General features: G+C 59.3%; 48 protein-coding genes and 1 pseudogene (1 of these 49 running past the window's edge). 29 read left to right on the top strand and 20 right to left on the bottom strand.

Annotation, left to right across the window (positions count from 1 at the left end; all coding sequences use genetic code 11):
• The 3 genes in view from AC1EJZ_RS00245 to rbsK are tightly spaced (at most 22 nt apart) and all read left to right on the top strand, a layout consistent with a single transcriptional unit that may run on beyond the window.
• Window positions 1-1,290, top strand: the 3' portion of a protein-coding gene (locus tag AC1EJZ_RS00245; RefSeq protein ID WP_480293732.1) for an ATP-binding protein. Its footprint begins 717 nt before the window's first position; only the last 1,290 of its 2,007 coding nucleotides appear in the window; its start codon lies beyond the left edge, outside the window; it ends in the stop codon at window positions 1,288-1,290.
• Window positions 1,287-1,757 (top strand): response regulator, encoded by a 471-nt coding sequence (locus AC1EJZ_RS00240; RefSeq protein ID WP_058237613.1) that lies wholly within the window; start codon window positions 1,287-1,289, stop codon window positions 1,755-1,757. The genes AC1EJZ_RS00245 and AC1EJZ_RS00240 overlap by 4 nt, the downstream gene beginning before the upstream one ends.
• A 22-nt stretch (window positions 1,758-1,779) precedes the next feature.
• Complete coding sequence (rbsK, locus tag AC1EJZ_RS00235; RefSeq protein ID WP_092648043.1) at window positions 1,780-2,721, top strand: ribokinase; 942 nt, start codon at window positions 1,780-1,782, stop codon at window positions 2,719-2,721.
• A gap of 122 nt (window positions 2,722-2,843) precedes the next feature.
• Here the strand turns inward: rbsK and AC1EJZ_RS00230 are convergent, their stop codons facing one another.
• Entirely contained in the window at window positions 2,844-3,488 is a 645-nt protein-coding gene (locus AC1EJZ_RS00230) for a mismatch-specific DNA-glycosylase (protein WP_092648044.1), read from the bottom strand.
• A gap of 11 nt (window positions 3,489-3,499) precedes the next feature.
• Window positions 3,500-4,786 carry an ROK family transcriptional regulator gene (locus tag AC1EJZ_RS00225; protein ID WP_092648045.1) on the bottom strand — a complete coding sequence of 429 codons (1,287 nt, stop codon included), beginning with the start codon at window positions 4,784-4,786 and terminating at the stop codon, window positions 3,500-3,502.
• 170 nt (window positions 4,787-4,956) lie between these two features.
• Here AC1EJZ_RS00225 and AC1EJZ_RS00220 point away from each other — a divergent pair, with 170 nt between their 5' ends.
• The 8 genes from AC1EJZ_RS00220 (at window position 4,957) to AC1EJZ_RS00185 (ending at window position 14,745) form a co-directional block, all read left to right on the top strand.
• Complete coding sequence (locus tag AC1EJZ_RS00220; protein ID WP_092648046.1) at window positions 4,957-6,315, top strand: xylulokinase; 1,359 nt, start codon at window positions 4,957-4,959, stop codon at window positions 6,313-6,315.
• Window positions 6,315-7,358, top strand: a complete 1,044-nt coding sequence (locus AC1EJZ_RS00215; protein WP_092648047.1) for an NAD(P)-dependent alcohol dehydrogenase — start codon at window positions 6,315-6,317, stop codon at window positions 7,356-7,358. The genes AC1EJZ_RS00220 and AC1EJZ_RS00215 overlap by 1 nt, the downstream gene beginning before the upstream one ends.
• A 411-nt stretch (window positions 7,359-7,769) precedes the next feature.
• Window positions 7,770-9,005 carry a sugar ABC transporter substrate-binding protein gene (locus AC1EJZ_RS00210; protein WP_092648048.1) on the top strand — a complete coding sequence of 412 codons (1,236 nt, stop codon included), beginning with the start codon at window positions 7,770-7,772 and terminating at the stop codon, window positions 9,003-9,005.
• Between the two features lie 69 nt (window positions 9,006-9,074).
• Window positions 9,075-9,974, top strand: a complete 900-nt coding sequence (locus tag AC1EJZ_RS00205) for a carbohydrate ABC transporter permease (protein WP_257590338.1) — start codon at window positions 9,075-9,077, stop codon at window positions 9,972-9,974.
• Between the two features lie 227 nt (window positions 9,975-10,201).
• Complete coding sequence (locus tag AC1EJZ_RS00200; protein WP_257525605.1) at window positions 10,202-10,804, top strand: carbohydrate ABC transporter permease; 603 nt, start codon at window positions 10,202-10,204, stop codon at window positions 10,802-10,804.
• A 140-nt stretch (window positions 10,805-10,944) separates the two neighbouring features.
• On the top strand, window positions 10,945-12,972 hold the full coding sequence (locus AC1EJZ_RS00195; RefSeq protein ID WP_058237622.1) for a glycoside hydrolase family 31 protein: 2,028 nt from the start codon (window positions 10,945-10,947) through the stop codon (window positions 12,970-12,972).
• A 169-nt stretch (window positions 12,973-13,141) separates the two neighbouring features.
• The gene (locus AC1EJZ_RS00190; RefSeq protein ID WP_070726036.1) at window positions 13,142-13,603 is read left to right on the top strand and encodes a RidA family protein; all 462 of its coding nucleotides are present in this window, start codon (window positions 13,142-13,144) and stop codon (window positions 13,601-13,603) included.
• Window positions 13,604-13,680: 77 nt separating this feature from the next.
• On the top strand, window positions 13,681-14,745 hold the full coding sequence (locus tag AC1EJZ_RS00185) for an NAD-dependent epimerase/dehydratase family protein (RefSeq protein ID WP_480293731.1): 1,065 nt from the start codon (window positions 13,681-13,683) through the stop codon (window positions 14,743-14,745).
• Between the two features lie 8 nt (window positions 14,746-14,753).
• On the opposite strand, the gene pntB is transcribed toward AC1EJZ_RS00185, so the two are convergent.
• Together pntB and AC1EJZ_RS00175 are read right to left on the bottom strand one after the other, a co-directional pair.
• Window positions 14,754-16,208, bottom strand: coding sequence for a Re/Si-specific NAD(P)(+) transhydrogenase subunit beta (gene pntB / locus AC1EJZ_RS00180; protein ID WP_082628704.1), 1,455 nt, complete (start codon window positions 16,206-16,208; stop codon window positions 14,754-14,756).
• Between the two features lie 51 nt (window positions 16,209-16,259).
• Entirely contained in the window at window positions 16,260-17,813 is a 1,554-nt protein-coding gene (locus AC1EJZ_RS00175) for a Re/Si-specific NAD(P)(+) transhydrogenase subunit alpha (RefSeq protein WP_058237626.1), read from the bottom strand.
• A 206-nt stretch (window positions 17,814-18,019) separates the two neighbouring features.
• Between AC1EJZ_RS00175 and AC1EJZ_RS00170 the strand changes: the two genes are divergently transcribed.
• From AC1EJZ_RS00170 to AC1EJZ_RS00155, 4 genes are all read left to right on the top strand, one after another.
• Entirely contained in the window at window positions 18,020-18,505 is a 486-nt protein-coding gene (locus AC1EJZ_RS00170) for an SRPBCC domain-containing protein (protein WP_285015348.1), read from the top strand.
• 184 nt (window positions 18,506-18,689) lie between these two features.
• Window positions 18,690-19,286, top strand: a complete 597-nt coding sequence (locus AC1EJZ_RS00165) for an ECF transporter S component (protein WP_058237943.1) — start codon at window positions 18,690-18,692, stop codon at window positions 19,284-19,286.
• Complete coding sequence (locus AC1EJZ_RS00160) at window positions 19,283-21,718, top strand: ATP-binding cassette domain-containing protein (RefSeq protein ID WP_480293730.1); 2,436 nt, start codon at window positions 19,283-19,285, stop codon at window positions 21,716-21,718. The genes AC1EJZ_RS00165 and AC1EJZ_RS00160 overlap by 4 nt, the downstream gene beginning before the upstream one ends.
• Before the next feature lie 102 nt (window positions 21,719-21,820).
• Window positions 21,821-22,681: a class I SAM-dependent methyltransferase gene (locus AC1EJZ_RS00155; protein ID WP_083314399.1), complete on the top strand. Its 861-nt coding sequence runs from the start codon at window positions 21,821-21,823 to the stop codon at window positions 22,679-22,681.
• Window positions 22,682-22,745: 64 nt separating this feature from the next.
• Here the strand turns inward: AC1EJZ_RS00155 and AC1EJZ_RS00150 are convergent, their stop codons facing one another.
• Window positions 22,746-23,843 carry a Gfo/Idh/MocA family protein gene (locus AC1EJZ_RS00150; RefSeq protein ID WP_480293729.1) on the bottom strand — a complete coding sequence of 366 codons (1,098 nt, stop codon included), beginning with the start codon at window positions 23,841-23,843 and terminating at the stop codon, window positions 22,746-22,748.
• 160 nt (window positions 23,844-24,003) lie between these two features.
• Between AC1EJZ_RS00150 and AC1EJZ_RS00145 the strand changes: the two genes are divergently transcribed.
• Window positions 24,004-25,713: an alpha/beta hydrolase gene (locus AC1EJZ_RS00145; protein ID WP_480293728.1), complete on the top strand. Its 1,710-nt coding sequence runs from the start codon at window positions 24,004-24,006 to the stop codon at window positions 25,711-25,713.
• A gap of 42 nt (window positions 25,714-25,755) precedes the next feature.
• On the opposite strand, the gene AC1EJZ_RS00140 is transcribed toward AC1EJZ_RS00145, so the two are convergent.
• The 3 genes from AC1EJZ_RS00140 to AC1EJZ_RS00130 all read right to left on the bottom strand — a co-directional run bounded on the left by AC1EJZ_RS00140 (window position 25,756) and on the right by AC1EJZ_RS00130 (window position 31,233).
• The gene (locus AC1EJZ_RS00140) at window positions 25,756-27,021 is read right to left on the bottom strand and encodes a diacylglycerol/lipid kinase family protein (RefSeq protein WP_480293727.1); all 1,266 of its coding nucleotides are present in this window, start codon (window positions 27,019-27,021) and stop codon (window positions 25,756-25,758) included.
• Between the two features lie 160 nt (window positions 27,022-27,181).
• Window positions 27,182-28,192 carry a DsbA family protein gene (locus AC1EJZ_RS00135; RefSeq protein WP_058237635.1) on the bottom strand — a complete coding sequence of 337 codons (1,011 nt, stop codon included), beginning with the start codon at window positions 28,190-28,192 and terminating at the stop codon, window positions 27,182-27,184.
• Between the two features lie 77 nt (window positions 28,193-28,269).
• Complete coding sequence (locus AC1EJZ_RS00130) at window positions 28,270-31,233, bottom strand: lysylphosphatidylglycerol synthase domain-containing protein (RefSeq protein ID WP_480293726.1); 2,964 nt, start codon at window positions 31,231-31,233, stop codon at window positions 28,270-28,272.
• Between the two features lie 120 nt (window positions 31,234-31,353).
• Here AC1EJZ_RS00130 and AC1EJZ_RS00125 point away from each other — a divergent pair.
• Both AC1EJZ_RS00125 and AC1EJZ_RS00120 read left to right on the top strand, forming a co-directional pair.
• Window positions 31,354-31,992 (top strand): annotated as a pseudogene (locus AC1EJZ_RS00125) (DedA family protein); the annotation flags it as partial.
• Between the two features lie 204 nt (window positions 31,993-32,196).
• Window positions 32,197-34,554: a DUF6541 family protein gene (locus AC1EJZ_RS00120; RefSeq protein ID WP_285015325.1), complete on the top strand. Its 2,358-nt coding sequence runs from the start codon at window positions 32,197-32,199 to the stop codon at window positions 34,552-34,554.
• Between the two features lie 27 nt (window positions 34,555-34,581).
• Here AC1EJZ_RS00120 and AC1EJZ_RS00115 read toward each other — a convergent pair whose 3' ends face one another.
• Entirely contained in the window at window positions 34,582-35,910 is a 1,329-nt protein-coding gene (locus AC1EJZ_RS00115; RefSeq protein ID WP_285015322.1) for a YkvI family membrane protein, read from the bottom strand.
• A gap of 240 nt (window positions 35,911-36,150) precedes the next feature.
• The gene (locus AC1EJZ_RS00110; protein WP_285015320.1) at window positions 36,151-37,473 is read right to left on the bottom strand and encodes a YkvI family membrane protein; all 1,323 of its coding nucleotides are present in this window, start codon (window positions 37,471-37,473) and stop codon (window positions 36,151-36,153) included.
• Window positions 37,474-37,720: 247 nt separating this feature from the next.
• Between AC1EJZ_RS00110 and serS the strand changes: the two genes are divergently transcribed.
• From serS to AC1EJZ_RS00085, 5 genes are all read left to right on the top strand, one after another.
• Window positions 37,721-38,992, top strand: coding sequence for a serine--tRNA ligase (gene serS, locus AC1EJZ_RS00105; protein ID WP_285015317.1), 1,272 nt, complete (start codon window positions 37,721-37,723; stop codon window positions 38,990-38,992).
• A complete protein-coding gene (locus tag AC1EJZ_RS00100; protein ID WP_480293725.1) occupies window positions 38,989-39,894 on the top strand; it encodes an HAD family hydrolase in 906 nt (301 codons plus the stop codon). Before serS ends, AC1EJZ_RS00100 begins: the two co-directional genes overlap by 4 nt.
• A gap of 269 nt (window positions 39,895-40,163) precedes the next feature.
• The gene (locus AC1EJZ_RS00095; protein WP_480293724.1) at window positions 40,164-41,543 is read left to right on the top strand and encodes an ABC transporter substrate-binding protein; all 1,380 of its coding nucleotides are present in this window, start codon (window positions 40,164-40,166) and stop codon (window positions 41,541-41,543) included.
• An 11-nt stretch (window positions 41,544-41,554) separates the two neighbouring features.
• Entirely contained in the window at window positions 41,555-42,679 is a 1,125-nt protein-coding gene (locus AC1EJZ_RS00090; RefSeq protein WP_227469227.1) for a carbohydrate ABC transporter permease, read from the top strand.
• A 1-nt stretch (window position 42,680) separates the two neighbouring features.
• Entirely contained in the window at window positions 42,681-43,631 is a 951-nt protein-coding gene (locus AC1EJZ_RS00085; RefSeq protein ID WP_285015310.1) for a carbohydrate ABC transporter permease, read from the top strand.
• 180 nt (window positions 43,632-43,811) lie between these two features.
• Here the strand turns inward: AC1EJZ_RS00085 and AC1EJZ_RS00080 are convergent, their stop codons facing one another.
• The 6 genes from AC1EJZ_RS00080 to AC1EJZ_RS00055 all read right to left on the bottom strand — a co-directional run bounded on the left by AC1EJZ_RS00080 (window position 43,812) and on the right by AC1EJZ_RS00055 (window position 47,510).
• On the bottom strand, window positions 43,812-44,201 hold the full coding sequence (locus AC1EJZ_RS00080) for a DUF488 domain-containing protein (protein WP_480293723.1): 390 nt from the start codon (window positions 44,199-44,201) through the stop codon (window positions 43,812-43,814).
• Entirely contained in the window at window positions 44,194-44,622 is a 429-nt protein-coding gene (locus AC1EJZ_RS00075) for an OsmC family peroxiredoxin (RefSeq protein WP_480293722.1), read from the bottom strand. The genes AC1EJZ_RS00080 and AC1EJZ_RS00075 overlap by 8 nt, the downstream gene beginning before the upstream one ends.
• A gap of 220 nt (window positions 44,623-44,842) precedes the next feature.
• Window positions 44,843-45,844: an IS481 family transposase gene (locus AC1EJZ_RS00070; RefSeq protein WP_480293721.1), complete on the bottom strand. Its 1,002-nt coding sequence runs from the start codon at window positions 45,842-45,844 to the stop codon at window positions 44,843-44,845.
• A gap of 145 nt (window positions 45,845-45,989) precedes the next feature.
• Entirely contained in the window at window positions 45,990-46,163 is a 174-nt protein-coding gene (locus AC1EJZ_RS00065) for a GNAT family N-acetyltransferase (RefSeq protein WP_157886258.1), read from the bottom strand.
• Window positions 46,163-46,405, bottom strand: coding sequence for a hypothetical protein (locus AC1EJZ_RS00060; protein WP_480293720.1), 243 nt, complete (start codon window positions 46,403-46,405; stop codon window positions 46,163-46,165). The genes AC1EJZ_RS00065 and AC1EJZ_RS00060 overlap by 1 nt, the downstream gene beginning before the upstream one ends.
• 376 nt (window positions 46,406-46,781) lie before the next feature.
• A complete protein-coding gene (locus tag AC1EJZ_RS00055) occupies window positions 46,782-47,510 on the bottom strand; it encodes a hypothetical protein (protein ID WP_257590342.1) in 729 nt (242 codons plus the stop codon).
• A 201-nt stretch (window positions 47,511-47,711) separates the two neighbouring features.
• Between AC1EJZ_RS00055 and AC1EJZ_RS00050 the strand changes: the two genes are divergently transcribed.
• Window positions 47,712-48,236, top strand: a complete 525-nt coding sequence (locus AC1EJZ_RS00050) for a peptidylprolyl isomerase (protein ID WP_058237647.1) — start codon at window positions 47,712-47,714, stop codon at window positions 48,234-48,236.
• 143 nt (window positions 48,237-48,379) lie between these two features.
• Complete coding sequence (locus tag AC1EJZ_RS00045) at window positions 48,380-49,285, top strand: rhomboid family intramembrane serine protease (RefSeq protein WP_227469223.1); 906 nt, start codon at window positions 48,380-48,382, stop codon at window positions 49,283-49,285.
• A gap of 78 nt (window positions 49,286-49,363) precedes the next feature.
• Here the strand turns inward: AC1EJZ_RS00045 and AC1EJZ_RS00040 are convergent, their stop codons facing one another.
• The gene (locus AC1EJZ_RS00040; protein ID WP_058237648.1) at window positions 49,364-49,630 is read right to left on the bottom strand and encodes a cell division protein CrgA; all 267 of its coding nucleotides are present in this window, start codon (window positions 49,628-49,630) and stop codon (window positions 49,364-49,366) included.
• Between the two features lie 218 nt (window positions 49,631-49,848).
• Here AC1EJZ_RS00040 and AC1EJZ_RS00035 point away from each other — a divergent pair, with 218 nt between their 5' ends.
• Genes AC1EJZ_RS00035 through AC1EJZ_RS00020 form a run of 4 tightly spaced genes read left to right on the top strand, consistent with a single transcriptional unit; the run spans window position 49,849 to window position 52,361 of the window.
• Window positions 49,849-50,676 (top strand): DUF881 domain-containing protein, encoded by an 828-nt coding sequence (locus AC1EJZ_RS00035; protein ID WP_257590343.1) that lies wholly within the window; start codon window positions 49,849-49,851, stop codon window positions 50,674-50,676.
• Window positions 50,669-51,430 (top strand): class E sortase, encoded by a 762-nt coding sequence (locus AC1EJZ_RS00030; RefSeq protein WP_082628640.1) that lies wholly within the window; start codon window positions 50,669-50,671, stop codon window positions 51,428-51,430. Before AC1EJZ_RS00035 ends, AC1EJZ_RS00030 begins: the two co-directional genes overlap by 8 nt.
• Before the next feature lie 47 nt (window positions 51,431-51,477).
• Entirely contained in the window at window positions 51,478-51,630 is a 153-nt protein-coding gene (locus AC1EJZ_RS00025) for a hypothetical protein (RefSeq protein WP_193599985.1), read from the top strand.
• Window positions 51,630-52,361, top strand: a complete 732-nt coding sequence (locus AC1EJZ_RS00020; RefSeq protein ID WP_227469219.1) for an anthranilate synthase component II — start codon at window positions 51,630-51,632, stop codon at window positions 52,359-52,361. Before AC1EJZ_RS00025 ends, AC1EJZ_RS00020 begins: the two co-directional genes overlap by 1 nt.
• 49 nt (window positions 52,362-52,410) lie before the next feature.
• Here the strand turns inward: AC1EJZ_RS00020 and pknB are convergent, their stop codons facing one another.
• The 3 genes from pknB to AC1EJZ_RS00005 are packed head-to-tail and all read right to left on the bottom strand — an operon-like array spanning window position 52,411 to window position 57,544.
• Window positions 52,411-54,405 carry a Stk1 family PASTA domain-containing Ser/Thr kinase gene (gene pknB / locus AC1EJZ_RS00015; protein ID WP_092648063.1) on the bottom strand — a complete coding sequence of 665 codons (1,995 nt, stop codon included), beginning with the start codon at window positions 54,403-54,405 and terminating at the stop codon, window positions 52,411-52,413.
• Window positions 54,378-56,093, bottom strand: coding sequence for a serine/threonine-protein kinase (locus tag AC1EJZ_RS00010; protein ID WP_257590344.1), 1,716 nt, complete (start codon window positions 56,091-56,093; stop codon window positions 54,378-54,380). The genes pknB and AC1EJZ_RS00010 overlap by 28 nt, the downstream gene beginning before the upstream one ends.
• On the bottom strand, window positions 56,090-57,544 hold the full coding sequence (locus AC1EJZ_RS00005; protein WP_092648065.1) for a peptidoglycan D,D-transpeptidase FtsI family protein: 1,455 nt from the start codon (window positions 57,542-57,544) through the stop codon (window positions 56,090-56,092). The genes AC1EJZ_RS00010 and AC1EJZ_RS00005 overlap by 4 nt, the downstream gene beginning before the upstream one ends.
• Between the last annotated feature and the right edge of the window lie 127 nt (window positions 57,545-57,671).

The following is a 57,671-nucleotide window of genomic DNA, read 5'->3' as shown; positions in this document are numbered from 1 at the left end:
CTGCACCATGCCACATCGGGACCCCTGATAGGGTTGGTGTCCCTGGCGCGCGGCGAAAACGCATTCTTCACGTCGACGACCACCACGCCGGTCAAAGTGGTGCGCCTGACCAATGAACAACTCCAGCTGGTCATCGCTGAAGATCCTCCGATGGCGGCGACGTTGGCTGCCCTCGCCATTCAATCCCTGGCCCGCCGCCTCGTGCGCGCAGAATATCTGCACATCGAAAACCGCGTCCTGGTTAACGACCTGCGGCACACGCGCGCAGAACTTGTGGAGCGAGCCCGTTACGCCATGCTCGGTGAACTCAGCGCCGGCATCGCGCACGAACTGAACAATCCGATCACCGCGGTGGACCGGGCTGCCGACCATTTGCGTGACGACATCACAACGCTGATGGACAGTGCCTACGTGGACCATGACCCCAGTGACAAGCTGCGCGCCGCTCATGAAGCCATGACCCGCGCGCTCGACGCACATCCGCGTTCCACCGCCGATGAACGCCGACTGGTCAGCGAATTCATGTCGGAACTGAAAGTCAGCCGCCAGGTCGCTCGCCGCCTGGTGCGAGCAGGAGTACACGATGTGGCAACTGCGCGACCTCTTGTCGCGGCGTCAGCGCCTCCCTCGTATATGACGATGGTGGAGACCGGCGCGCAGATCGGATCCTCGCTGCGCTCGCTGACAGTGGCCGCGGGGCGCGTGGTGCAGTTGACCGATTCCCTGAAGGGCTACGCGCGGCCTGATGGTACCGATGCGCGCATCGTTGACGTGCGTGAAGGGATCGAGGACGTATTGCGTCTGACGGCGCACCGCCTACGCCACGTCGAGGTGCTCCGTGATTTCGAGGGCGAGCCGCTCGTGGTGGGTCATCCGGCCAAACTCGAACAAGTGTGGACGAATGTGTTGGTCAACGCGGCTGAAGCATTCGAAGACGAGGACGAAGCCGATGCCTACGCCCAGCCGGCGCGCGGAGATGAGCCACCGAGTATCACGGTCAGTGCGCGCACAGCAGGGCCGGATGTGGTGGTCGACATCGTGGATAACGGTCCGGGGATTCCCGCCAACGTGCTGGCAAAAATGTTCGAGCCGCATTTCACCACCAAATCGGGCCGCGTTCGTTACGGTCTGGGCATGGGGATGTCGATCTGCCGGTCGATTATCACAGACGCAGGCGGCACCATCAACGTGGCATCTCAGCCCGGACGCACACAGGTCACGATACGTCTGCCGAAAGCTGCCGACCACGAGGGCGGCCCTACCCACAGTGAACACAAGGAGAGATCATGACGTTAGCTGTTCTCATACTGGAAGATGAAGCGGAAGTGCGTGACGCTCTGGAACGCGACTGTGACGAGTTCTGGGACACGCTGCGACTGGAGACTGCCGAAGATGTTGACGATGCATGGCAGGCGATCCGCAGCATTGACGAAGACGGCGATGAGCTTGCGCTGGTCCTGGCTGACCACCGTCTTCCCGGACGGAACGGCGTGGACTTCCTGATCGACATGATGGATGAGCCCTCCACGGTCAATACGCGGCGCGTCCTGGTGACCGGTCAGGCCGATCAAAGCGACACGATCCGCGCCTTGAATGAAGCCAGTCTGGACTATTACATCGCCAAGCCGTGGGTACGTGATGAGCTGGTGGCAACGGTGCGCGACCAACTGACCACCTATGTCCTTGAATCAGGTGTTGACCCGTTGCCGTACATGCCCGTGCTGGATGCGGTTCGTATTATGGATGCCATGCGATAGTCCCCGCTCACAAGGAGGCGTCATGGATATTGCAGTGATCGGGTCGAACAATGTCGACCTCATTACCTACATCGATCGCATGCCCACCGAAGGGGAGACGCTCGAGGCGCCCTCGTTCCAACTGGGGTGCGGTGGCAAGGGGTCGAATCAGGCGGTGGCCGCTGCGCGCCTGGGATCGCGTGTCCTGATGGTGACCTGCGTAGGTGATGACATTTTTGCCGACATGACGGTAGAAAACTACCGCAATAACGGCATCGACACAGACCACGTCAAGCGTGCGCACGGCACGTCGGGTGTGGCGCCGATCTTTGTCGATCCACACTCGCGCAACTCCATCCTGATTGTCAAAGGCGCCAATAACGACCTGACTCCTGAGGACGTGGAGGCCTGCCGCGAGCAGATTGCACAGTGCGCACTGATCGTCTGCCAGTTAGAAATCCGTCTGGATACGGTCTATGTGGCGATTGCGCTTGGCGAACAGGTCGGTGTACCCGTGCTGCTCAATCCCGCTCCCGCCAGCCCTGATTTCAACTTTGACTGGGCGCGGCGCTGCACCTACCTCATGCCTAACGAAAGTGAACTGACACTGCTGACCGGCATGCCATGTGACAGTGATGAAGGTGTTGAGGCTGCGGCGCGCACCCTCGTTGAACACGGCTGCCGACACGTCATCGTCACGCTCGGGTCACGCGGGGCGTGGTGGTTCACGCGGGCCAACGAGGGTGGCTTGCACGTTGTCAGTCAGCGTATTGACGCACTCCGTGTGGATCCGGTGGATACGACTGGAGCAGGGGACGCGTTTATCGGAGCCTTTGCGCACCGGATCGTCCACGGCGATGCAATTCCGGAGGCTCTGGAGTACGCCAACAGTTATGCGGCAATGTCGGTGCTCAAACGCGGCACCCAGTACTCATATGCCACAGCCGACGAATTTGACCGGTGGCGTGCCCAACGCACGCAGTGAGACGCGAGTGCTCGTCTGCGCGCAGTAAGGCGCGAGCGGTCCTCAGCACTCAGTTGGGGGATGAGCGGCTATGACGGGACTACGACGCAGAAAGTGTGTCCCGGAGCGGCCCAGCCCGCCGGTCACTCGGGCCGAGTGGCATCTGCCCACACCTGACGCCACTTGTCGGCCAACGAGTCAATGTTTTCGTGCGCGTTCAGGCCGCTTGGCTGGGGAACAACCCACAGGGATATGCCGCGCGGCCAGTTGTCAATCGTGTCAGCATCTTGCTGCCCGAGCTTCGCGTGAGGTTGCCTGAACGCCGTGCGGTACGCGGTAATTCCGGCGATGGCAACGGCGCGTGGATTCAGGTCGCCAACCCGAGTCACCAAGTGGGCAGCGCCCTCGCGCAGTTCATCGCGGCTCAATTCATCTGCGCGTGCAGTGGGCCTGCCGACCAGGTTCGTGATGCCGATTCCGCGTGACAGAATATGTTCCTCATCTTCGGCGCTGAGGCCGCAGGACGCATCGATCTCATAGTCAGTCAGGCCCGCTCGAGCGAGAGAGGGCCAAAAGCGGTTACCCGGTCGCGCGAACGGTGCATTAACGGCCGCAGTCCACAACCCCGGATTGATTCCGACGATCAGGAGCGTCAGTTCAGCTCCAACGCAGTGCGGACCAGGTAGTACATCGTCAAGAGCCAGAGGATCATCGGTGGCAAAGTACGCCAGATCACTCTGGTGTGGCTTGCGTCCACCCAGAGGCGACGGTCGGCGTAAAGACTTCATCGCTATGGCCGTCAGGCACTTTCCTGCGACCGTTCCACGCGTGCTGTCCACGCCATCGGATCATCGACGAGGTGCTGTAGGACTCGGTGTGCAGCGCCGATCGTGGCAAGTGAAGCAGAGTGCTCGGCAATGCGGATTTCAGAGGGGCTGCCGGCAGAGTGGAGGACCCGTGTGCGCAATTCAGGCAGTGCCCGTTCGCGCAGTTCAGAGCCAATGTCAGCGACGGAGCCGCCCAACACCACCAAAGGAATGTCGAGCATGTTGATGACGGCAGACAGTGTGCGCCCCAGAGCGGCGCCACCCTCGTCCAATGCAACGCGGGCAGCAGCGTTGCCAGCTTGAGCAGCAGCGACAACATCGACATTTGTCGCGCCGCGTGCCAGACCTGCGCGCTCTACCAGTGCGCGCTGGCCGATGTAGGCTTCCAGGCATCCCGTCGCGCCGCATCTGCATGTCGGGCCGGCAGGGTCGGTGGAAATATGTCCGATTTCGCCTGCCCATCCGTGCGAACCGGGCAGGAGAGCGTGGTCAATGATGATGCCTGCGCCAATACCGACTTCACCGGACACGTAGACGAACGAGGGCGGCCCTGATGGGACGCCAGGTTGCGGACATGCTACGGCCCACGCTGCCAGGTCGGCCTCGTTCGCGACGGTGACGACACCCAGGTGGGACAGCGGTGCGAGCAGCGTGTGTAACGGCAGGTCACGCCACCCCAGGTTGGGAGCGAGGATCACAGCCTGAGCGGAAACAATGCCGGGCACGGCCAACCCGGTGCCAAGAAACAGTGTGTCGCCTTCTGCCGCGTCATCGGCTTGCGCTTTTACCCGATCAGCCAGCTCCCCCAGAGCGCGCATGGTCTGCTGCGGATCTGAGTCTGAAAAGTCGCCTTCCTGCACGCCTTCGGCCACGATCTGCCCTGACAGGTCCACGATGCGTGCAGCCAGGTAGGAGACGTTGACTTCCAATCCCAGTGCGGTCGTATATCCTTCCCGCGGGGTCAGGCGCACCGCTGGCCTGCCTCGTCGAGCATCAGTTGACGGGTCGAGTTCGGTGACCAGGTGAGCCGAGATGAGCTCGTCCACCAGGCGGGAGACTGTTGCTCGCGTAATGCCAGTTGTCGCCGCGACCGAGGCGCGGGTGACTGCTCCGGGATCGGCCAGGATATAGCGAAAGACGAGGGCGAGATTCATGGCGCGCAACGACTGAGCTTTGACGCCGCCGTTGCCACGTGAGGATGTGCGGGCACTGCGCGGCAGGGAGGTGAGGCGTGATGAGGACTTATGTGCTCGGGTCATTGTTCTCTCACATTCTGGTTATGTGTCAGCGTCGCGACGTGGCCTTATGGGTTGACTATACTCGCTCACACCGCTATTTTGTTTAGTAACGAAACACAATGGGGTTCTCGTGCACGCCACGCCTCTTCCAAGCAGCGTGAAATTATTCAACATGGAACAAGGAGCTGAACATGACGATGTATGGACCGTACGTTGCGGGCGTGGATACGTCGACCCAATCATGCAAAGTTGTCATCGTGGACGCCCTGCGCGGAACGGTCGTGCGTGAAGGTAAAGCGACGCACCCTGACGGCACGGAAGTGGACCCGCAGGCTTGGTGGGACGCGTTCAACGAGGCCGTCAAAGCAGCAGGTGGCCTGGAGGACGTGGTGGCGCTATCCGTGGGCGGACAGCAGCACGGCATGGTGTGCCTGGACAAAGATGGAGAAGTCATCCGACCCGCCCTGCTGTGGAACGACACGCGTTCAGCCGATGCTGCCCGTGACTTAATTGCGGAATACGGCGAGGGTGACGAGGAAGCCGGTGCCGCGTGGTGGGCTGATGCCACCGGATCAGTGCCCGTCGCCTCACTGACCGTGACGAAGCTGCGCTGGCTGGCAGACCACGAACCTGAGAACGCGCGCCGTATTGCAGCTATTTGCCTGCCGCACGACTGGCTGACGTGGAAAATCATGGGAACCGGTCGACTGGAGGATCTGCGCACGGACCGCTCCGATGCGTCGGGTACCGGTTACATGGACCGCGCTACGCCAACCTACCGCCGCGACATCCTTGCCCACGCGTTGCGCATCGACGAGGACGTCGCACGATCCATCATCTTGCCGGAAATCCTCGGACCATGGGACGTGGCCGGACGTGGTGATGAGTCGCGAGGCTGGGGTGAGATCATGCTGGGACCAGGGTGTGGAGACAATGCGGGGTCAGCGCTGGGTGTCGACCTCAAACCCGGTCAGGCTCTGCTGTCACTAGGCACATCCGGAGTTGTTGCCGCCGTGTCAGATCACCCGGTTGCTGACCATTCAGGACTGGTGACCGGCTTTGCCGATGCGACAGGAAACTGGCTGCCGTTGGCGTGCACGCTCAATGCCTCGCGCATCATCGACGCAATGATGGCGGTGATCGATGCGGGTTACGACGAGTTTGATAATCTTGCCTTGAGTGTGGACGATGCCGCGGGATTGACTTTAGTGCCCTATTTCGAGGGCGAGCGCACCCCGAACCTGCCTGATGCTACGGCTGAGCTGAAGGGCATGACTCTGAAGAACTCGGATCGTGCTCACGTGGCACGCGCAACGGTGGAAGGACTGCTGAACTTGATGAAGTTCGCTCTGGATGCGGTGCGCGCACTGGATGTGAAGCTCGAACACGTGGTCATGGTCGGCGGCGGAGCGAAATCGCGCGCCGTCCTCGAACTGGCCGAAGAATTCCTCGGCGCAACAGTTACGGTACCTAAGTCGGGAGAATACGTAGCGTTGGGCGCCGCCCGTCAAGCAGCGCGCGTGATGGAACGCGCAGGAAAGGCACAGTGATGACGCAGATTCCACAGACCATGAAAGCCAGCGTCCTGATTCGCCAGGGTCTCATTGAGATGGAGGAACGACCGGTTCCGACACCGGATGCGGACCAGGTGCTGATTCGCGTGGAGTCGGTGGGGGTGTGCGGCTCGGATGTGCACTACTACCACAAGGGCCGCATCGGTGACTTTGTGGTGAACGAGCCGATGATCCTGGGGCACGAAGCTTCCGGAGAGATTGTGGCCGTGGGCGATGACGTGGATCCGGCCCGCATCGGCCAGCGCGTTTCCATCGAGCCGCAACGGTGCTGCCGAGTGTGCGAATACTGCAAGCGCGGAGAATACAACCTGTGCCCCGATATCGAGTTCTACGCGACGCCGCCCATTGACGGAGCCTTTTGCGAATATGTCCTGATTCAGTCCGATTTCGCCTACGAGGTTCCCGACTCCATTTCGTGGGATGCGGCAGCCTTGATGGAACCCCTGAGCGTGGGTATTGTCGGAATCCGCAAAGCCCACGTGAAAGTGGGTGACCGCGTCTTTGTTGCCGGCGCAGGTCCGATCGGTGCGATCGTCATCCAGGTTGCGCGGGCATTTGGCGCTGCCGAGGTGGTCGTCAGTGATCCTGTTGAAGGTCGGCGCGATTTGGCACTGTCGCTGGGAGCAACCCAGGCTGTTGAGCCAAGTGACCCGGCACTAGATGGTCAACACTTTGACGCGTTCATTGACGCGACGGGCGTCACTGCAGCTGTGCAGGACGGCATCATGCGTCTGGCGTCTGGCGGCACCGCAGTGCTGATTGGTATGGGTGACGATGACATGTCACTGCCGGTTGGATTCATCACCGCGCACGAAATCAACGTGACCGGGATTTTCCGTTACAACAACACGTGGCCCACAGCCATCCACCTGGTAGCCAGTGGAGCGGTCGACCTGGATCGCCTGTGCACTGATCACTACGCCCTCGACGAAGCTGACCAGCCCATCATCAACAAGCCCGCGCCGACCACGCTGAAGTCGATCGTCCATCCCGGACAGATGACGCACAGCTCGCACTAAGAAGACCAGGGCGGAATGCCGGAGAGATCGACAGTCATGTTGAGGGCATTATGCAATGCATGTTTGCACGAACTAGCTCTGGGAACTTCAATTCACGAAAAAACTTTTGGGACCTACATATCTTTTGGTCCTTGGGGCTTGATTAGTCTGCAGGACACGGTTTAGGAGCGTATATGGGTGGCATTTTGTATTGACAACAATGTTTGTTTAGTTGTATTATTAATCAAAACCGAGATGCCAATGTGGGCGTGATTGGAGGGCTCGATATTGAGTCGGAAGATGAGGTTTTAGCAGCACGATAGGCGTAGTGATCTGTGTACCGTGCGGATAATAATGCCGTGACACGGTCATGACTTCTAATGTTGCGATTTCATTTCGGTGAATATGTTCAAAGATGAGAAGGAAACTGCCATGAAAATGTCGCGTTACACCATCCCGTTGCTTGTGACAACGGGCCTATTGCTGACTGCCTGTGGAAGTGGAGGGCAAGGCAGCGCTAGTGGATCCTCGTCAGGTGATGCAGAGATCACGCTACGAACGGTCGACTATTACAATAACTCCCCGGATAAAGAGTTTTACCAAGAGGCACTTGATAATTGTGCGGCTCAAGTAGGGGTCAAGATAGAAAGGGAGATGATCCCGGGAGACAGCCTTATCTCCAAGGTCCTGCAGATGGCTTCCTCTAAGACTCTCCCTGATGTCTTGCAATTGGACAATCCTGATTTGGCGCAGATTGCAGAGACTGGAGCTTTAGCTGATCTATCCACCTTTGGGATTGAACCGGGCGAAAACGTAATTCCTGCAGTTAAGGATGCGGGTAGCTTTGATGGCGTGTTTTACGGCATGCAGCCCATCGCAAATTCATTGGCGTTGTTCTACAACGAAGAACTTCTCCAAAGTGCCGGAGTTGAGCCTCCAACAAATTGGAAGGAACTCGAGGAAGTAGCGGCCAAGCTTACTGACGGAAAGCAATATGGCATTGCGTTCGCAGCTCCTTCAAACTATGAGGGAACGTGGCAATTCCTGCCGTTCATGTGGACTGCGGGCGGTGATGAGAAAGACATTGCGGGTGAAGGTGTTGTAAAGGCCTTGACCTTGTGGCGTGATCTAGTTCGAAATGGATCTGCATCGGCATCAGTAGTGAACTGGACTCAAGCTGACGTGAACGACCAATTCATGGCAGGGAATGCCGCCATGATGGTGAACGGTCCATGGCAAATCCCTCTGCTAAACGACTCAGGCATCAAGTGGAAGGCAGTTCCGATTCCTGTTCCGGAAGGACAGACGGACCCAGTGGCGCCTCTTGGTGGCGAAGTGTGGACCGTGCCGAACACCGGCGACAAACAAAAGCAGGAAAAGGCTGCCGAATTGGTCAAGTGCCTCAATAGTGACGAAGTTGAGAAGGACTTGTCCATTAAACGGTTTACAGTTCCTACAAATATGAGCCTCCAAGAGGGCTTCCTGAAGGAGTCTCCCGATATGGAAGCGTTTGTGGAGATGTGCAATGGAGCTCGAGCACGTACAGGTGAGCTAGGAACGAAATGGCCAGCAACGGCCACCGCAATTCATAACGCCATTCAAGAAGCGCTGGTAAACGGTAAGGAACCCTCCGAAGCCTTAGAGGGAGCCGCTGCTTCCCTGAAGTAATGGAAGCGATCTAAGAAAGACGAATTGGGGGAGATGCTCTCCTGTTAAGACAGAAACATAGGAATGGAAATGAATGAAAGTAAACTCGGGAATCGGCAAAAGCTGATAGGAGTGGTTTTTCTCGCGCCCGCAGTGATCTATATGTTGGCCTTCTATGGCTTTCCTATAGTCAAGAACTTTGTCATGAGCTTTCAGGACTATAGTCCCTCTACGTTTTACACAGGAGAGGCCCCGTTCGTTGAATTCGAAAACTACAAGGCGGTAATGGGGACGCCTCTTTTTGGAAAGGTTCTACTCAACACTGTCATTTTTACGGTAGGATCATTGTTCGGCCAATTCACAATTGGCTTAGCTTTGGCAATCTTCTTCAATAGAACCTTTAAAGGTGCGAAGGTCATGCGATCGCTTCTTCTCCTACCATGGCTTATTCCGATGATCGCTTCGTCTGCAATTTGGCGATGGATTTTGGATAAGGACTCGGGAGTTCTAAATAGGGCTCTTGAGAGTATTGGAATCACATCAGGTGATACAGGTTGGTTAACTTCTTCCTCTCTCGCACTGTTTTCCGTCATTTTGGTGAATATTTGGATAGGTATTCCATTTAATACAACAATTCTCTTCGGAGGTTTGCAAGATATTGATCAGGAATTATATGAAGCAGCAGCTATAGATGGAGCAAATGGTTTCCAGAGATTCCGCAAGATTACATGGCCACTTTTGCGTCCCGTAGTGAATGTAGTTTTGATTTTAGGAGTTGTATATACAGTCAAGGTTCTTGACCTCATTCTGGGATTAACGGGCGGTGGGCCTGCAAATGCCACCCAGACGTTAGCAACACAGTCTTACCGCCTCTCCTTTACGGAGTTCAATTTCGGACAGGGTGCAGCACTAAGTACGCTCCTAGTGGTTTTGTCGGTGATTTTCGCTGCGATATACCTTCGTGCAAATCGCAAGTCGAATCTTGATTGAGGGGCAAAGTGACAGTGATGAACTCTAAGAAAACGAGTTGGATAAGAACACTGATAGGAATTCTCATACTCCTCATCTTTCTGTTCCCAGTATATTGGATGATCAACATTTCGCTCCAATCGGCAGGGTCGGCTGTGGTGAGCCCGATTTATCCAAAGTCTCCAACTTTCAGTGGATATCTAGCAGCTATTAGGGCACAGAGCGGACCCCTCCTAACAAGTCTGATTGTGGCAATCGGTGCTACTTTGGTTTCACTTATCATAGCGACACCAGCTGCATACGCTCTTGCGCGTTATCGCATTAAGGGGTCTTCGACGATTCTCCTGGTTATTTTACTTAGCCAGATGATTCCAACGATCGTTGTGGCGAATGCGCTGTATTCTGCTTATTCTGATCTTGGTCTTTTGAATACAGTGATCGGTCTTATCTTGGCTGACGCGTCCTTAGGAATCCCCTTCTCGATCCTGATCCTGCAGACATTTATGAAGAACATCCCGCAGGCGATCATTGAGGCTAGCTGGATCGATGGCGCGGGTGCTTTTCGGACGTTTGTCTCGATCGCATTGCCTATGTCTCGTAACGCTATTGTCACTGCTGGCTTGTTCTCTTTCCTATTTGCTTGGGGCGACTTCCTCTTTGCCTTGACGTTGACGACAAGTGAGGAGGTCCGTCCTATAACGCTGAGTTTGTATACGTATGTCGGCGCGTATGTCCAAGACTGGGGCATGGTTATGGCTACAGCCGTCCTGGCTTCACTTCCGGCGATTGTTCTGTTGGTTGTAGCTCAGCGGTTTGTCTCGGCCGGCGTTGCCGCAGGAAGTGTGAAGTAGGGGTAATGAAACTGGTTTGGGCGAATGGATGGAGTCGCGATTTCTAGAAAAAGGGATGAGGAGGGTAGTCGCTCTACGGTAGCGAAATTTGAAAGTTGACATGACCGCAATTCAGGAATAGTGAATGAAAGGAAAGAGCCTTGCAGCAGGCGTTTGAAAAAGACGGTCTAGGACTACGGTGGCGTGGTGACGGAACAACACTTTCAGTTCAGCCTTGGGGAAAGGACGCAGTCCGTGTGCGTTCACGACTCATGGCAGATGTCATCGAATCGAATTGGGCTCTGCTCGATCAACCTGAAGATCAGGAATCGAGCGTCGAACTCAAGGGCGATGAAGCTGTACTCGAGGTCGGATCGCTACGCGTCATCTTGCGCCAAACCGCGATGTGTGATGGAAAAGTTGGGTACGAGACTTTCCATTGCAGTATCAGTTTTGAGAAAACGGATGGAACACCATTACTGCGTGAAAGGGATCGGGGCGGGTCTCTGGACTTGAAGGCTCGCGATCTGCGTCCCGTTCTTGGCGGCGATATCTCGCTGACAATGTCGTTCGAGTCTCCAGAAGAAGAACATCTGTGGGGAATGGGCCAGTACCAAGAGGGTATCGGTGATCTCAAGGGAAGCACTCTTGAACTTGCTCATCGCAACTCCCAGGCGAGCGTTCCTTTTGTGATTTCCAGCAAGGGCTACGGCTTCTTGTGGCACAACCCTGCCATCGGGCAAGTAAGCTTCTCATCGAACGTAACTCAGTGGTCAGCAGAGCGCTGCGATCAACTCGACTACTGGATCACGGCTGGAGACAGCCCGCGGGAAATCAGTAAGGCATATGCCGCGGCAACCGGATTCGCTCCCATGATGCCAGAACATGGACTGGGGTTCTGGCAGTGCAAGCTCCGTTACTGGAACCAGGAGCAGCTCCTTGAAGTCGCGCGAGAACACAAGCGCCGTGGACTGCCCCTGGACGTCATCGTGATCGACTTTTTCCACTGGCCCCACATGGGAGATTATCGCTTCGAGGAGGAATTCTGGCCGGATCCTCAGGCAATGGTTGATGAACTCCATAGCATGGGCGTTGAGCTCATGGTTTCGGTGTGGACCCAGGTTGCGCACGCATCCGAGAACTGGGATGAGCTGAAGAAGAACAACCTGCTAGCACGGGCAGAACGTGGCCTAGATGTCCATATGGCGTTCCAGGGACCGAGCGCTTTCATTGACATGACCAATCCCGAGGCAAGAAAGTTCATCTGGGAGAAGTGCAAAGAAAATTACGGCAAGTACGGCATCAAGATTTTCTGGCTCGATGAGGCTGAGCCCGAATACGGTGCCTACGACTTCGATAACTACCGCTACAACGCTGGCCCCAACGTCAAGGTCGGAAATATCTATCCGCAGAACTACGCCAAAGCGTTCTATGACGGACTGGTTGAATCCGGCACTGACGACGTTGTTAACCTCTTGAGGTGCGCCTGGGCGGGCTCTCAGCGTTACGGTGCTCTTGTGTGGTCTGGTGACATTAGCTCAACATGGAAAGACCTGCGGTGCCAGGTTGCTGCGGGAATCCACATGGGTGCCGCAGGAATCCCGTGGTGGACCACCGACATTGGCGGCTTCCACGATGGTGTCATCACAGATCCGAAATTCAAGGAACTTCTCATCAGGTGGTTCCAGTTCGGAGCTTTCTGCCCAGTGATGAGGCTGCACGGTGACCGACGGCCAGTTGAAGAGGTCAGCGCCAAGGATGGCTCCTACAGACTGCCCAGCGGTGCTGAGAATGAACTCTGGAGCTTTGGAGACGACGTGTATGCCGTGCTTGAGAAGTATATTCATCTGCGCGAAAAGCTCCGCGACTACATGCGAGACGTCATGTTGGAAGCCCATGAAGAAGGACAACCTGTGATGAGAGGGCTCTTCCAGGAATTCCCGCTCGACGAAAAGTGCTGGTCCATTTCCGACCAGTACCTGCTAGGCGGAGACATCCTGGTCGCTCCAGTTCTGGAAGCCGCTGCAACCTCCCGATCGGTGTATCTGCCGGCCGGAGCTTCCTGGACTGACGCGTCAACGGGTGACAAGCACGAAGGCGGTCAGTCGATCGATGTCGAGTGCCCTCTGGACAAGATTCCTGTCTTCCTCCGAGACGACACGCATAGTGAACTAGTTGGCATGATCTAGTTCAACTGGGGTGGGTCGCGACCGCAAGGTTCGCGGCCCACCCTTTTTAATGCGACATGACAGGTGGTTGCTTCAGGTGGAGACATCTCGCGCTGCTGCGTCGCTTTTCTCGAACCAAAATGGTCAAATAAACCTAGTTAGATGAACAGCTCGAACTAAGGAGATCACAATGGAATCGGTGAGCGCGCGACTGTCGCAGGCAGGATACGAACTTCCGGAAGTTGCAGCACCGGTTGCGGCCTATGTTCCGGCAGTTGAAGACCGCGGAGTGATTCGCACATCAGGCCAGCTGCCATTGGAGAACGGTGAGCTTTCCTGCATTGGTGCAGTCGGAGAGGACGGCGCAGACCCAGACGATGCTTACGAGGCAGCCCGCATCTGCGCGCTCAACGCGCTTGCGGCAGCAGCAAGCGTCGCCGGAGACGTCGACCGCCTGGCACGCGTCGTCAAAGTCACCGGTTTTGTATCTTCCCGCCCAAGCTTCACCGGCCAGGCTGGTGTTCTGAACGGGGCCTCTGACTTCTTCCAGGACATCTTCGGAACGCCTCACGCACGTTCTGCCGTCGGCGTAGCCGCATTGCCGCTCAACGCGTCAGTCGAGGTGGAAGTCGAGTTCGCTCTGAATAACTGAACCCAGCCCACACGTCTTCCCGTCCAGGACGTCCCCTCGGTGTCAACGCGCACTAAGGTGAGAAAAGGGGGATAGCGATGCACACGAATGCCACTGAATACCCACGCATTTTAGTCACAGGTTCCAGCGGATATGTGGGAAGCAACCTCGTGCCCGCTTTGGAAGCACGAGGTTATGCCGTGCGTTGTTTCGATCAGGTGGCACCTGCCAGTGGTACGCGGGGCTCCCTCGTTCATGATGGTGTGTGCAGTGCGCAGCGAGAGTATGTCACCGGATCAGTGTTGGAACCCGCCCAGGTGGATGAGGCGATGCGCGGCGTTGATGGTGTCATTCACCTGGCGGCCGCCATCACCTTGAAGAAACGTGACCCGCAGGCGTGGAGGTTGAATTCGGCTGGACCCGGAGTCGTGGCCAGGTCGGCGCTGAAACACCACATCCGAATGGTTCACTGCTCGTCCGTGCATGCCCTCGACAATGCGACTAAAGGGGTCATCACTGAAAAGTCGCCGCCTGCCGGGCCAGATCGCCCGCTGTATGACCGCTCAAAGGCGGCAGGAAATCGAGCGGTGCGTCGACAGATCGCGCGTGGACTGGACGCGGTGGTGTGTATGCCAACCGGAATTATTGGGCCGACCGACCCGACACAGTCGCGCGTCAACGAAATCATTTTGGATGCTGCACGAGGCCGGGTACCTGCGGTCGTGGCTGGCGGCTTCGACTGGGTGGATGTACGCGATGTTGCCGGAGGGCTGATCGACGCCTTCGAGAAGGGCCAAACCTCGCAGCAGTACTTGTTGCCTGGTGTTCGAGCATCCATGTCGACACTGGTACGAATCGCTTCCGCGCTCGCAGGACATTCGGGGCGTGCGGTGCCGGTATTTCCGTTGCGGTGGGTGGACTGGCTGGCTCCCGTGGGCGAAAAAATCGGATCGTGGGTCAATTCGGATATTTTCACATCGGCATCGCTGGGTGCCCTTGAGGATCTGCCACACGTTTCAGGCGCGAAAGCGCGCAACGAATGGGACTATCAGCCTCGGTCGCTGGCAGTGACCATTCGCGACTTGCTTGTCGACGTGGGAATCGACGTGGTGGATGATCCCGGTGCCATGGTGGAGATGCGCCGCGATCTTGCCGAGGTGTAGCGTACGAGCTAGTTCAACGCAGAAATGATTGCTTCGACTGAGGCTTTGGCATCACCGAAGAGCATGTGCGTGTTGTCCTTGAAGAACAACGGGTTCTGTACACCCGCATAGCCGGTCGCCATCGAACGTTTGAAGACGATGACATCGTGTGCATCCCACACCTTTAGCACCGGCATTCCCGCAATCGGGGAGCCGGGCTGCTCGGCGGCAGGATTCACCGTGTCATTCGCGCCGATGACGAGGACGACGTCAACATCACCGAAATCATCGTTGACCTCATCCATTTCCATCACGATGTCGTAGGGAACCTTGGCTTCAGCCAGCAGCACGTTCATATGACCGGGCAGGCGACCTGCAACAGGGTGAATACCGAAGCGGACATCCACACCCGCCTCGCGCAGTCGCTTCGTCAGGTCCGCGACTGGATACTGTGCCTGAGCCACTGCCATGCCGTACCCGGGAGTGATCATGACGTGCTGCGCATCCGTCAACATCTCGGCGACACGCGCAGCGTCAATCTCGCGATATTCGCCTGTTTCGTCCGAGGCTGACGCAGTCGCACCTGTCGATCCGAAACCGCCCAGGATGACGGAGATGAACGAACGGTTCATCGCCTTGCACATGATGTAGGACAGGTACGCGCCGGAGGAGCCGACAAGCGCGCCAGTGATAATGAGCAGATCATTGTTGAGCATGAAGCCGGCCGCTGCCGCAGCCCACCCGGAATACGAGTTCAGCATGGACACGACAACGGGCATGTCTCCGCCGCCGATCGCGGCCACCAGGTGCACACCCAGTGCCAGCGCGATGAGAGTCATGATGATTAACGCTGCAATGCCAACTCCGGTGAAACCGTCCTGACGCACGAACAGTACCATCAGGATGAGGCAGACGACGATGGCAGCAAGGTTGATCCAGTTGCGCCCCGGAAGCATCAACGGTGCGCCCGAAATCTTCGCGGACAATTTGAGGTACGCGATGATTGAGCCGGTCAAGGTGACGGCACCGATGAAGATGCCCAGGAACACTTCACCGAGGTGGAATCCTCCCAGCAGAAGCGCATTGGCGTCGGGTGCCAGGTAGGAATTGAACCCCACCAGCACTGCTGCCAGGCCGACAAATGAGTGCAGCAATGCGATCAGTTCCGGCATGCCGGTCATCTGAACGTTGCGTGCCTTCCAGATGCCGATCACTGCGCCGATACTCATTGCCAGCGCAATCAGGATCGCGGTAACGACCACCCCGCGTGCCGGCTGCGACGTGAGAGCCAGGACTATGGTGGCGACCAGCGCAATCGCCATGCCGATGATGCCTGAATTGTTGCCACGTTGAGCCGTCTCATGACGGGACAGTCCGGCCAGCGCCAGGATGAAGAATATGGCGGCAACAATGTAGGCGAACACAACGAAGTGTGAGACGAAGCCACCGGACAGGAGGTCGGCACCCGGAATATCAGCTGACATGAGGTCCTGGGGAAACGATGTGACAAGGTTGGTGAACACGGTAAATCTGCCTCAGTCTTTCTTGAACATCGCGAGCATGCGGTGGGTGACTGTGAAGCCGCCGAAAATGTTGATCGACGCGACGAGTATGGCGGCAAAGGAAATGATCGTGACCAAAACGTTCGACGATCCGATCTGAAGCAGAGCGCCGACCAGGATGATGCCGGAAATCGCGTTCGTCACCGACATGAGCGGCGTATGCAACGAGTGCGTCACGTTCGTAATGACGTAGAACCCGACGACCACTGCAAGCGCCAGCACGATGTAATGGCTGGAGACCATCAGCGGTGACGTCAAAATCAACAGGGCGGCCAAGGCTATCGCCACGACAATTCCGATCACGCGGTTACGCTTATGGGACGCTTCCTTTCGTGACTCATCAGCCGCTCTGGCAGCGACTGCTGCCGGGTCTTCGCGCGGAGTCGGAGCAGGAGCAGGAGCCGCCGACACGTTGACCGGCGGCGGTGGCCACATCACGTCGCCCTCGTGCGTCACAGTGATGGAGCGAATGATCTCATCATCCATGTCCAGCGTGAGCTGACCATCCTTGTCGGGCGTGGCCAGACGCAGCAGATTCACAATGTTTTGCCCGTACAGCTGGGAGGATTGTGCTGGGAGTCTGCCCGCCAGGTCGGTCAGGCCGATAATGGTGACGCCACCTTCGGTTCGCACAATTTCCCCGGGTGACGTCAGTTCACAGTTACCGCCGTTGGCAGCTGCCATATCCACAATCACGCTGCCCGGACGCATCGCATCAATCGCATCGGCACTGAGCAGGCGCGGAGCGGCACGCCCCGGAATGTTTGCTGTCGTGATGACAATGTCGGAGCAGGCAGCCTGTTCGGCGTACAGTATTTCAGCTGCGCGCGCCTGATCAGCGTCCATCTCCTTGGCATAACCGTCACTGGATTCCTGACGGCCCACCGGGATCGGAACGAATGTGGCTCCCATCGATTCAACCTGTTCGCCCACCTCGGGACGCACGTCGGTTGCGTAGACTTCAGCGCCCATGGAGTTGGCGGTGCCGATCGCTGCCAGACCGGCAACTCCCGCACCAATCACATAGATACGTGCCGGCGGCATTTTCCCGGCCGCGGTGACCTGACCGGTGAAGAGGCGGCCAAACTGATGAGCGGCCTCAACGACGGCTCGATATCCGGCAACATTGGCTTGGGAGGACAGGACATCCATCGCCTGAGCACGGGAAATTCTCGGCACGGTGTCCATAGCCAGCGCGGTGATGTTCGCCCTCGCCAATTCGTCGAGCAGTTCGGGGTGGCGCGCGGGTGCCAGGCGGGAAATCAGTGTTGCGCCCGACTGCATCGCCGCGATCTGCTCGCTTGTGGGGGCGTCGAGAGTGAGGACAATGTCGGCTCCCCACGCACCGCGGTCATCGACGAGGGTGGCTCCCGCATCTTCGAATAATGAATCAGGAAATTGAGCGGTTTGCCCAGCGCCTCGTTGTACGCACACGTCGAAACCCAGTTTCTTGAGCTTGGTGACGGTGTCAGGGGTGGCTGCGACAAGTGGCTGATCAGCATTGCTGGCTGGTACTCCGACGAGCACACGTACTCCTTTGTTCAAGCAGCGACTGTGCGATGCTCGTGGCACGCGCACAGAAAGGTGTTGTGAAGAAGGCACAGCGCAAAGTTGAGCGTTGCGCCGCATTCACGTCTTTATCGTATCGGTGGAAACCGTCATGCGCCGTATCTTTGATCTGCTAATGCGTCAAAAGCTGGAAAGTCGTGGTGGGCAACGATTACCGTTAAGACATGAATTACTTCGACGACGATGACGAATCAATGGACAAGGTGGACAACCTCGACGCGGTTGAAGCAGACATTTCAATTGCAGCGGACCTCGAATCCGTATGGAAAGCGGTCAGCGAGCCGGGCTGGTGGGTCAACGACGGGCCATTCGGCGACCATGAATTTGAACGCGGCGAGGACGGCCTGTACCGTATCGAAGATCCGGATGCCGGTGCATGGCTGATCGAAAAGGAAGATGAAGATCCGATGGATCTCATTTCCTTCCGGTGGTACCCGCTTGCAGGGGACGAATTCCCTGAAGAACGCACCACGCGCGTGGAAGTATCACTGTCCGAGAAGGACAGCTTGGTGCAGGTGCACGTCGAGGAATCAGATATTACATCCGTCAGCGATGACGAGGCTGAAGTGCGCCAGGCATGGGAAGACGCGCAGGGCACGTGGGATGTTGTCCTGCCGGCACTGAAGGCCTACCTGGAAGGCGCAGCCTGAGGCTGCGCTACTGAGCCGCCTCGTACTATACTCACGTTTACTGCCACGGGAGCCCAGTTGTGCTGGGTTGAGAGGAGGGGGAATAGGGCCCCTCGACCGTTGAACCTGATCCGGGTTAAAACCGGCGAAGGAAGGCTCTCTTCTCGTGCGCGTCTTCAAGGTCATACACGAGAAAGAGGACACGATGACTGACCAGAAGCCGCGCCTGAGCTGGCGCGTTGTTGATTTTGTGACAGCTGCAATCCTCGCGGTAGCCTGCGGCTGCATTTTCCTGCTGTGGAACCAGCCCGGTGATTTATGGACCAAAGCGATGGATGCCCTCACCCCGGGTCTGGGCGGAATCGCCGTTGGAATCTGGCTGATTGGCGGTGTTCTGGGTGGCCTCATCATCCGCAAACCCGGTGCCGCACTGTTCGTTGAACTCCTGGCAGCATGTATGTCCGCAGCTCTGGGATCGCAATGGGGCATCGGCGCGGTGTATTCAGGCATCGTGCAGGGACTCGGAGCTGAACTGATCCTCCTGATTGTTCTGTACCGCCGCTTCACATTGCCGATCGGCATTCTGACCGGTATGGGTTCAGCTCTGGGTGCATTCGTCTGGGAATTCATCGCCTACAACCACGCCAAAGGCGCACTGTTCAACGTCACGTACTTCATCACCACGCAGATCTCCGGCGCATTGCTGGCAGGCCTGCTCGGATGGTTCATCGTGCGCGGACTGGCTCAGACCGGCGCGCTTGACCGTTTCGCAGCTGGACGCGAGCGCCACGAACTCGTATGAGTCCGGAGGCAACTACCCGCGTGGATACGGGCGCCTCCGTTCACATCGATGGATGGGGATGGCGTCACGCCGGTAGACGCGCGTGGGCACTGAATCAGATCACCCTCGACATCAGGCCCGGCGAACACGTCCTCGTACTGGGGGCATCCGGGTCAGGAAAGTCAACACTGCTGTGCGGTATTGCCGGCGTGCTCGGGGGCGACGACGAGGGTGAATCTCACGGCACGCTCACTGTTGACGGGGCTCGCCCCGAACAAATGCGTGGCTCCATCGGCCTGGTCATGCAGGATCCGGAAGCACAGGTCGTGCTGGCGCGGGCCGGTGACGACGTCGCATTCGGATGCGAGAACCTGGCGGTGGAACGTGAGGAAATCTGGCAGCGCGTCGATCAGTCGCTGCACATCGTGGACCTGAATATTCCGTTGGACTATCCGACATCAAAACTATCCGGTGGGCAGAAACAGCGTCTTGCACTGGCAAGCGTGCTCGCCATGGATCCGCGTCTGCTGCTTCTGGATGAGCCGACAGCCAATCTGGATCCGCAGGGCGTCCAGCAGGTCCGCAACGCGACCCGCGCAGTACTGGAACGTACCGGTGCCACAGCAATCATCATCGAACACCGCGTTGACGTGTGGATGGAACTGATTGACCGCGTCATCGTGGTGATCGACGGCGCAATCGGTGCCGACGGCACCGTGCAGGAAGTCCTGCATGACCAGGCTGATTACCTGCGTGAATGCGGGATCTGGCTACCAGGTGACGAAGAAGCGGTGATCGGTGACAGTCGGCGTGACGTACGCAATCAGCACACTGACAGCATCGTGAGTGGCAGCCAGGATGATCCGGTCGCCACCAACACGGATGCCATCACTGTCAGTGACCTGACTATCGGATACGACCCGGTTCATCCGATTCGGCGCGACATCTCGATGAGTATTCCACAGGGCAAATGCACCTGCATTGTCGGCGGAAACGGATTGGGAAAGACAACACTGGCTTTAACGATGGCCGGCCTGCTCAAGCCGCTTGACGGCAAGGTGCGAATCGATCCGGCGCTCACTGCAGCGTCGGATAAAACCTCTGCGCCCGGCGAGGGGCCCGAACAGACAGTCTCACGCCGTCCGGAATGCGCCGACCCGTACGAATGGCGCTCGCGAGACTTGGTCGGACGATTGTCCATGGTCTTCCAGGAACCCGAATACCAGTTTGTGTGCCGTACTGTTCAAGAAGAGCTCGAACTCGGGCCGACACTGGCGAAGCTGAAGGACGATCAGCGCGACGAACTGGTCAAGCGTTTCCTGAAAGCTCTGAAACTCGAGCACCTTGCTCGCGCGAATCCCATGACACTGTCCGGTGGAGAAAAACGCCGCCTGTCGGTGGCGACCGCGCTGATCAGCGCGCCGGACATTGTGATCGCCGATGAGCCGACCTTCGGACAGGACCGGTCCACATGGGTCGAACTGGTGGCACTGCTGCGCTCAGTGGTCGATGCCGGCACCACGCTCGTGGCGATCACGCACGACCACTCATTTGTTGAAGCAATGGCGGACAACGTCATTGATCTGAGCGAAGTTGGAACCGACGCACGCACAGATCCGGCATCTGCCGGTGGTAGTGAGAGCACAGATGGCGTGGACGCCCTCGGCAATGAGGGGCATTCGTGTGCACACAAGCGAGGCGCATTGCTCAAGAAGGTCAACCCGGTGACGCAGGTGCTGGGAATCGCTGCAATGACGACCCCGCTGATCGCTTCCATTGACACAGTCAGTGCAGGCATTGCGCTGATCTGTGAACTGCTGCTGCTCCCACTGGTGGGAATCAGTGCGAAACAGATAGCAGTGAGAATGATCCCGGTCATCATCGCCGCACCGCTGGCGTCTGTGTCAATGCTCCTGTACGCCGACCCGGGTGGAACGCTGTACTGGCACTGGGGGCCGATGGCGATCAGTGACCGCTCCATCGCGTTGGCAGCAGGAATATTCCTTCGTATCATCGCCGTCGCAATGCCGGCGATCGTTGTGTTCTCTCACATCGATCCGACTGACATGGCAGATGGACTCGGACAGATACTGCACCTGCCGGCACGCCCCGTCCTGGCATCCCTGGCAGGTGTCCGTATGGCCGGACTCATGATGGCCGACTGGAAAGCGCTCATGCAGGCTCGACGCATGCGCGGCCTCGGTGACGCCAACAGGTTCATCGCGTTCTTCCAGGGAGCGTTCGCACTGCTCGTCTTTGCGCTGCGCCGCTCCGCCAAACTGTCGGTGACGATGGAAGCACGAGGATTCGGTGCAGATACGCGGCGCACCTGGGCGCGCCCCTCCACAGTCAGCTGGGCGGACATGGTCTTCATGGTGCTGTGCATCGTGATCCCGGTGATCGCACTGACCACAGCAATCCGTTTCGGCTGTTTCGAATCAATCGGCACCTGAACAGGAACGAAGACAGACGAGCCGGCCGCAGGTACCTCACTGGGTACAGCGCCGGCTCGTCTGTCTGTCTGCGGCGCATCACCCATGCAGTAGGCTGACTGAGTGCCGACTTCCCATATTGCCAAAACTGACGACGTCAACCCTTTCGAGCGTGCCACGTCCTCGTATGGGCACATCCGCCCCGGATACCCGGCTGCAGCGGTCGACACACTGATCGGTGCCTGCGAGGCGAGCGGCCTGCAGACCGGGTCGCCAGTGCGTATCGCAGACATCGGTGCCGGCACAGGAAAAATGACGTTCGCACTGGCACGGCGCGAAGTCGATGTTGTTGCCGTTGAACCGGCCCGGGCAATGCGCGATCAACTCACCGGCGTTCTTCATGGGCATGACGTCGCCGACAATTCGGCCATGAACGAGGGCGACCCAGCTGCGGATGGAACACCATGGCATCAGGCGCACTCAGGGCTTATCCGCGTGATTGATGGAACCGGGGAGCGGACCACATTGCCGGATCGAAGTGTCGACGGTGCAGTATTTGCACAGTCGTGGCACTGGGTCGATGCGCATGAGGCGAGCGCCGAGCTGGCGCGAATTGTTCGACCTGGCGGCGTGGTGGCAGCAGTGTTCAACCAGATGGATGTGCGGATGCCGTGGGTGCACCGCCTGACACGGATCATGCGTTCGGGCGACGTGCACCGGCCCGACAAACCACCCAGGTGGGACCCGCCGATCACACCGGCGACGCTGCATACCTGCAGGTGGATGCACGTCTTACTGCCCGAACAGGTGATGGAACTGGCACGCACCCGCTCCTCGTACCTGCGGGCGAGCACGGCCATGCGCAAACGCATGCAACGCAACCTGCACTGGTACCTGTACGAACACCTGCGCTACGAAAGCGACCAGTGGGTGTCCATCCCTGTCGTCACGATGACGTGGATTGCGCGCAACGGACTCAACTAAAGTGTGCCGGCAGCTTTAACAGTGATGCCGGGGCGATTCTTACGCGCTGCCACCAGCGCAAACCCTACCCATTAATTCCAGGATGGCGGATGTCGAGCTGGGCACGCACCTGATCGATCATGTCCATGACCTCCACCGTTGTGCGCCACGGCATCACACTGCTTTGGGTGTGACCCTGGGCCAGGCAGCGCGCCACTTCAGCCGCCTCATACTGGAAGCCGCCGGGAATGCGGGCATCCCACTGTTCCACGACTTCGGTCCCCTCGTCATCCCACGTGCGCAACTGCAGGATACCGGGCTGGTAGAACTGCTCAGGCAACTCCAGGCACCCACCTGCACAGACCACTTCGGCCGCTGTAGCTGAACGCGCATCCATCGCGGCGCGAGCCACACCCAGCGCATCGCCTGCGCGCACAGTAACAACCTCAGCGGTGTCAAGGTGATCAGGACGCATCCGGCCGTGCGCCGACAGCTCCTCGGGCGCACCGAGCGCCTGATGGACAAAAGACAGGGAATACACGCCCAGATCCAGCACGGCTCCGCCACCCAGCGCAGGGCGAATGAGGCGCGGAACGTCAAGGAGGCGCTGCCCGTGATCAGCATGAACCGAATGCACCGCTCCCAGACCCCCTCCGGCGAGGATGGCGCGAAGAACGTGATGGTGAGGCAAGTGGCGCATCCACATAGCCTCCATCGCAAACAGGTGCGCTCGTTCAGCCGCATCGAAAACATCGCGTGCCTGCTGTGCCGTCATCGTGAACGGCTTTTCCACCAGCACAGGCTTGCCCGCACGCAGAGCCATCAGCGCGCAACGTGCATGGTAGGGGTGGATCGTCGACACATACACCGCGTCCACGTCATCGCACGCCACGAGTTCCTCGTACGAATCCACAGCCCGCTCGACGTCATTGTCACGTGCAAACGCCTTTGCCCTGGACGGTTCGCGGGCAGCGACCGCGACGACGCGTGAAGTCGTGTACGCATTGATCGCGGTACACATCGTGCGGGCAATGCCGCTGGCACCAATGATTCCCCACCGAATACTGGGAGCATCCATCGGGTCAGGGATGTGCACGTCGCCAGCCAGACGGCGCATCGCAGGCGGCAACTCCGGGAGGGTTTGATGGGGGGACGAGGGTGTCTTCGATGTATCTGCTGTCATAATTCGATTCTGTCACATAAGTGTGCCGACTACGTGCGGTCGAAGGTGACGCCAACGTCAGGTGAATCGTGGTGATGCGGTGCGATGTTCGTACAATAGAGAGGACGCGGACGTGAACGTATCCCCACGTCTGACATTCCATGCAACACGGAGGTGACGGGTGCTCGACAGTCCATCTCTGCTCGGCATTATCGCCGCGCTGGTGATGTATGCAGTGTCCGTGTCGCCGTCCCTGCTGCCCAGATCCTGGTGGTGGCAATCCGTCGTGTCCGGCGTTCTTGCATCGCTCGGATACGTGGTGGGAGTGGTGATCGAGAGCACCGGAACATTAATTTTGCGCCTGACTGACTTAACCATCAGTGCCTCGCCTGCCACCGAAACCGGGTTGCGGTGGGCCGCATTCGTTATTTTCATGATCTGGTTCATCCGATCAGTTGTTCAGTCATTCATCCACGCCCGCTCAGCTGCGCAACTGGTGGACATGCCCGGTCCGCGAATCAGTTCCATTGTGCTGGGACTGCTCGGAGCATTTGTGCTCTTCCACGTGATCATCGGTGTACTGGATGCGTTGCTGTGGATGTTGGCCACCCTGGTCACTTTCCTGGCGCGATGGATACCGATGTGGATTGCGTTGGCGGTGGGATGCGCAATCATCGTGGCGCTGCTGATCCTGTTGACCTCAAAAGTGATTATCGCTGGAGGTGTCACGTTCTTTTCCCGAAAGGCATGGGAAATGAACAACCGCACCGCCAAAGGGATCTTTCGTCCCGAGGTGCCCGAACGATCCGGATCCCACCATTCCCTGGTGTCGTGGGCATCCGTTGGCGGTCAGGGCCGCGTGTTTTTGGGACGAGGCCCCTCGCGCCACGACATTGAAGAGGTGACCGGGCGCGAGGCCCTCGAACCTATTCGCGTCTACGCCGGCATGCCGACAGGCGGGCAGACCCTCGCTGACGCAGCTGACATGGTGGTGCGCGAATTGGAACGCACCGGCGCATTCGAGCGGGCGGTCATCGCCGTCAATACGTCAACGGGATCCGGCTGGGTTGACGAGTGGGAAGTGCAGCCTCTGGAGTACCTGACCTGCGGCAACTGCGCCACAGCGTCGATGCAGTATTCCTACGCGCCCTCGTCCCTGCATTGGATGACCGGATTGGACCACTGCGTCGAAGCCGCGATCATGCTGTACCAGGCAGTCAAGAAGGCAGTGGACGGTCTGCCTGCTAATCAGCGGCCGGCGTTGTATATCACTGGAGAGTCGCTCGGCGCATTCGCCTCACAGGCTGTGTATACCGACCTGGCCGATGTGATGCGTCAGGTGGACGGTGCGCTGTGGGTGGGGACGCCCTCGTTCACCCCGATGCATCAGGAGCTGACAGAAAAGAGGCATCGCGGATCGCCCGAGGTGGCACCTGTTGTGGACAATGCGCGGCATGTGCGCTTTGCGACAGGTCCGGAGGATCTGCGCCACGATATATACGGCCGTGAACTCGGGCCGTGGCACTTCCCGCGCATCATCTACGCACAACACCCGTCCGACCCGGTGGTGTGGTGGACGGGCCGCCTGGCGTGGTACCAGCCGGACTGGATGCGTGAAAAAGCCGGCCGCGACGTGTCACCGTCCATGGAGTACACCCGTATCGGGACATACCTGCAGGTGCTGGCTGATTTGCCGGTGGCGGGTCGGGCACCCGGTGGGCACGGGCACACCTACCACCACGAACTGATCCCCATGTGGAAGGAACTGCTGGGGCTTGGGGACGCAGAACGTCCCAACACGCTGACCGATGGCCAGTGGGCTGATGATGCGATGCTGCGGAGGATCGGGCACGCCATTTCCGCCAACATTGCGCTGTCCGAACGCCAGTAGGCGGCGGTCAGGCAGGCTGCCGGAGAGCGAGTCCCTTGAGCGTTACTGGCGCGGAACTGCGATATCGACGGCAGACTCGTCAACCCTGACATGCACGGTCGAGGCTGTTCCGACCGGATCCCCGTCGACTTGCACGATGCGCGGCTGATCGACGTCGACCTTGACATCGCGGCACTGGCGAGCTGTCATGTGGCCGGTCGAAGTAGGCAGATCCAGTGGTGTCCATCCTGCTCCCTGCGCAAGAATCTTCCCCGCAACATCTGCCCAGCCAAGCAGACCTGCGCGCACGTCCACTGCCACCACGTCGAGGAGTCCGTCAGTCGGATCCGCATCAGGCACCAGCACCAGGTAGGGCAGCTCACCACAGTTGGCAACCATGATGGTCCGTGCCGGCACATCGCTCAGTTCTTCAACATCAGGGCGGTCACCCTCGTCTGCCTGCGCGTCGGGGTGTTCTGCCAGGTCAGGAGCCACCGTCGACTGGTCGGCGGAGACGGCATCCTTCAACTTCAGTGACGCCTTCATGCGTTTGCCGTGCAGCGCCTTCACACCGGAAATGACGTAGGCAATCCACCCGATCTTCTTCTTCAGACCAGAATCCGTGTTCGCCATCGTCTCGCCATCAAAGCCCATTCCGGCAATGACCGTGTAGGCGAATTCATCATCCTCTGCGATGGTGTCACCGTTCGCATCCAGGCGTTCGCGTGCTTCGCGGATCAGCTGGCCTTCAGCGGTCAGGTCGCCAACCTCGTCCGGATCTTCCATCCGCAGCCACGCCAAGTCACCGTGAATAAAGGTGCTGCCCAGCGCAATACGGATGGCTTCATCCAGGTCGTCGGTGGGAATATTCAGGTTGCGTGCCAGCAGGTTGCCGGTTCCGGCGGGGATGATTCCCATCGGCACGCCGCTGTGAGCCAGGCTGGCCGCAACTGCACGCACGGTCCCATCACCGCCAGCAGCGATGACCAGTGATGCGCCCTTCGTCAGGGCCTCAATGGCCTGCCCGGTGCCGGGATCTTCCTCGCTTGTCTCAATCCACTCGATGTGGGAGACGTTGCATGAGCGCGCTACTTCTTCGACGTGGGCCTGGAACTGTTCAGTGTCTGACTGTTTGGCAGGGTTGAACACGACCCACACGTTCTCCAGCGTCTTGTCGCTCTCATGGGTGTTGACGTCGAACTGGGCGTCCTGGCGCGCATTTGAGCGCGATTGCTGGAAGGCGAGCCAGCGTACGACCAACACCAGACCAGCTGCTGTAGCGCCAGCCGTGGCCAAACCGATCCATCGTGAAAGATTGATGCGTCCCATGAAAAGCTCCTATCTGACGGTGCGACTGTCTGGACTGTGCAGCTTCGAGTTCCCAGCGGTGCGGACGGGCCGGCCCGCCAGTCCTGTTCGACTCTCTGGTACCTTCTACCTCTATTGTCGGGCAAAGTGGGCGCAGGGGCGCGGCGGTTAATCCTTCTGCCTACTTCTCGGCCGCCGGCTCGATCGCCTTGCCGGCTTCAGCAGCCTGATTCTCGATGGTGCGGATGAAGTAGTCAACAGGGTAGACACCTGTCAGGTACGCGTTGTTGATGAAGAACGAGGGTGTTCCCGTCAACCCCACTGATTTGCCGTGCTGCGTATCAGCCTGGACGGCGTCCTTGATCTTCTCGGACGTCAGGTCGGCGCGGAATTGATCCAGGTCTGCCACACCTACCTGCTCAGCAATCTGCGTGACGGACTCTTCAGTGTAGGACGCATGATCTTGCGTGGGAGCCTGAGCGAAAACCGCTTCGTGGAATTCGACGTACTTGCCCTGCAGGCCGGCTGCCCGCGCAGCGGCGGCAGCGATGTCAGACCCCTTGTCGGAGAAGATCACCATGTCGCGGTACTCGATGCGCAGCGTCCCATTGTCAATCAGTTCCTGAAACTTGGGCTCAACCTCCTGGGCGTACTTGGCGCACATGGGGCACGAGTAATCCGAGTACTCGACCATCACGACGGGAGCGTCGACCTCGCCGCGCGCCATCGGGTCGTTGGGATCGCGTCGTGGCTCATCGGCCAGAATCTTCAACGCCTCCTCATTGGTCTGCGAGGGAGCGTAGTCCAGCTGCTGTTGAGTGGTTGCGGATTCAGAGTTTTCACCTTGCTGCGATGCCGCCTCGTCCTGTGTCTGCGAGGACGCCTCGCTTTGTGCCTGTGACGGCTGCGGCGCGGTGCTTCGCCCAACGAACACTCCGGCGGCGAACGCCAGGACCACTGCCAAAACAGCGGCAATGGCGACCAGGACGGATGACGAGGAGCGCGACGACTGTGAGCGCGCCGCACGAGCATCAGTGCCGTGCGTAGCTGATCCTGCTGGTGCGGAATTCTCGTCTGCACCAGCAGAGCCGGTGGAGGAGGCTTGTGAGCCGGAGACGGGCACGGTGCGCGTCAAATGTGAATCTGCGCGACCAGGTGATTCAGAATCAGAAGAAGTACGCTGAATGTCCATACACGCACATTATCGCGTTTTACGTGGCCACGTCGGTCGAGCCACCTCCGGTGCACAACGTGATGCGATCCGAAGATTCAGAGCAGATCCTTCTTCTGCATGATCTTGAGGGCCGCCCATCCGAAGGGGATACGACCGTAGAAGGTCACCAGTCGGTACAGGACGGCAGTGGACAGTGCCACCGAGACGGGGATGCCGGCAACCTGCAGTCCGCCGGTCAACGCAGCTTCCACCGGACCGATACCGCCAGGCGAGGGGATCACTGATCCCAACGAGTTCGACGCCAGATATGTCACCGCCAGGGTCAGCAGGTTGAGCTCACCGCCGAAAGCCTTGAGCGCTGCCCAGAACGCGCCGACGAAGCCGATATTCATCACGATGTTTCCACCTAGGACGGCGGCGATACGCTTGGGCTGACCCACGATCCAGATCAGACGCGGGTAGATCTGCTTCCACGTCGGCTTGATTTTTGCCCACAGCCACCTGCGCAATTTCGGCACTGCGAGCGCTGTGGCCACCACCGCCAGTACTGCGACCACGATCAGCACGATCGTCGACGTCGGCAGGGAAATGTTAAGCGGTGTGGATGATGCTCCGGTCAGCAAGATGATGAAAAGCAATGCGACAGTTGTCAGGAACTGGGAGATCTGCATGAGCGTGACCGTGGTGATCGCCATCGGTGTCTCAACTTTTTGTTTATTGAGGAAGCGCAGGTTCAGCGCCGCAGGACCGATACCGGCAGGAGCCACGACCGTCACAACGGACGCGGCGATCTGTGCCAGGGTCGCGTCAGACAGTTTGATCTTCTCGGTAGACAACGCCACCAAAGGCACGGCAGCACCGAACCACGTGAGCGCACCCAGGATGAACGCGATAAGAATCCACACCGGGCTGGCAGACGTAACAGCATCAGCGATTTCGCGGAAGTTCATCGAGCCGAGCACGACGATGAGGGCCACCGCGAGGATCGCGACCGTGATAATCGTCTTCGGGGCGAAGCGTTCAAGTTTCAAAAGCTGGGCGGATTCGTTCTTCTCATCGCCCACAATCGCAGTTCGCAGATTTGCCAACGTTTCACTCTTACGCACGGCACGGCTGATCTGCGCGGGCAGCACCGCGCCTTGCAACACCGGCGCGCTGGCCTTGAGTTCACGGATGCCTACCGCGCGCACCGCACTTTCCAGGGCGCGTTTTTCACCCACGCACACCGACAGCAACACCAGCATCTGAGCAATGTCGATCCTGCGGTTGAGCTCGTTCGTTGCTACTTCGCCCTGATCCCAGCCGAGCAGCCATACCTGTCCGGACGCGTCCAGCATCACCGAGTCGAACGTGAGATCGCGGTGCGTGATCGACCGGGAATGCGCCAGGAGTAACTGATTCCACACCTGATCCAGTACGTCGTCAGACAGGAGGTGATCAGGCGAATCCTTGAGCGTTGTCACCGGCGGGATCGCCTTGGATGCCACCAGGATTGAATCGCCTACTTGGGCCATTCCCAGTGGTTCAGCAACATGCACGCCAGCTCTGTGCGCAGCCAGCGTCGTCAGCGTGGAGCGTTCAGCGTTGGCTTTCAGCGACGGCGAGACCCATCGTGATATCCCGCGCAGACGCAGATTGTTCCATACGTCGATCAGCGTGCCTGTCAGTTCGCGACCCGGATCAAGCACCTGTACTTCCCACAGCCTGCCGTGGTCATCCCACACCGCATAGTGGCGGGCGTCGGGGCGTTGCGGGTAACGCGTGACGGTGTATTCAACCAGGTCCACATCGGTGGTGAACATGTGCAGATCCTGGCGCGTGGAAGTGACGTCAGCTTCCTCATCAGTGGAAGTGGTCACCTCATCGGTCACGTCAGTTTCAGGCGTGCCGGCATTGGTCGTCTCGCTGCCGGCTTGCACCGCGGTCGATCCTGGCCGAGCACCCACTAGTGCCGTATCGCGCCCCGGCTGCATGTCGGCCCCACTGATTGCCGAGGCAGACCCGTCCCCTGTTGGATGGCGATCCGGATTGACGCGCCGTGAGTCTACCTCGTCAATCTTCCACGTCACCAGCGGCGAGGTTGACGTTTCCAGGTCGGAACGGATGATCCGCGAGGGGACAATGCCGATCGACAGCAAGCCTTCGACAATGTCGATTCCAGTGGCACGCTGATCCTCGAAACCGAGGACCCATCGTGCCAGTGAGCCGATCATACGGCCAAGCAGCAGGGAGACGAGCGCTGACGGAAGGCTCATGGTGCCGCGAATGACGCCGAAAAATGCGACGACCGCCAGACCGAGCCAGCCGTAGCGGATGGAACGCATATGCGTCGTTTCGCCGGCTGTGGTGAATAACGCGGCAAGCGTCATGAGGACCAGGTTGATGGCGGCGTGTGCGCCGAAGGTGCCGGTGGCACCTAACGGAGCCGTGAAATCGGCAGGTACATGATCGAGCACTATCATCAGAACCCAACCAGTGAACGTCGCGATCGCCGCGGTCAGGAGTGTTTCGATGATGGTGGTGAGTCTTCCTCGCCGGGCAAGCGCGCCCACGATGACGATAGGGCCGGCCAGAATGATCAGGCCCTCGATCAGCGTGACGGGCAGCAGGAAAATGGCTCGCAGAGCGCCGGCAAAGACGTTGCGCACATCGTCGGTGACCCCTTGCGTGGTTGAATGGGCGTACATACCCAACACCCACACCAGTGCGATTCCCAGGAGTGCGAGGATAACGTCGGTCAGATCCTCACGTCGGCGCGTGCGCTCCTCATGACGGTCAGCGAAATACGCGGGCCGCGACAGGCGCGGAAGGGGAGCGGTCGCGCGTTGAGTGGCGGCGAGCTGGTCGATCGACAGGTCATCGATGGACGCGTCGGGGTTTGAGCCGGGCGGCTCAGTGTCAGTCTTGGCAGAAGCGTTCGTGGTGGATCCGTGCGGTGTGGGCGTCGACGGGCCTGACGCCGCGGAGGGCGATGCGGATGTGGATGTGGCTGAGCCAGGTTCGACCCAATCGGATGTCGTCGACTGGGGTGCCGTCGAATCCGCGCCCTTCAAAGTCATACGATCTATCCTAATGGCGCAACGCCTATTCGTGCAGTAACACATATAGGGTAGTGCGTGCACCGTTTTGAGGTGTTATGCCCCGCTTATGAAAGGGAACTTGTGCTGGCTGTAACCGTGATGCCAACCGATCAATCGTGGTTGACAACCGTCATCGGTTGGTTCCACGATCCCGAATCCTTGCTGCTCGCGATGGGTCCGTGGGTGCTGTGGGGCACGCTGCTGATCGTCCTGATCGAATCGGGCATTCTGTTCCCGGTGCTGCCTGGCGACTCCCTGCTGTTCACGGCCGGTCTGCTTCATGAGCGCTTGGGGCTGCACCTGCCGACCTTGATTGCACTGACGTTCGTCGCTGCGTTTATCGGCGCACAGATCGGCTATTGGCTGGGGCATCGATTCGGGCGGCGTCTCTTTTCTGACAATGCGCGGATTTTGAAGACCGAGCATTTGCACCAGGCTGAACGCTACTTCGTGAAGTATGGCGGGCGCTCGCTGGTGATCGGGCGTTTCATCCCGTTTGTGCGCACATTCATTCCGCTTGCCGCCGGTATCGCGCGCTACCCGTACGGCAAGTTCGTCATCTATAACTCGCTGGGCGCTCTGGCCTGGGGCGTGGGCATCACATGGGCCGGCTCCGCGCTGGGCGGTATCCAATTCGTTCACGATAATTTGTCAGTCATTATCATCCTGATCGTCGTGGTCTCGGTCATCCCCATGATCGCCGAGTTCGCCATTCAGCGTGTCCGTCAGTCTCGCAAAGGTCGCGCTGAAGCAGCCGAAGCATCCGCGCAGGTGTCGGATGCAGTCGATGCCGCTTCTGAGGCTGCTGATCGCAGGTCCGGGTCAGTCAGCTCTGGTCCCGAAGCTGTCGACCCGAAGCCTGAGGCATTTCGGCGGGCCAGCAGCACGGCAATTGACGAGGGTGACCCGACCGGCACCGATCGCGCCACAGAAAGCTGATTCATGAACTGGGTTGCATGGTTGGGGCTGATGCCACTGGTGATCGCGATGGTTGTCATCGCAATCCTTCCCGGCTATTTCTGGGTGCGCACACAGATCCGTTCATCGGTGGTGGCTGCCGCAGCCGGACCGGCACTCACTGTCGGAACCGTGTCGATCCTGTCGATGATCTGGCATGCGCTGGGAGTTCCGTATACCCGCGCTACCGTTATGCCGGTCCTGGCATTGCTGACCTGCGCCGGAGCTGCGGTTTATGTGCTGCGTCGGCGCGCAAACCCTGAACATGGCGAACTGCTTGGAGACAGCCTGGTGGCGCGGCCACCACTGCGGGCAGATGCGCCGGCCTCGCACGCCTACCGCATTCTGTCGCGCAGAGCGCGCGGCGCAATCTGGTTCATGGTGTTTGTCGGCTGGGTGCTGGCCGCACTGCCCATGCTGATCGCGGCCAATCCGCGTGATCCCGTGCAACAGTGGGACTCTGTTTTCCACGTCAATGGTGTGTGGTCGATTCTGGAGACCTCACGTGCGGATCCTTTCGGAGGGTTGGCACCTCTGTACGGTGGACGTGAAGTTTTCTACCCGAACGCCTGGCATGCGTTCACGGCGCTGTTCGCCACGCCCGAAACCGTGATTCAAACGTCAAACGCGGCCTCGCTGGCACTGATGGCGCTGTGGGCGATCGGTGGCACAGCGTTCACTGCTGTCGTCACCACTTCACGGGTTGCCGTTGTCGTGGCACCCGTTGCTGCGGGCTGCATGCTCTCCATGCCGGCTGACGCCCTGACCATGTACAACCAGTGGCCCAACGCGTTGGGAGTCATCCTTCTGCCGGGAATTGCTGCAATGAGCCTGGTCTGGGGCAGGCGGTTGGCGCGATCGACCGATCGTGGGTTGGCTGGCGCGTTTGCACATCTTCCGCTGGGAGGGCTGATTGCCCTGGGCTTCGTCGGCATGGTGCTCGCCCACCCCACGGCCGCGTTTTCACTGGCTGTGCTGCTGATTCCACCGATCATTGCGTCCATGTTCATCCTCGTCAGGCGCTCCGCGTGGATCGGTCACTACGGCGTGGCTGCGGCAACAGGGGTGGTGTGCGTGGTGGCGGTGTGCGCGCCGCTGTGGATGCTGGGTATGGATCGCGTGCAGGCGATGGGGGATTACCCGAGGCGGGGCATTTCTTACGAGCAGGCTTTCTCGACCTTCCTGACCCCTTATCCGCCTTTCACCCGCACCATCGGCTTGATCTTGACCATCACGATCACCGCGGTGCTGATGCTGATCGGCATCATTGCGCTGATCCGCGGCGCATTTGTGTGGTCTCGAGTGGTCAAGAACGACATTCCCACCTGGCCGTGGCCGTCAGTGCCGCAGCCCGAGGCAGTAGTGCCTTCCGGCGCAGCGGCCCCCTCCGACGAGGCAGCGCAAACCGATGCAGCACTCCACTGCCAGACAGCAGATCCTCACGATGCGGCAGAGCAGCCCTCGGCAATGCTGCAGGATTCGACGGAGCCGCCCTCGTCGACGGCCTCCATGACCGTGAGCGAACGAGCCGACCTGTGGATCGCAACGCGCCAGCGCGTGCGCGAATCGTATGGGCCGCGTCCGACAACCTGGCTCATTGTCTCTTTCCTGCTGTTCGCGGCACTGACTTTCATGGCGTATGCGCCAGATTTTCCCGGACGCACCTACCTGCTGGCACCGTGGTACATGGATGCTCGTCGCATCATGGGGGTACAGAACCTCACGATGATTCCTCTGATCGCGTTCGGTTTCGAGCAGCTCGTGAACTGGGTGCGCTCGCACAGGGTGCGCGCCGCTGACGAGCATCATGCGCAATCGTCACTGTGGCGGGTCGGCGCACTGCTCGGCGTGTGGATCGTTGCCATGTCACTGGGCGGCGCGATGGATGCTCGGGTGTGGGCGGTGCGATACGTGTACGACGCAGATCACCTGGGCAAACCCGGAATGTCAACGAACGCGGAGCTGAACATGTTCCGGCGCATGCCTCAGACGGTGCCAGAAGATGCGTTGATCGTCGGAGATCCCATCGCCGGCGAGGCCTACTCGCTGTCGATCGGACAGCGTCAGGTCGTGTTCAGGCAACTGTCGACGGTTAACAAGGACACGGTTTCGCAAGATATCCTGCGCCGATCCTTTAATGAGATCCACACCAATCCCGAAGTGTGCCAAGTGGTTCGTGACCTTGGAATCACGCACTTCTTTGAGGACGAAGATGGCCAGTACTACAACTTCGCACGCTCCTCGCGAATGCCAGGGTTCTACAACGTGGACACATCCCACGGCTTCGAGCTGGTCGACACTGGCGGCACGGCGAAACTGTACCGCATCACTGCCTGCGACTGACGAAGCGCAGGGCGCGCGGAGTATGACTCAGTGCTTGTCAGCTGAGACCTGCTCGCCGGCTTCTGTGGCAGCCTGGTTTTCCTGACGGTCGGCTATCGACTCCCAATCGTCGTGGTCGATGCCTTCTTCTTCAAGTTCCTCCGCGGCGACGGCCCCCATCGCGTCGACCAGTTCGACGTTTTCAACATCGGAGTCCTCGACTTCGTGGCGCAGCTGCCTGGCGTGTTTGCGGGAAAAACCGCGATCGAGGCGCAGACGGCGACGTATCAACTTGAGAATGCGGTCGCGTCGCTCCGACTCGTCGATGATGTCCTGGCGAGTCTTGATCCACGAGTAAAACAGCACCACCATCAGCACGATGCCGCAGTACCCCAAGATCGGGAAGAGCTTGTTGACCAGCTCTTTGAACCCGAGGAATGACAGCCCGAACCCTGCCACTGTCAGCGCCAGCAAGATGACGCGGAACCGCATGTCGCCACCGTTGGAGAAACGCTTGGCTAACGCGTAGAACATGGCAATCGCGGTGTTGAAAATCATCAGGAACGTCACGATTGCCATCGCAAAGCCAAACCACGGATGGATGTGGTTGACCAGTGCCAGCATCGGCATGTCCTGGTCATACACGGTCGTCATTTGCGTCAGCAACGCGCCGGCGACCAGTGTGAGCAGTACGCCGTAGACTATGCCGCCGATCATTCCCCCGCGCCCGGCAACCTTCAGATCCGTGATGTCACCGCCCATGACGATCGCCATCGACACAACGGTGGACAGACACACGCCCACGTAGTTCAGGGTCGAAATATGCCACGCCGGAAGGGCCGTGTCCACCAGCTGCGCAGACTCGTGGATATCCTCCCACGCCGCATCAATGTGCGTGAATGACCAGATCACCACGATGAGGACGCACAGGATCAGCACGGGCGTCATCATGCCGATGATCTTCGTAACCTTGTCCACATCCAGCATTCCCACCAGCATGACCAGCACCGTGATGATCGCGGAACCCATCCATGTCGGCAGTCCAAACTGCTGTTCGAGATTCGAGCCGCCACCCGCAATCATGACGAAACCCAGGCTGAAGAGCGTAAACGTGATGATGATGTCGAACAGGCGGGCAAGGAATGGATGTGCCACCCCGCCGAATACCACGTTGTGGTCGCTGGCCAGAAAGTATGATCCGAGCTGAACGACCACCAGACCTGCGAATGAGAACACCGCACCGGTGATGACGGCGCCGACGATGCCCCACACCCCAAATCCGGAAAAATACTGCAGAACTTCCTGGCCTGAGGCGAAACCTGCACCAACGGTGATGCCGATGAAGGCAAGGGCAACAGTCAAGACTTTTTTATTCATGAACGGCTTTCGACGCGAACATTTCCTTTGATACTTTAACCTGCTTTGCTCGTTCACATGCGACTTTTATGCCGGGCGCCAGCGGCAGCGATCGGCCAGTTCGGCGATTCTTCCTTGTGTTCGCCGCTATTGACGAGGGTGGCTTCCACCTCCACTGCTGCCACTTAATCCACACGCTTATCCACAGATGGGGAAAACTACATCAGTGTCATTCAGCAGATAGCTGTGGCTTGACGTCGCTTATTTCGCCGACACCTCGCCGGTAGGGGCACCAGGTTCGGCCTGGTTCTGCAACACTGATTCACCGTCAAGATCGTCGTGAGCAATACCACGCGCATCAAGGTCGTCACACGTTTCTGATCCGATGGTCCCCACCAGCTGAGCATTTTCAATGGATGAGGCGCTCACTTCGCGGTCCAGACGTGCCTGATCGCGTCTGGAAAACACACGATCCGTGCGTAGTTTGCGTCTGAGCAGACGCGTGATTCGCCCTCGTCGATCAGTTTCCTCGTTAATCATGCGGCGCGTACGAATCCACGAGTAGCCCAGCACGCCCATCAGGATGAAGCCGGCATAACCAATGACGGGGAACAGCCAGGTCACCAGGTTCTTGAAGCCGAAAGCCGACAGGACGGTGCCGGCCACAACCAGCGCCACCAGCACCAGGCGGAAACGGCCGGTGCTTCCTGTGGAGAAACGCGAAGCCAGCGCGTAGAACATGCCGATCGCAGAGTTCAGGATCATGCCGAAAACAACCAGTGCCATCACGTGCCCCGCCCACGGTGCCGCGCTGGCGGCCAACGCCAGCATCGGCATGTCATCGCGGTACACGGTCGGCACGTGCACATACAGCGACACCGTGATCGCCAGCAGGAGGACTCCGAAGAACACGCCGCCGAGAAGGCCGCCAAAGCCGGCCACTTTCGGATCGGAAATATCGCCACCGATGACGATCGCCATTGACGCCACCACGCATAGGTTCATTGCCACGTAGTTCAGTGACGACAATGACCAGTGCGCAATGGTGGTGTCAACCAGCTGCGTTGAAGCGTGGATGTCACTCCAGGTGGCGTCGATGTGTGTCAGCGCGTAGATGGTCACCGCCAGGACGCAGATGATCAGCACCGGTGTGAGCGCGCCGATGATGCGCGTAACCCTGCTGACATCCAGAAACCCCATCGCCAGAACAACCACGATCACGATCGCTGAGCCAACCCATGTCGGCAGGCCGAACTGCTGATTCAGGTTCGTTCCTCCGCCGGCAATCATGATGAAACCAATTGAAAAAGCTGTGACAGTGACGGTGACGTCGAACAGGAATGCCAGAACCGGGTGCGCCACCTCGCCGAACACGACTTTGTGATCGCTGGCCAGGAAATAGGACCCGAGCTGGACAATCACGAAACCTGCGAATGAAAACACAATGGCAGCGGCCAATGCGCCGACCAGGCCCCACGGACCAAAACCGACGAAGTATTGAAGGACTTCCTGCCCGGAGGCAAAGCCTGCACCCACGGCGATCGCAATGTACGCCATGGCAACGGTCAGGACTTTCTTATTCATCTGTCGATCCGTTCCCGGGTCGCTTCCTCGCTGATGGGCACCTCCATAGCGCCGGCGCACCGTCGCGGCGTGGCACACGCCGCGGGGAAAGTCGCCCTCGTCAGTGACCCGAAGTAGTGATACCCACGAACTATAGTTGACCAGCCCTGCCGTGTGCGCGCGATTGAGGGGCGTCACCGCACATGCCCGCGACCCCTCCCCGCTGGCGCGGTAGTAACGGGCGGTGTATCTGAACTACCATGAACACATGATTGATATGCGTGCCTTGCGAGAAGATCCCGAACCGGCCCGCGCCTCACAGCGTGCGCGCGGCGCAGACGTGGAACTGGTGGACCGAATCCTCGAAGCCGACACGAAGCGGCGTGAACTGCTCCAGGAATTCGAGCAGCTGCGCTCGCAGCAAAAAGAGGTCTCTCGATCTGTGGGGCGTGCCAGCAAGGAAGAGCGGCCCGCAATCCTGGCTGAGGCCAAGGAACTGGCTGCGCGGGTCAAGAATGCTGAGGCCGCATCGAACGAAGCAGGCGAAGAAGCCGACAAACTGGCACGCATGCTTCCGAACCTGATTCTGCCGGGAGTGCCCACCGGTGGTGAAGAAGACTTCGTGGTGCTGCGCCATGAAGGCCCCGAGCCGCGTGACTTCGCGGCCGAAGGGTTCGAGCCGAAAGACCACCTGGAAATCGGTGAAAAACTGGACGCAATTGACGTCGAACGCGGCGCCAAGATTTCAGGATCGCGTTTCTACTACCTCAAGGGAATCGGTGCGCGCCTGGAGCTGGCGATGATGACCATGGCGCTGGATCAGGCTGTCGCTGCAGGTTTCACTCCGATGATGACGCCGACGCTGGTGACACCGCAGGTCATGGGTGGCACAGGATTCCTCAACGAGCATTCCGATGAAATCTACTACCTGCCTGCTGACGATCTTTACCTGGTGGGAACCTCAGAAGTCGCGCTCGCGGGCTACCACATGGGTGAGATTCTGGACCTGAGTGACGGCCCGAAGCACTACCTCGGATGGTCAACCTGCTACCGGCGCGAAGCTGGGGCAGCCGGGCGCGACACGCGCGGCATTATCCGTGTCCACCAGTTCAACAAGGCGGAAATGTTCTCGTTCTGCCGCCCTGAGGATGCTGAAGAGGAGCACAAGAAATTCCTTGCGTGGGAAGAAGAGATGCTGGCGAAGATGGAACTGCCCTACCGCGTCATCGATACTGCGGCCGGCGACCTCGGCACCTCGGCAGCACGCAAGTTCGACTGCGAGGCATGGCTGCCGACCCAGCAGCGCTACATGGAGGTCACCTCCACATCGAACTGCACAACCTTCCAGGCCCGGCGCCTGGGCATTCGAGAGCGCCGCGATGGCCAGATGTTCCCGGTTGCCACGCTCAACGGCACACTGGCGACAACCCGCTGGCTCGTCGCGATCCTGGAGAACCATCAGCGTGAAGACGGGTCCGTGCGCGTGCCTGAAGCAATGCGGCCCTACCTGGGTGGAATCGACGTCCTGGAGCCGCGGTGAGCATCCCGCTCCTCACACCGCCCCCGTCCGGCGAGCAGGCCATCCCCTTCGATGAACTCGTCGCGAGGGCCGAGGCCGGCCTGCCCTCGTCACTTCCCGGCGATCCGACCAAAATCATGGTCGCCCTGGACGTTGACGGCACATTGTTGCTTCCCGAGGGTGCCTCTGAGCGTGTCATCAGCGCATTCCATGACGGTGTTGCTGCCGGAATGAAGATGGTGATCGCCACTGGGCGAGGCGTCAATGCCGTCGACCCGGTCTTTGGCTATCTGAAAGCCAGTCAGGGGTGGGCGGTGTGTTCGAACGGCACCACGATGGGTCAGTGGGATCCCCAGCTCGAGGGTGGTCGACGCGTGGTGCGCCGGCACAGTTTCAATCCCGCAGAAGCAATTGACGCGTTACGCCAGGTCATGCCGGATGCATTGATCGGGTCAGAACGCGACTATGGATACGCTGTTTCTGCGCCGTTCCCACATGGTGAGCTGATCGAAACGTTCCGCGTCGAATCGATGGAGAACCTGCGCAGCACTCCCAGCACCAAAGTTGTTGGCCGTGCGCCGTCGTTGACGCGTGAAGAATTCAGCGAGGCGATCGCGCAGACTGGCCTGGTTGACACGCATGAAGTGGCGATCGGGTGGACGTCCTGGGTGGATGTCGGGCCTCGTGGCTTTACCAAGGCGACCGGTCTGGAAGAACTGGCTGAGTACCTGCAGGTGCCCCATAGCGGCATCGTCACGGTGGGGGATGGAACGAATGACATCCCGATGCTGCAGTGGGCTGCGCACGGCGTAGCGATGGGCGGCGCTGATGAGGACGTGCGCAGTCATGCCGACGCGGTGACCGGGTCGGTGGAGAATGACGGCGCTGCTGCTCTGGTTCGCGCGATTTTGAATCGCTTCTGACTCACCGGCTTGTCACAGACCTGAGGACGGCGACTGGCGGCTCGACACGCAAACGGTGTCTGTCAGGTGTCAAAACGAATTATTGCTGAAAAAAGGACCCTCGGCCCCTCACGTTCGTGGCCAATGAGATATAAATGAAGTGGCTTATCGTAATGGTTACGGCCGATACGAGGAGCACCCGTCACACACGTTGAACGCCGACTCGCTTGCGTATGCCGCAGGGGTGAATGAGCGCTCAGTCCATACATTTGAAGGCAGGAGATGTCACGATGTATTCACACGCATCGCCCTTGGAGCATTCTCCGCTCGAATCCCAGTGCTCATCATCGACGCACACATCCAAGCCAGATGCTCACGGTGCCACACGTCGCCCTCGGCAACCACGAATGCGACGAGCACTGATTGCGGCTCTGGCTGTATGCATATGTGGAGCATTGGCGAGCTGCGGGACGCCCCAGGCGCAGGAGAAAACCGAACTGGACTTTTTCCAGTTCAAAGGTGAAGCCAAAACAGATTTCGAAGAAATCGCGGCTGACTTTGAGGCCGAAAATCCCGACATTGACATAGTCATTAACCAATCGGCAGATGCGGACACCGCGATCCGTACGCTCCTGGTGAAGAACCGCCCGCCGGATGTCATCACCCTGAACGGTAACGGAAAATTCGCTGACCTGGCACGAGCCGGCGTCTTCCACGACTTTTCAGATGACCCGCTGCTTGAGCACATTAACCCGGCTGTGCAGGACATTCTGGCTGACCTGGGAAATGCGGAAGGCGAAGTCAACGGTGTCGGCTATCTGAACAATGCAGACGGCATCATCTACAACCGCCAGATTTTCAAGGAACAGGGCCTGGAAGTTCCCTCCACATGGGAAGAACTGCTCGATGTGTGTGAAAAGCTCAAGGCCGCTGGCATCACACCGTTCTACGGGACGGTGGCCGACGCGTGGACCACACTGCCCTCGTTTAATGGGTTGGGCGCCTACGCCGCGCGCGACGGGTTCTTCGACACCATGCGCGAGCAGGGTACGGATATCGGGCCGGATTCGGCGGTGTCGTTCCAGAAGAACTTCACCGAACCGATGCAGCGCCAACTCACCTTATTCGGATACGCACAGGACGGATGGCGTGCCCGAACCTACGACGACGGCAACGCCGCATTTGCCAACGGTGAAGTCGCCATGCTGATGCAGGGTATCTGGGCGCTCAATCCGATCCGTCAGGCAAACCCCGACGTGGATGCGGCAATTTTCCCGTATCCGGCTCCCGAAGGTGAGGGTGCCGACCAGCGCCTGCTGGTGACTGGCGTGGACGTCGTTGTGACGATGGGGAAGGGGGCAGCGCACCCTGAAGAGGCGCGCCGCTTCTTCGACTACCTCTTCCAGCCTGAAGTCATCGAGAAGGTCGCGAAGTCGCAATCCATGTTCCCCTCCCTCAGGGAAGCTGACTACCCGGATGATCCGGCAATTCAGGAACTGGCTCCGTTCTTCGACGGAGGCCACATCGCAGGATTCGTGGACCACCACGTTCCCGCCTCTATCCGACTGGACCCTCTGGTCCAGCAAGGATTGTTTGATGCAGACCCATCGGTGACACTGCAGCAGCTGGATCGCCAGTGGCGTGAATACGCTGCACGCACTGTGGAGTGAAAGGAAAATCCATGTCATCAACACCTGGTGCTGGCGCCGGATCGCACAATGCCGGCAGCACGGACGGCGAAGACGGCCGCATGGTTGACCTGCCGCCACAGTTGCGCGAACGCATGCGCTCACGCGACACAGCAACGGCGAGTGAACCTGCACGTTCGGTGACCACCACGGCAACGGCTACGGCCGTGTCGGGTACGGCCTCATCGGGCACGCTCTCGGCTAAGTCCTCGGCCTCGTCCGCACGCAGATCCGGTTCAGATAAGGGGAAGCGACGGACAGTGTCGCCCACCAAAGACCGCACGTACACGATGATTGTCGTGCCCGCGCTCATCGCGTTCGCACTGTTCCATACACTGCCCGTCCTGATCGGCGTGTTCTTCTCGTTCACGAACTATGCCGGATACGGAACGTGGAAATTCGTTGGAATCTCCAACTACATCAACATTTTCCGCGATGAGCGCATGTTCCACGCCTATGCGGCCACCTTCATTTTCGCCATCATCGCCACGATCCTGACGAACGTGATCTCGCTGATCATCGCCGTGGCGCTGAACTCGAACATTCTGGCCCGTAACTTCTTCAGGGGCGTGTTCTTCATCCCCTACGTCCTGTCGGTGCTGATCATCGGCTACGTCTTCAAGTTCATGTTCTCCACGTCGCTGCCCAAAATCTTCTCGAGCATTCCGCTGTTCAGAGACAACATTTTGACGCACCCGATCGCCGCATGGGGAGCGATCATCACGCTTGCTGTTTGGCAGGCAAGCGCATTCGCGATCATCTTGTACCTGGCCGGACTGCAAACCGTTCCAGACGATGTGTACGAGGCTGCCGCACTGGATGGTGCGAATTCGTGGCAACAGTTCTGGAAGATCACGTTCCCACTGATCGGCCCCTTCTTCACCCTCAATATGGTGCTGAGTTTGAAGAGCTTCCTCCAAGTGTTCGACCCGATCATCGCGTTGACCGATGGCGGGCCCGGCACGGCTACGGAATCAGTGTCCGTCCTGATTTACCGAGGCGGCTTCACCGGCGGTGAGTTCGCCTACCAGACAGCAAACGCGGTGTTCTTCTTCGTGGTGATCACCATCGTGTCGCTGTTCCAATTCAGAATTTTGCAACGTGGGGAGGGAAAGTAACATGACTGCTCCCATGACACCAGGCACACCGATCGAATCAACGTCCTCGTCAGCGTCGTCGCCCTCGACGCGAGGGACAGCCGGGCAGAACTTGACCAACACCTCGACGCGCAAGGTACGCCCTTCAAAGAGGCGCCGCATCAACTGGGTGGCCACGCTGTTTATCCTGTTCACGTCTCTGGGCGTGCTGATCCCGATGTACCTCGCCGTGGTTGTTGCGCTCAAGTCGCCTGATCAGGTGCTCAACGGCAACGGGTTTGAACTGCCGACCTCGATCCGCTGGCAGAACTTCGCGGACGCCTGGGAGCGCGCCGACTTCAAGCACGCGCTGGTCAACACCGTGTTCGTCACAGCACTGACCCTGGTGTTCACGATTTTGACCTCGTCGATCGTGTCCTGGGCGATTGCACGGAACCTGCATAAGCCGTTCTTCAAGGGCGCGTTCTACTACCTGCTGTCGGCACTGTTCATCCCGTTCCCGATCATCATGCTGCCGATCATCAAGCAGATGTCGATCCTGCACCTGGATCGACCCATCGGCATGGTCATCCTGTACACGATCTTCGGATTGTCGATGAACTCGTTCATCTACGTCTCCTACATCCGCTCGATTCCCATTGAGCTGGAAGAGGCGGCGCGCGTGGATGGCGCATCCACATGGCGTGTGTTCTGGCAGGTGATTTTCCCACTGCTCACTCCGATGAATGCGACGGTCGGAATCATCACGTGCGTGTGGGCATGGAATGACTTCATCTTGCCGCTGGTTGTGCTGACCGACCCGGCGCACCGCACGCTGCCGCTGGCACAGTATGTGTTCCAGGGACAGTTCAACCTGGACTACTCGGTGGCATTCGCCTCCTACCTGATGGCGATGGCTCCGCTGCTGCTGGTCTATGTGTTCTCTCAGCGCTGGGTGATCTCGGGTGTAACCCGCGGATCCGTGAAGGGCTGATCCCGTACACATAACTCAAGGGGCGCCTCGGGGTGTGAACTCCGGGGCGCCCCTTGTGTTATTCACATGTGACAGGGGCGACGTCCACAGTCGAACTCGTCAACTCCGTCAAACATGGTTGAACGAGGGCGTCGCTGCGTCGCTACTGAGACGGATGCGCAGTGTCATCGGTTCGTGCTGTCATGGTGATCCGCATTGCTGGCGATCCGCACGCTCAGCGGCAAGTGTGGTGAGAACGTCCTGCAGCACCAGTCCGTGGTTGTGCTCGGGGTCTTTTGCCGCGATGAGCAGCGTGACAACATCACAGGTGAGATGGTTTTCCACGAAGTCGCGTGCGGCTCCGCTGTCAGCCAGTTCCTGACGGTACCTGTGTGCAAACTCCTCAAAACGTTCGGGTCGGTGTCCGAACCAGGTGCGCAGCTGCGGTGATGGTGGCAGGTCTTTGTTCCATTCGTCCAGTGCGGCGCGCTTTTTGGAGATCCCCCTTGGCCAGAGGCGATCGACGAGAACCCGGAGGCCGTCAGATGGCTCCGGGTCCTCGTGGATGCGTTTGAGATGAAACTCAGGCATTCACGACAAGCTCTTTGTTGAGGCCACCAAGTGCCTTGGAAACGGGGCAGTTGTCCTTCGCCCACTCAGCCTTTTCCTTGAATGCGTCAGCATCGAGGCCGGGAACCTTACCGCTGACGGTGAGTTTGGCTCCGGAAATGCCGTCCTTGGGGTTGAAGGAGACCTCAACAGTGGTGTCGAGGAATTCGGGTGCATGTCCGTTTTCGGTCAGCTCGTTGGTCAGTGCCATCGAATAGCAGGTGGCAAAGGCTGCTGCGATGAGTTCTTCGGGGTTCGTGGTGCCCTGGCCTGGATCAGTGCGCTTGCCCCACGCGACGTCCAGTGTGACCACACCGGATGTTTCGAGTGTCGTTTGTCCGGCGCCGTCTGTCAGGCCACCTTCCCAGTGGGTGCTCGCAGTGCTCACAGTTGAATTCGCCATTGTGACTCCTCTCATAGTGGATGTGCACTTCATGTCTACCCTATTTGCCGGCTCGGCGCGCCCTCAATGGAAATATTCAGCGCGCGGCGAGATTATCCGGAGTGAGGTCATGCGCGTGGGAATGCGGTGTTGGCGCCTGGCGGCGCTGTCACATCCAGCCGAACCTGGCCGGGTGCACCTGGACGTGTTGGCTCATCTGTCGCCGCACGACCGAGTGCACCTAGCTGTACTTCCCCGTTACGTTGTGAACGCGTTGTGCGGGGGTTAAGCCGTCGATGGCGGTGTGGGCTCGATGATAGTTGTACTCGTGGAGGAAGTCCGTGTACGTCTCCTTGCGGGACTGCTCACTGGTGTAGGGGCGGGCGTAAGCCCATTCCTGCATCAGCGTGCGATTGAACCGCTCGACCTTGCCGTTGGTCTGCGGGCGATACGCTTTGGTGTAGATGTGCTTGATGTCCTGCCCGAGCACGTCATTAAACACTCGTGAGCGGTAGCAAGAACCGTTATCGATCATCACCCGTGTCACTGTGATGCCCTGATCCTGAAAGAACTCGAGAGCCCGGCGCATGAACCCTGCTGCTGTGTGCTTCTTCTCGTTGGGAAGAATCTCCGAGTACACCATCCGCGAGTGATCATCAACGGCGTGGTGCAGGTAGCTATACCCTCGCCCAGGTAGAGCACCGGCGCGGGCTTGTGTGTTTCTGGCACGCCTGGCACTACGGTCCTGTGCAGATCCGCGCCCATGGACACGCCATCCTCCGCCGTTGGGGATTCGGCCGAGTTTCTTGATGTCGACGTGAACCATCTCTCCCGGCTTGTCGTACTCGTAGCGTCGCGCTGGCTCCTTGCGTACCGGCAGGCCGGTTGCCTGGTCGATGCAGGCTAGTTTCGGCATATGGTAGCGATCCAGTACCCGCCCGACCGTTGAGCGGGCAATGCCCAGGTGGTAGCCGATGCGGTGTGGGCCCCACTGGCGGGTGAAACGCAGTTTGATGATGCGTCGTTGCACGCGTGTGGGCAGTTCATGTGGACAGGAATGTGGGCGACTTGATCTATCGGTCATCTCTTCGCCTAGGCGGTAGCGGCGGACCCATCGGTTGACGGTGGCAACAGAGACCTGGAAGCGTTCAGCGACTCGGCGCTGCGGCCAGCCCTCGTCGATGACCAGTTTGACCATCTTCAGTCTGCCGGTCGGAGTCAAAGGTGCGTTACGGTGTGTCATGGAAGCCTTCGTGATGGTTGTTCGTGTGGTTACCTACACCATTATCGAAGGCTTCCCCCATCCGATCACACCGTTCACAACCTCCCGGGGAAGTACACCTAGCGCTCGTAGGTCACGCATTACAAATCGTTGAGTTCGTGATAGGTCAGCAATCCAGCGTCACGGAATCCGAGCCACTCAAACAGTGCCCGCATGGGCGTGTTTTCGGATCCGTATCCGCGCGCAGATGCCCGTTCGGTGACTGCGTCGCAGCGAATTCAATCAGCTTGCGAGCCAGTCCCATTCCGCGAGCTTCTTCGGCAACGATCAGTCGGTGCATCACCCATGTTCCCTCCTTCCCTCGCGCGGAGTCTTCCATGTCAGATTGGCCGCATCGTAAAACGGGCCGGGAGTGTCGTCGATACTCAGATAGGCCAGGACGTCTCCTCTGCTGGCAACCCCCCATCCGTAGCCGCTTCGAATATCTGCCTCAATATGCTCGGTCAATGGATAGATGCCAGATTGCCACTGATCAAGTCCATCGCGCTGCATCCGATCAGCTTCGCGGGCAAACAACGCCATGATCTGCTCGGTGTCGGCACCGATCGCGCGGAATTGGCGCGCGCCTCAATCAAGCGCTCAAGGTAGAAATCAACGGATCAAGGTATAAGACTTTGAACTATCAACGGGCAAAGGTCTTAGTCAACTGGTCAAGGTGCTACGGGAGCGTCGGATCAACTGGTCAAGGTAAGAGCGCCTCCCCGTGCAGTCTCCTTACAGCCAACTGCAAACCGCGCCCGCCCCGTGAAAGCAAACCGCGCCCGCCCCGTGAAAGCAAACCGGCGTGCACGTCACGCAGACGCACACGCCGGTCAGCAGTTCACAGCCCTGCGGGCGCTCAGAAAGACGACACCTCGTAAAGGGAGCGTCCCTCTTTCACGTGCCCGCGCTGGAGGCCTTACTTGGCAGCTTCTTCAGCTTCCTTGTTGGCCTTCTCATCGGCTTCAAGCTTGGCCTGAGCAGCCTCTTCAGCCGCAGCCTTTTCCTCGTCGGTCGGGGTTTGCGACGCGCCCTGCGCGTCATCAGCGCTTTCTACCTCAACGTCAGGCAGTTCAACATCGGTGTCCAGGTCAGCCCAGTATTCCTCGGCCCACGGATCTTCGATCGGCTGGCTTCGACGCCACAACAGGTATCCCACACCAGCGGCGCTCAGCCCCAGTGCCGTCCAGCCGAGGCACTTGGCAACGCGGTGTGACTTACGCTTTGGGGTCGGCGTGGTCAACGCATGTGATCCGGCATCGGCAGCGCGGCGAGCGCGTTCGATCAGGTCACCGTCAGTCTGAGCGGCAGCCGTTGCTTCCGTCCATGCGCGGTTCACGCGAGGCATGTAGTCATCCTCGGCACGCTTACGTGCTTCTTCAACCACGGGACGAACCTTGTCTGCAGCATCGCGGGCACGGTCAGTCGCTTCGTCAATGTAAGGTTGGGCAGACTTGCGGGCGCTGTCTGCAGTCTTGCGAGCATTATCCAATACCTCCTGAGCGCGCGGGCCGGCCCAGTCCAAGCCCTGTTCCGCCAGGTCAGCGACCTTTTCGGCAGCGGCATGAGCCTGCTCAGCCAGAGTGGACCCCAGCTGAACGGCATCAGATTTAATCTGCTCCGGATCGAGTTGGTGTTTCTTAGCCATTGATGCCTCCGGATCTTGTTTCTTCATTGCGACGAATGACGCAAAGGGTCTTCCCTCCTATTGTGCACCGTCACACGATTCAATGCACTTCAATCACACCATAAAAGGCCGGCAGACAGTGACCATTTACGTAAAATGCGCGCTGGGCGAACGGCTGCCCACACGCGTGCTCACAGGCGGAAAATCTGTCACTATAGATTCATGCAAGCTATTCTTCATACTTCACAAGGCGATATCCGCCTGGACCTGTACCCCGACCACGCACCGTTCACGGTGAAGAACTTCGTGGGGCTGGCAACCGGTGAGCGCGTGTGGACGCACCCCGGCACCGGTCAGGAAATGAGCTCACCGCTGTACAACGGCGTGATCTTCCACCGCGTCATCGACGGCTTCATGATCCAGACAGGTGACCCGCTCGGCACCGGCACAGGAGGTCCCGGCTACCAGTTCAATGATGAAATCCATCCGGAACTGAACTTCAACGAGCCGTATGTCCTGGCAATGGCCAACGCCGGAACCCGCATGGGGAAGGGCACCAACGGATCCCAGTTCTTCATCACCGTCGCACCGACCCAGTGGCTGCAGGGCAAGCACACGATCTTCGGCAAGGTGGCCGACGATGAGTCACGCAGCGTCGTCGACGCGATCGCACAGGTTCCCACCGACGGACGCGACAAGCCGCGCGAAGACGTCGTGATTGAATCCGTGGAGATTCTTGACAAGTAGACGCGGGCTGATGCCTGCATCATCAGTGACGAGGGCGACCACCGGTAAGCTGGATACTGCCAGCCCTGACAGCCGGATGGGACGCCCTCGTCCACTGTGGCGGGCGCAGCCCTTCCAACGGTGAGTTCGAACAAAGGATGAGTATGGCCAAGATGCCTCAGTACGGTCAGCGTTCAGACCCGAATGCGGCTCCGCCGTGTCCACGCCACCCTGATGTGCAGTCCATCGACTACTGCAAGGTATGTAACCGTCCGATGTGCTCGCAGTGCCGTGTACCGGTGGAAGTGCGCGCCATGTGTGTGGACTGTGCGAAGAAACGAGGCCGACGCGGACGCCGTCAGATGCGCTGGACTCAAAAACCGACAGTGACGATGGTGCTTATTGGCCTGTGCGCAGTGACATTCGTGGCGATGAAGCTCATTCCGCAGGTCTACAGTTCCCTGGCGTTCATGCCGGCGATCGGATGGCTTGAGCCCTGGCGAATTCTGACGACTGCATTCCTGCATGCCAACGTCCTGCACATCCTGTTCAACCTCGTCGCACTGTGGTTCGTCGGCTCGAGCATCGAGCCTGTGCTTGGATGGTGGCGTTTCCTCATCCTGTATATCGCCAGCGCGATCGGTGGCAGTGCCGGTGTCCTGGCCTGGTGCTTCGTCAGCCGACAAACACTGTTGGTGACCACTGTTGGGGCGTCGGGCGCCGTATTCGGCCTGTTCGCCGCGATTTTCGTCCTTCAGAAGATGAGCGGGATCAATACGACATCGATTCTGATCCTGCTGGCAATCAACCTCGGTTACGGCTTCATCGTGCCCAATATTTCCTGGCAGGCGCATGTCGGCGGCATGATCGTGGGCGCGCTGGTGACGTGGGGCTTTGCGCATATCATGAGGCGCCCGCCGCGTCGCAGGAGCGGTGAGGTCGTCGTCAACCGTCAGGCCGAGGCCACGCGCAAGACACGCATCAGCGCACTGGCCGGTGCAGGAATGCTGATCGCCGTGTGCGCCGTGGTGGCTGTGGAATATGCCGCGTTGCTCGCTTTGAACTACTAGTCGGTTTACGGGCGGACGAGGTGAGGTGAGCGCCGCCGCATGGTAAATGAAGTCAGCGCGCTCGCCGAGCAGCCGAGCTTACCGCCAGCGCAGCGTCATCAGGAAACCGATCAGCATAATGCCGAAACCGATGACCAGGTTCCACCATGAGATACCGGGGATCGGGAAGCGTGCGGACGAGATGTAGTACACCATGACCCACACCAGGCCAACAATGAGCAGTGTAATGAAAGCCGGAGCCCACCACGATGGGCTCATGGGGATGTCTTCAGTCCATGAGTGGACTTCGGTATCCTGCTCAGCTACTTCGCCGCTTTTGCGCTTGCGTTTTTTCGACTCGGCCACAACCTACTCCTGATCGCTCTCCCGGAATGGGGCCGGGACTTGAATAACTGCCGTGGCGCGTTATGCGCCTGGATATCCTCTAGCGTAGTCTCGGAGTGGGGTATCGGCCAAAGCGATCGACGCGCGGTGGTCGTTTTCGGTCTATCTCACTGTGGTCTGCCGCCTGCCAACGTGATGCACCCACCGCTCAGATATGGTCCGACCAGTCAGGAGGGATGATGAGCGACAGCGATTCGCCGCAGTCACCTCCGCCGAGCTATGCCCCGCGTGCGCGGATGGATCCACCACGTAAACGTTCAGGGGAGCGTTCGCCCAAGAGACGAACGTGGAAGAAAACCCGCTCAGCACTGGCAATCCTGGTCGTGATGGTCACCTGCGGCGTCGTCTTCGGCGTAGCGGCCTCCAATACGCGGGGCCAGGCATCAAGCAGCGACGTCAACCTGCTGTCCATGGTGCGAGACAGGCAGGAAACCGTTCAGGAGCTGACAGATCAGCGCAACAGCCTGCGCGAATCCATCCATCGCTATGTGGACACCACCTCATCGAGTGACGATCCTGCAACGAATGAGGGAGCTGCCTCGTCAATCCCGATCGGAACGACTACCGCTGTTCAGGGGCCGGGTGTCACCGTCACGCTCACTGACGCGCCTGCAGATCAGATTTTGCCCGAGGGTGCCCAGCCCGACGATCTGGTGATTCACCAGCAGGACATTGAAGATGTGATGAATGCGTTGTGGCGCGGCGGTGCGGAAGCGATGACGGTGCAGGGCAAGCGCGTCACGTCACGCTCGGTCATTCGCTGTATCGGCAACGTCATCCTGGTGGACGGCACCTCGTATTCACCGCCGTATGCGATTTCCGCCATAGGCGATCCTGATCGCCTCAAGCGAGCAATCAATTCAGATGAGAGAATAATCAACTATAAGAGGTATGTCGTGAAGTACGGCCTGGGCTGGCGTCTGGATGAAGAAAAGGACTTGACATTCACCGCACTGCCCGAAGACACTTCACCTCAGTACGCGCGCATTGTGGAGGATCATGGCTAGTTCAGGCACACCGGCTCACGTCCGGAGGATTGAGAGCGCCCCAGCATCATTGCCGACCCGCATCATCGGAGTGATCGGTGAGTTGCTCATCACCGTTGCCATCATCCTGGGCCTCTTCGCGTTCTGGCAGTTGTTCTGGACGAGCTACCAAGTCAGCGGGCCGGCGCAGGAAACGGTTCTGCAATTCGAACAGGAACACCAGGCCCCGCAAAAATCAGGTGAACGGCGCACGGATGAACCACCGGCGATCGATCAGCCTGCTCCTGGTGAGGTCTACGGCGTTGTTCACGTGCCGAAATGGAACTGGGCAAAGATTCCGCTTGCTGAAGGCACCACTCCCGATGTGCTCGCGAAAGCGTATGCCGGGCACTACGTGGAAACGGCTCAGCCGGGCGCCCTCGGCAATTTCTCTGTCGCCGGGCACAGGCGAACCTACGGCAACAACTTCCGTTTCATTGATCGCCTCGAACCTGGTGACCAGGTCGTTGTTGAAACGGCCAACACGTACTACGTGTACACGATGGACAATTTCGAGATCTACTCCGCCGACGATGAAACAAACATCAAGACGATCGCTCCAGTCCCCGGCGACCTCAGTTTTTCTGAAACCCCTACCGAGCGGTGGATGACGATGACGACGTGCCATCCCGAGTGGTCGAACACGGAGCGATACATCGTGCACCTCAAGCTGGATTCGTGGACGCCCAAGGAAACCGGTGTTCCTGCAGCACTGGCCAGCGAGCCTGCGAAATGACCGCCGTATTTGTCTTGCCCCGCGTGTGAAGAGAGGATTCGACCAACATGTACGCATGGATTTTCCGCCACCTACCTGGCCCGGCCTGGCTCAAGACCATCGAGGCTATTTTGCTGATCGTTCTTGTCATCGCCGTGCTGTTCCAATGGGTGTTCCCGTGGTTCCAGTCCACTTACATTGACGGGAACGTCACCGTCTGATGACAACACCTGGAAACGACTCGTCAATGGCCCCAACCGAATCTGCTCCGCGCCAGCGTCGAATCCTGTGCGTGGACAACTATGACTCATTCGTCTGGACCATCGTCGGCTACCTGCGTCACCTCGGCGCGCACGTGGACGTCGTGCGTAACGACCAGGTGGATCTTTCCCTCATTGACGAGGGCGCCCGCGGGGCCGCTGCTGATGGTGAGCGTACGTATGACGGCGTGCTCGTCTCACCCGGGCCAGGCCGACCCGAGGAGGCAGGAAGCCTGCTTGATGTGATCGATGTGTGTGCCAGATGGCACGTACCGATGCTGGGAGTGTGCCTGGGGCATCAGGGACTGGGTGAGTATTTCGGAGCGGACGTGGTGCGCGCTCCCGAATTGATGCACGGTAAGACCTCACCGATTACGCACGATGGGCGCGGTGTTTTCGCCGGCGCGGAGAATCCTCTCACCGTCACGCGTTATCACTCGCTGGTTGTCGATCCTGCGACGGTGCCGGAGTGCCTGGAGGTCAGTGCGACCACGGACAGTGGCATCATCATGGCGTTGCGCCACAGAGAGCTTCCTCTTGAGGGCGTGCAGTTCCATCCTGAATCGGTGATGACGCGCTCGGGCCACCTCATGCTGGCCAACTGGTTGGCAGCCTGCGGTGACGCGGATGCGCCCAGGCGCGCACGTGAGCTGACACCTGTGGTTGCCGAGCGCTCTGAGCTAACCGACTAACGGGCCGACCGCGGAGCCGGGCACCGAGCCGGCGCTTACCGTCGATTACTTAGTTGCCACTTTGAGAGCCTGAGGACGATCCCCTCGAGACGTACACCTTCACCGTGCCACCCTGGGAGACGAGCTGGCCTTCGCCGGGCTCAACGTTGACGACCATTCCCTTGGCGACATCGTTGCTGTCCATCTCGTACACATCCGGAACCAGTTTGAGTTCCTTGAGAGCGTTGACCACAGCTTCCTGGGACTGGCCGGGAAGGCCGGCAGGGATAGCCACATTTCCGGACGCAAGCTGCAGCGTGATTTCTGAATCCTTGGCGACTTTTTCACCGGCAGCGGGTGCGGAGGAGACGACACGATCCTTCGCCTGCTCGGCGGAATCGACGCTCGTGACGGATCCGACCCGCAGTCCGGCTGCTTCGATCGTGGAACGCGCCTGCTCCTGGCTCATTCCGTTGACATCAGGAACGGCAACCTGGTTGCTGCCCGAGGACACGATGAGCGTAACCGTCGATCCCTTCTTGGCCATTTCCTTAGCCTTCGGTGAGGTTTCGACGACGCTGCCTTCAGCAATATCATCGGATGGCTTCTTCTGGTCGGAGACCTTTACTTCGAAACCGGCGTTTTCCAGGATTGTGCGCGCCTGATCCACCGGATTGCCGGTGACATCAGGAACGGGCTGGGAAGCTGGTCCCGAGGAGAGGAACACAGTAACTGACGAGCCTTCTTCGACCTGGGTGGAGGGCGGCGGATCAGACTGAGCGACGCGGCCTTCTTCCACATCTTCCGATTCGACGGGATCACCAATGGCGAAGACCAGCCCCGCACCTTCGACAGCCTGTTTGGCTTCCTCCTGCGTCATGCCGATCAGAGCATCAGGAACGGTGGCCTTTTCAGGATCCTTGTTCGACTGCATGAGGGCGACCGCACCGATTCCCAGCGCGCCAATCAGAAGAATCACCAGTGCGACGATCAGACCTGTGCGCTTCTTGCGCAGTTCTGCTTCCTCCTCGGTCGCCACAGACGTGTCAGCGTACTGGGCACGGTTCCTGTTCGTATAGCTCGGCGGTGGCGGGGGAGGCGATGACATCTGCGACAACGGCATCGTGGCGGTCGCACCAGATGAGCTGCCCGCATTGGCCAGTGCGGCCGTCTCCCACACCTGGGTGGCAGGTGCATCCACGTCAGCACCGTGTACGGCCCGGATCAGGTCAGAACGCATCGATGCTGCTGAGGAGTACCGATCCTCACGATCCTTCGCCAGGCACTTCATCACCACTCGGTCAAGCGACTCCGGAATATCCGGTGTAATGGACGAGGGCAGCGGTGGCGTCGAGGAGACATGCTGATAGGCCACGGCAACGGCGGAATCTCCCTTGAACGGCGGCCGGCCTGTGAGCAGTTCAAAGAGGACGATGCCGGTGGAGTACAAGTCGGAACGCGCGTCGACCTGTTCACCGCGGGCCTGCTCAGGGGACAGGTACTGCGCCGTGCCGACTACCGCATTGGTCTGCGTCATGGTCGCCTGAGAATCTGTCAGAGCGCGGGCGATACCAAAATCCATCACCTTGACCTTGCCGTCAGTGGTGAGCATGATGTTGCCCGGCTTGATGTCGCGGTGGACGAGCGACTGCGAGTGGGAATATTCCAGTGCCGACAAGACGCCGGATACGATCTCGACCGCCTCGTCGATCGGAACCGGAGTGCCGTCAGCCAGCAGATCCTTAACGGTGTGTCCTTCGACGTACTCCATCACGATGTAGGGGACGGATACTCCCGAACCATCGGGCGTGGTGACGACCTCTTCGCCAGTGTCATACACGGCGACGATATTGGGGTGGTTCAAAGAGGCTGCCGCCTGCGCTTCACGGCGGAAACGGGTCTGGAAGATCGAATCGCGCGCCAGGTCTGTTCGCAGCATCTTGATCGCGACGATGCGACTCAGGCGCGTGTCGAATCCCAGGCGGACTTCCGCCATGCCGCCTCGCCCGATGAGCGAGCGGATTTCGTAGCGTCCGCCTAGACGGTGGGCCATGGAATCGGCCATGTGTGAGCCTCCTCGATGATGAATTGACTCATCCCTAGGGGTAGAGACAATGATCCAAATCTATTGTAAAGGGTGGCAATGACGATCAGGACGATCGTGACAAAGATCAGTGCGATGATCAACGCCCGTCCCAGGACATCGCGCCGTGTCAGTGGCGGTGACACCTGCGAACGGTTGAAGCGCGTGGGTGTCGGCGAGCTCGCCTCATCGTGCTTGTTGAACCCGTTGCGCGCATTCGCACGGTCCACTGCGTGCCACCGGACGCGTGGGCGACCATCGCTCGACGAGCCAGATGTGTGCGCAGCTGTCGACGCACCGGATGCGCGATTCTTAGTCGAGGCGGCAGGGGAGTGCCCTGTCGACCCGGAGTGACTGCGGGACGCCTCATGCTTGGTGTCGCGTGCCTGCGCAGTGGCACGCGCGCTTTGTCGCCTGAGCGCTTCCTGACGCTCCTGACGTTGCCTACCGGCCTGCAGGCGGCGTTCATGTGCCTCACGTTCGCGCTCCGCTGTCGCCTGAGCTTCCACTTCTTCGCGTTGACGCTGCTCCTGACGCTGGCGTTCCTCGGCGCGCTGTTTGAGGCGAGCCACCAGTTCCCGTCGACGCCGCTCGCGGGGATCCAGTGGTTTGTCGAGGGCATCCTCGTCAATGGTGGTATCGATTGTCAGATCCAGAACGGGAGCGACAGACGTTGTTGCATCAGCGAGAGCAGGGCCACCCCCGGCAGGAATCGCTGGCATGGCAGGCGTGGCTGACGTGTCCTGGTGGGACGGCGCGATGACGGGCGGCTGAGCGGTGGTGTCGTCGGTAATCTCAAGGGCAGGAAGCGGGCGGGGAGCTGTCGACAGGTGCAGCGTGTGAGCAGCCTGAACCAGTTCACGAGCCAGAGCCGCACCGGATTGGGGACGAGACTTCGGGTTCTTCTCCAGCAGCTTCATCACGATCCGAGCAAACGGTTCAGGCACGCTGGATGGCAGCGGCGGCACAGGGTCATTGACGTGCGCAAACGCAATATCGACCTGGGTCTTTCCCGTGAACGGGCGCTTACCCGATGCAGCTTCGTAGGCAATGACACCAAGGGCGTACAGATCCCCAAGGGTTGTCGCCACTTCACCCATTGCCTGCTCGGGAGGCAGGTACTGAGCGGTTCCCATCACCATGCCTGCCGCTGTCAAAGCGGCCTGATCGGCAGTGCGGGAGATCCCAAAGTCGGTGAGTTTGACGACTCCGTCAGGCCTGATCAGGATATTGGCCGGTTTGATATCGCGATGCACCACTCCTGCCGCTGCCGCTGCGTGCAGAGCCATCGCCACCTGAATCATCATCGGAATGATGTCCCGCACCTCCAGGGTGCGCCCGCCGCGCAGGTAGTCCGTCAGGGGGCGGCCCTCGACCAACTCCATCATGATCCAGCCATACCCGCCGGCCTCGCCCGAATCCAGAACAGACGCAATGTTGGGATGCTCGATACGCATCGCGTTACGTGCCTCAATGCGCAGACGGGACAGCGGAAGCTGATGGCCGGACAGTTCCGGCCGCAACACTTTGGCCGCCACGATGTGCCCGGTCTGCTTATCACGTGCCTTCCACACTTCACCCATGCCGCCCTGTGCGATCCGCGTGAGCAGCATGTAGCGCCCGCCCAGCAAGTGTCCGGGCATGTAATGGTTATGCGTTGCTTCACTCATTGCAGGCCAGCCTCCAAAACGGCACGTGCGATCGGACCGGCCGTGTCACCACCATGAGGTACGGGCTGTTCATCATCACCTTCCACCAAAACGGCTATCGCGATCTGCGGGTCGTCGGCCGGGGCGAACGCAACGGCCCACGCATTGGCCTTGCCGGACCCGTCACCCGTTTCCGCCGTGCCGGTCTTTGCCGCCACTTGCCAGTTGCTCAGCGCCATCAGGCCGCCCGTGCCGTACGGCTCATTCACCGTTGACACCATCATCGAGGTCAGCTGGGAGGCCACACCAGCGCTGATCGGTTCAGCAAGCCTGGTCGGTGTCATCTGCTGAGTGGACTGCAGATCGGCGTCCACGATCTCACGTATGAGCTGCGGCTTCATCATGACGCCGTGGTTACCCACCGCCGCGGCCACCATCGCCATCTGCATCGGGGTCACCTGGACGTCAAACTGTCCGATCGATGTGAGCGCCCGTTCAGGCGCATTGGCATCTTCCGGGTAACGCGAGGGTGTCACCGTCAGCGGAATGGACAGTTCCGTTCCGAATTGAAAACGTTCGGCCATGTCGGCCAGTGCCGTGTCAGGCAGCTGCTGAGAGGCAATGACAAAGGAGGTGTTGCAGGAGCGGGCGAATGCTTCACGCAAGGCAGGTTTTCCGTTGCCGCAGGTTGTGGATTCGATATTCGACACCGTCGTAGTGGACTCGGGCAGTGGTGTCTCCACCGGCGAATCGACGGGCGTATCGGGTGTCATGCCGTTTTCGAGCAGGGCTGCTGCCGTCAGGATCTTGAACGCTGACCCTGGTGCGTACCGATTTCCCGCGATCGCACGGTTCGTCAGCGGCTGCGCAGGGTCGGCAACCAGGGCGTCATAGGCATTTTGAACAGTCTGAGCATCGAAAGAGGCCAGTGGATTGGGATCGTAGCTGGGTGATGAATACAAGGCCAGTACCGCTCCAGTTTTTGGGTCGAGGGCGACCACCGCGCCTTTCCTGGCACCGAGTGCTTCAGCTGCCACCTGCTGCATCTGTTCATTCAGTGTCAGAACCACGCCACCGCCCTGACGCTCCGACCCTGTGAACAGGGTGCGGATCCGATGCATCAGGAGGGCGTCCGACCGGCCATCCAGAACGTCTTCGGATGCGCGCTCAATGCCGCTGGCCTGAGAAAACACAGAAGAAAAGTAGCCAGTGACATGTGCGTAGAGCGGGCCTTGCGAGTAGTAGCGTTGGAAGCGTGCAGAGCCCTCCTCCTTTGAGGAAGAAGCAACGGCGTCACCACCGACGATAATGGGGCCACGATCGATTTCTGCGGCGTGCAAGATGGTGCGAGTATTACGCCCATCTGCGTTCAGGGATGGAGCCTGGAAGAACTGGATAGACGTTGCCGCGCATGCCAGGGCGGCAAACATGACAAGCATCAACAGGAACAATCTGCGGATCTGCGTGTTCACTGTGCCTCACCACCCTCAGATGCAGTGGCGGTTGTGCGGTGATCGGCACTTGCGGAGCGTGACTGAGCCAGCGCATTGTCACCGGCGTGGGAAGCGTGTCCACTGATCGCTGAGGAGGGGATCGGGC

The organism is Pauljensenia sp. C0170B5 (genome assembly GCF_056590195.1).
This window is presented reverse-complemented; position numbering and strand designations above follow the sequence as displayed.

Bases quoted from the DNA above. Each gene is read 5' to 3' on its own strand.
- AC1EJZ_RS00120 (WP_285015325.1), top strand. From the start codon at position 32,197: ATGAACTGGGTTGCATGGTTGGGGCTGATGCCACTGGTGATCGCGATG.
- AC1EJZ_RS00215 (WP_092648047.1), top strand. From the start codon at position 6,315: ATGACGCAGATTCCACAGACCATGAAAGCCAGCGTCCTGATTCGCCAG.
- AC1EJZ_RS00055 (WP_257590342.1), bottom strand. From the start codon at position 47,510: ATGGCTAAGAAACACCAACTCGATCCGGAGCAGATTAAATCTGATGCC.
- AC1EJZ_RS00045 (WP_227469223.1), top strand. From the start codon at position 48,380: ATGGCCAAGATGCCTCAGTACGGTCAGCGTTCAGACCCGAATGCGGCT.
- AC1EJZ_RS00225 (WP_092648045.1), bottom strand. From the start codon at position 4,786: ATGACCCGAGCACATAAGTCCTCATCACGCCTCACCTCCCTGCCGCGC.
- AC1EJZ_RS00130 (WP_480293726.1), bottom strand. From the start codon at position 31,233: ATGACTTTGAAGGGCGCGGATTCGACGGCACCCCAGTCGACGACATCC.
- AC1EJZ_RS00160 (WP_480293730.1), top strand. From the start codon at position 19,283: ATGAGTCCGGAGGCAACTACCCGCGTGGATACGGGCGCCTCCGTTCAC.
- AC1EJZ_RS00075 (WP_480293722.1), bottom strand. From the start codon at position 44,622: ATGGCGAATTCAACTGTGAGCACTGCGAGCACCCACTGGGAAGGTGGC.
- AC1EJZ_RS00210 (WP_092648048.1), top strand. From the start codon at position 7,770: ATGAAAATGTCGCGTTACACCATCCCGTTGCTTGTGACAACGGGCCTA.
- pntB (WP_082628704.1), bottom strand. From the start codon at position 16,208: ATGTCAGCTGATATTCCGGGTGCCGACCTCCTGTCCGGTGGCTTCGTC.
- AC1EJZ_RS00090 (WP_227469227.1), top strand. From the start codon at position 41,555: ATGTCATCAACACCTGGTGCTGGCGCCGGATCGCACAATGCCGGCAGC.
- rbsK (WP_092648043.1), top strand. From the start codon at position 1,780: ATGGATATTGCAGTGATCGGGTCGAACAATGTCGACCTCATTACCTAC.
- AC1EJZ_RS00115 (WP_285015322.1), bottom strand. From the start codon at position 35,910: ATGAATAAAAAAGTCTTGACTGTTGCCCTTGCCTTCATCGGCATCACC.
- AC1EJZ_RS00190 (WP_070726036.1), top strand. From the start codon at position 13,142: ATGGAATCGGTGAGCGCGCGACTGTCGCAGGCAGGATACGAACTTCCG.
- AC1EJZ_RS00095 (WP_480293724.1), top strand. From the start codon at position 40,164: ATGTATTCACACGCATCGCCCTTGGAGCATTCTCCGCTCGAATCCCAG.
- AC1EJZ_RS00110 (WP_285015320.1), bottom strand. From the start codon at position 37,473: ATGAATAAGAAAGTCCTGACCGTTGCCATGGCGTACATTGCGATCGCC.
- AC1EJZ_RS00150 (WP_480293729.1), bottom strand. From the start codon at position 23,843: ATGACAGCAGATACATCGAAGACACCCTCGTCCCCCCATCAAACCCTC.
- AC1EJZ_RS00185 (WP_480293731.1), top strand. From the start codon at position 13,681: ATGCACACGAATGCCACTGAATACCCACGCATTTTAGTCACAGGTTCC.
- AC1EJZ_RS00030 (WP_082628640.1), top strand. From the start codon at position 50,669: ATGGCTAGTTCAGGCACACCGGCTCACGTCCGGAGGATTGAGAGCGCC.
- AC1EJZ_RS00065 (WP_157886258.1), bottom strand. From the start codon at position 46,163: ATGCACCGACTGATCGTTGCCGAAGAAGCTCGCGGAATGGGACTGGCT.
- AC1EJZ_RS00165 (WP_058237943.1), top strand. From the start codon at position 18,690: ATGACTGACCAGAAGCCGCGCCTGAGCTGGCGCGTTGTTGATTTTGTG.
- AC1EJZ_RS00220 (WP_092648046.1), top strand. From the start codon at position 4,957: ATGACGATGTATGGACCGTACGTTGCGGGCGTGGATACGTCGACCCAA.
- AC1EJZ_RS00230 (WP_092648044.1), bottom strand. From the start codon at position 3,488: ATGAAGTCTTTACGCCGACCGTCGCCTCTGGGTGGACGCAAGCCACAC.
- AC1EJZ_RS00010 (WP_257590344.1), bottom strand. From the start codon at position 56,093: ATGAGTGAAGCAACGCATAACCATTACATGCCCGGACACTTGCTGGGC.
- AC1EJZ_RS00140 (WP_480293727.1), bottom strand. From the start codon at position 27,021: ATGGGACGCATCAATCTTTCACGATGGATCGGTTTGGCCACGGCTGGC.
- AC1EJZ_RS00025 (WP_193599985.1), top strand. From the start codon at position 51,478: ATGTACGCATGGATTTTCCGCCACCTACCTGGCCCGGCCTGGCTCAAG.
- AC1EJZ_RS00070 (WP_480293721.1), bottom strand. From the start codon at position 45,844: ATGACACACCGTAACGCACCTTTGACTCCGACCGGCAGACTGAAGATG.
- serS (WP_285015317.1), top strand. From the start codon at position 37,721: ATGATTGATATGCGTGCCTTGCGAGAAGATCCCGAACCGGCCCGCGCC.
- AC1EJZ_RS00085 (WP_285015310.1), top strand. From the start codon at position 42,681: ATGACTGCTCCCATGACACCAGGCACACCGATCGAATCAACGTCCTCG.
- AC1EJZ_RS00135 (WP_058237635.1), bottom strand. From the start codon at position 28,192: ATGGACATTCAGCGTACTTCTTCTGATTCTGAATCACCTGGTCGCGCA.
- pknB (WP_092648063.1), bottom strand. From the start codon at position 54,405: ATGGCCGATTCCATGGCCCACCGTCTAGGCGGACGCTACGAAATCCGC.
- AC1EJZ_RS00205 (WP_257590338.1), top strand. From the start codon at position 9,075: ATGAATGAAAGTAAACTCGGGAATCGGCAAAAGCTGATAGGAGTGGTT.
- AC1EJZ_RS00240 (WP_058237613.1), top strand. From the start codon at position 1,287: ATGACGTTAGCTGTTCTCATACTGGAAGATGAAGCGGAAGTGCGTGAC.
- AC1EJZ_RS00170 (WP_285015348.1), top strand. From the start codon at position 18,020: ATGAATTACTTCGACGACGATGACGAATCAATGGACAAGGTGGACAAC.
- AC1EJZ_RS00050 (WP_058237647.1), top strand. From the start codon at position 47,712: ATGCAAGCTATTCTTCATACTTCACAAGGCGATATCCGCCTGGACCTG.
- AC1EJZ_RS00080 (WP_480293723.1), bottom strand. From the start codon at position 44,201: ATGCCTGAGTTTCATCTCAAACGCATCCACGAGGACCCGGAGCCATCT.
- AC1EJZ_RS00060 (WP_480293720.1), bottom strand. From the start codon at position 46,405: ATGGCGTTGTTTGCCCGCGAAGCTGATCGGATGCAGCGCGATGGACTT.
- AC1EJZ_RS00035 (WP_257590343.1), top strand. From the start codon at position 49,849: ATGAGCGACAGCGATTCGCCGCAGTCACCTCCGCCGAGCTATGCCCCG.
- AC1EJZ_RS00020 (WP_227469219.1), top strand. From the start codon at position 51,630: ATGACAACACCTGGAAACGACTCGTCAATGGCCCCAACCGAATCTGCT.